We start from the raw sequence: 57,671 nt of genomic DNA, 5'->3' as shown, positions 1-57,671 counted from the left end.
GCCAAAATCCTTGTTTACTGGTGCCAACAAACGTTTGATTAAGCTATTCACTACCGCGGCTAATGTGATGAACGTTAGCACCGGTAGCGCTATCCACAACATCGGGTGAAGTGAAGGTTGTAACTCAAAACCAAAGTTCATCACTCCTGCCACGCTAAGCTCAGAACCAAGGGCTGCAATTGAGCCTGCGACTAACGCCATTAAACCGTACTCACACCAAATAGTATTGAGAATTCGCTTCTTACTCGCGCCTAATGTTCGATACAAGCGTATCTCTTGTTGTCTTTGAGATAAGCTCAATCGCAATAGAGTGAAGATAAGCAACAGCCCCGCCACCACACCTAACGCCGCAAGTACGGTAATCGACCAAACAATCTGCTTAAGCAACTCTTGGATCTTGCTACCCATCTTACGAATATCCATCAAACTCACGGTTGGATGATTTCGAGAGAGTTCGTTGAGCATCTGATTGTGTTGTTCTTCTAATCTGAAGCTCACTAGCCAAGTAGAAGGGATTGAACTCAAGACATCTGGAGTAAAAATGAAGTAGAAGTTCGGCTTCATTTCTCGCCACTCGACTTTGCGGATGCTATTCACCTTGGCAGAAACATTCTGGCTGTTGATTGTGAATGACAGCTCATCGCCAATCTTTAGATCCAGTTGCTCCGCGACATCCGATTCTACAGATACGCCATGCTCTTGTGTCCAGTTACCTTCTAATACTTCATTGTACTTAGGTAAGCTATCTCCCCAAGTGAAGTTGATCTCACGGCTTAGTGCGTCTGTTTCTCCAGAGGTATCACTGTATTCCGATGCTTCGACACCGTTTATCGTCGTCAGTCGTCCTCGGATAATTGGAAACGCTTGAGTACGCTCTACTTCGTTTGCATCAATCGTCTCGAGATAACTGTCTTTTTCATAGCTTGCAATGTTAAGTGCAAACGCATTTGGTGCGTTCTCGGGTAAGGTTTGCTGCCAATCTGACAGTAAATCACTTCTTACCAACCAGATGATAGACAGCAACATCAGTGAAAGCGCTAAAGAGCCAAATTGAATCCCCGTTGCTAAAGGTGTGCGATTAATTCTGCTCAATGCTAAACGCATAGACGTAGATGTCGGTAACTTGCCAACCAAACGCAGAACAAGCGTACTAACGACCGCAAGTACTAAGAACAGGCAAGCGATACCCGCTAGAACTATCCATACCAATAGATTGTCGCCATACATCAGCATCATTGGAATAATCGGTACCAGTAACAACAAATATTTCTTGTAGCTTTCATTGGACTGGTGACTTGATTGGATAACGCTGATTGCCGAGGTATTGACCAAGCCAATTAACGGGATACCAAGAGCAGGAACACCAATTAAGATGCTTGATAAAATCGCCAAGATTGCAGGTTCAATACCATAGCTAGGAAGTGGCGTTGGTAATAAGTCACCCAGAGGTATACGAAGCAAAAACTCTAAGCCGATACCGATAGTTATTCCCAGTACTGCACCGATAACCACTAATAAAGATACCTGTACAGACAACCATTTAACGATCCACTGCTTGCTTGCACCCAAACTCTTAAGCATCGCGATGGTTTTACGGCGACTCGCAACATAATGTTGGCAAGTGAGTACCAAAGTGGTCGCAGCCATGATCACAACAATAGCAACGGTTAACGAAAGATATTGAGTCGTGCTTTCGAACATGTCGTTAGTACGGCTCGCAGAATCTTGAGTACGCCAGCGATCGCTTGGTGTTAATTCTACGCTGTCTTGCGCGGCTTGCAGTTTTGTATCATCACCGTTGAGAAACAGCCTAAAACTAACACGACTGCCCGGTTGAATCGCTCCCGTGGCATCAATATCGCTTGTATGAATCAGAACGGCTGGCATCTGTTGGAATGGGTTAAAGCTTAAGCCTGGTTCTTGAGTGATTCGTCCAGTTATCGCTAAATCGGCATCGCCAATAGTGACAACGTCACCAATCTCAACCTCTAACTGTGCAAATATACGCTCGTCTAACCAAAGTTCCCCTGGCTCAACATGGTTACTTGATGCTTTATCAGCACCCACTAAGATCATTTCACCGCGTAATGGATAATTACTTTCAACCGCTTTCACCGTCACTAACTGCATCGAGTTGTCACTGAATGCCATGGTTGAAAAACGAGTCAACTGAGAGCTTTCTAACTGTTCAACTTGAGTGAGGTCTAATAAGGATTGTGGAACTGGGTTTGCTGAGATAAACACGCTATCAGCAGTAAGCGCATCTTTGCCCTGCTTAACAATTACCTGCTCCATACGTTCGGCCAACGCCGACAATGCAAATACACAAGCAATAATAAGCGTTAAAGCGATTGAAACTGGCCAAAGCTGACCGTGTCGAATCTCTTCGATACTCCATGAAAACAGGCGTTTATTCAGTCCGTTTGATGAATTCAATTTAGACTTCCTCTATCTGACCGACATGCATCTTGAGTGTTCTTTGGCAACGTTGTGCAAGCTTAGGATCGTGTGTCACCAAAACTAAAGTTGTGCCGTGGGATGAGTTCAATTCAAACAACAACTCAACAATTTTGGCTGCCGTTTGTTGGTCTAGGTTGCCTGTGGGTTCATCGGCAAAAAGAATTTTTGGCTTAATCATAAATGCGCGCGCCAACGCGACCCTTTGTTGTTCACCACCAGATAGCTGCGACGGTAAGTGATCAAGCCTGTCTTTCAAGCCTACTGATTCAAGCAGAGCAGTCGCGCGTTCGATGTCTTCGTCTTCTCCCTTTAACAAACAAGGTAACGTGACATTTTGTAGCGCTGAAAGACTTGGAATTAACAAGAAGCTTTGAAATACAAACCCTACCGATTCACTGCGGATCTTCGCTCTTGCCTCGTCATCAAGCTGTGAAAGTGGCTGTCCTAATAAACTGATTTCGCCTTTCGTTGGTACATCAAGACCAGCAAGCAGCGTCATTAAGGTCGATTTACCCGCGCCAGACGTGCCGACAATCGCGACAGTTTCGCCTTCACGAATATCGATATCGACGTGCTCTAGGATTGTTAAATGTTCTTGATTAGTAGACACTGTCTTCGAAACAGCTTCTGCTTTAATGATGGATGTATGCATGACTCGACTAATTTCCTTTTTATTCTTTATTTTATTTTCAACCGCTTCTTTGGCTCAAGATACCCGCTTAGATTCTAAGTTACTGGTCCTTGGTGATAGCCTGAGTGCTGGTTACAACATGGACATCAAACAGAGTTGGCCAAGCCTGTTACCAGACGCGTTAGCAAAGCATGACAAAACGGTAACCGTGGTTAACGGGAGTATTTCTGGTGATACAACGGGCAATGGTTTAGCCCGCCTACCACAATTGCTTGAAGAACATGCTCCAGACACCGTTCTTATCGAACTTGGTGCGAATGATGGACTTCGTGGTTTCCCACCTAAGCTGATGTCTGCAAATCTTGAGCAGATCATTGAGCAGATAAAAGCTGCGGGCGCCAAACCTATAATGATGCAGATTAAAATCCCACCAAATTACGGAAAGCGTTACAACCAGCAGTTTGAATACGTTTTTGCAGCGCTTGCTGATCAACAAAACGTGCCACTTTTGCCGTTTTTCCTAGAGCATATCATCCTCAAACCTGAGTGGATGATGAACGATGGACTGCATCCAAAACCAGAAGCTCAACCTTGGATTGCTGAATTCGTCGCCGAAGAATTATATCAGTATCTTTAAGTTTTAATGGTCTAGCTCAATAAATTTTACACAGCTTTACGTTAGCCTGAGTGCATATCACCGTTAACTGTAAGGTTATTTATGCTGATCGAACCTGTTATCAAGGGTGTGGTAGCCAAAAGCGCTCACCCTCTTGGCTGTCAAGAAGCCGTAAAGCAACAAATCAAGTTTGTTAAGAGTGCGCCGCAAATCAAAGATGGGCCTAAACGAGTACTGATTATCGGCGCTTCCTCAGGCTTTGGCCTTGCCGCTCGTATTGCCCTTACCTTTGGCGGCGCAAAAGCTGACACTATCGGCGTCTCATTCGAGCGCGGTCCAAACGAAAAATCCCTAGGTAGTGCTGGTTGGTACAACAACATCTACTTCAAAAAAGAAGCCGAACGAGAGCAACGCACTGCTATCAACATCGTTGGCGACGCATTTTCGCAAGAAACACGCTCACAAGTTGTCGAAGCCATTGAAACCTACTTCGAAGGTGAAGTGGATCTGATTATCTATAGCTTAGCTGCAGGCGTTCGTCCTAAACCAGATTCCGATGAGTTTTGGCGCTCTGCCATCAAACCTATTGGTGAAAGCGTAACTGGCGCAACCATTTCTCTGGAACACGACAACTGGGTCACCAACACGCTTGAAGCCGCGACGGAAGAAGAAGCCGAAAGCACACTCAAAGTGATGGGAGGCGAAGATTGGGAACAATGGATAGATGAGCTCATCAACGCAGAATCTATTGCTCCGGGTTGTAAGACAATCGCGTTTTCTTATGTGGGTCCAGAAGTCACACATCCTATCTATTTAGACGGTACATTGGGACGCGCTAAGATCGACCTTCACCAAACCAGCCACGCTCTTAATCTAGAGTTAGCTAACTTTGATGGCAACGCTTACGCGGCGGTATGTAAAGCCCTAGTCACTAAAGCGAGCGTTTTCATCCCTGGATTAAGCCCTTACTTACTTGCTTTGTATAAGGTGATGAAAGAGAAAGAGACCCACGAAGGTTGTATCCAACAAATGCAGCGTCTGTTTGGCAGTAAACTTTATGGTCAATCCAAAGTACCACTTGATGGTGAGCGATTGATCCGTATGGATGATTGGGAATTAGACCCAGAAACCCAAGCGCACGTAACTGAACTGCTAGAAAAGATGGACGAAAACAACTTCCAAACCTTAGGGGATTACCAAGGGTTTAAAGAAGAATTTCTACAATTAAATGGGTTTGCTCAACCATCGGTAGATTATAGCCAGAAACTTAATACAGAAGATTTTATAAAGTTAAAGCCTTAATCTAAAATTATCTCATTACTGAGACCCGGATTCACATTTGAAAACCTCTGCATAATTGCGGAGGTTTTTTCGTGCAACATTTCTTATACTTATTAAACGTAAGGTTCATAGTTCTCTTTGGTTCATCATAATTAACACAGGATGTGTTGATGCATTTAGCATAATTGACTCGGAGTCATATGAAGAAGATAAAAACAGTAGACTTAGATATCCCAGACGATATGGTGTCTGGTTGGCAAAATATTGTCGACCTCTTGGCTCAAATCACTCAAGTGCCCGCCGCACTGATCATGCGTGTTCACGCCAATTATATTGAAGTATTCTCGACCAGCCGAAATGAAAATAACCCTTACAACAAAGGTGATTCTGAAACCCTAGGCAATGGGCTTTACTGTGAGACGGTGATGGATTCCCAGCAGCAACTTGTGGTACCCAATGCGCTTGCCGATGTTGATTGGGAAAACAACCCCGACACGAAGCTTGGCTTAATCTCTTATTGTGGCATTCCGCTGCTTTGGCCGAATGGTGAATTATTTGGCACTATCTGCATTTTAGACTCGAAAGAAAACCACTACACCCCTACTTATATCAAACTGTTAGAGAGCTTTCGGACTTCGATTGAATCTCAGCTTAAAACCCTATTCCAACACGCCAAGCTTACCCAAATGAATCGCGACCTAAAAAACCGCGTTTACAATCGCACTAAAGATCTCGCGAGCCTTAATTACTCGTTGAATCAAGAAATTGATAAACGAAAAGCGGCTGAACAGAAGATTAACTTCCAAAAGAATCACGACCTCGGCACCGGCTTTTTAAACCGAAACGCATTTGAATCTCGCTTAAACCACAAGCTACTGTCACAGAGAAGGCTGACAGACAGCTCATTTGCAGTCGTTCATATTGGTTTTACCAACGGTAGACGCATACAAGCACGCTACGGCTATAACGCGTTAGACCAAGTGCTTGTTGAATACCGAAAACGCATCGACTGTATTTCTGATATCGATGTATTAACTGCACGCCCTACTTCGGTTGACCTCGTATTGGCGTTTAGCGTTAAAGATTTACACCATCGCCTTGAAGAACTTTGCCAGACGCTCGTTAAAGTTGGTCATTCAGAATTCGACATCGAAAGTGACAAAGTGCATTTGCACGCGTTTATTGGGATTGCAATTACGAACGACGAAGATGACGCGGAAAGCATTCTGCAGAAATCTTCTGAAGCGATGTTAGCCTGCAAAGATTCAGGACAAAAGTTCGCTTACTACTCTCAATCCCATACCGAAGAACAAACTCACATTAATAAGATCGAAGGCTATTTGCTTCAAGCCGTTCGTAATGATGACCTTATGCTCTACTTTCAACCCAAAGTTAGCCCGTTGACGCATCGCTGGGTCGGTGCTGAAGCTTTGCTTCGTTGGCGACATCCTGTTTTGGGTCATATCTCTAACGAAACCCTGATCCACATGGCTGAACAAAACGGTTTGATTTTCGAAGTGGGCAGCTTTGTTTTACGCAATGCGATTGAAAAAGCCAAAGAGTGGTCCGAATACGTTGAAGATTTCAAGATGGCTGTGAATGTGTCTGCAATTCAACTCAAGAACGTACACTTTGCGGAACAAGTGGTTCACCTACTCGAAACCTATCATTTAGAGCCTCGTTTCTTAGAACTTGAAGTTACGGAGAGTGGACTGATAGCAGATGAAGTGGTTGCCAAGAATACCTTGGGATCTTTGCACGATATTGGCGTTACATTGTCACTAGATGACTTCGGTACGGGCTACGCCTCCTTCAGTTATCTGAAGAAGTTCCCATTCGACACCATTAAGATTGATAAGAGCTTTATCGACCAAATGCTCAACTCACACGAAGACTCGGAAATTGTTCGTTCTATTGTCCAAATTGCCAAAAAGCTCGACTTAAAAGTGACGATTGAAGGCATAGAAACGGAGGTTCAGGAGCAATTTATTATTAACGAAGGCTGCGATGTGGGCCAAGGTTACCTTTACGGAAGACCAATGCCGAGCCAAGAATTCGAACACAGCTTAATCAATCAAAACTATTTGGGGACAACTCGTTACGCTTAAAGCGAAAAAGAGCAGTTAGTTTTGGATTTAGGCCTACTTTCTCTTTACTCTAAAGGTGGTGATTTTTATAATCGCCGCCTTTCTGTTTTTATCTTTCCCCTTATATAGGCATTCCTCGTTATGGATCAGTTGACTGCAAAGCTTAAAAAGCTCGAAAAACAAAACTACCGTGCATATCAACAAATTAAAGGTCAATACGACTTTGCTGATTTTGAATTACACATCGACCACATCCAAGGTGACCCATACGCGTCAGCTTCTCGTTTTCGTGCAACGCGCGCGTGGTCTTTGACCGGGTTAGATTGGCTGAAAGAAAAATCTTACGAATACCAAGTAGCCGCTCGTGACTTTATCGCACGTAGCTTCTCTGAGTTCGCGAAACAAGAGTCGACCGTTTCTATCGCGCTGACGGGTCAAACCGTATTAGACAACACAGCTGTTGTATTCACAGACCACGGCATCGAAATTCGTTTCCGCATTAATTTACCAGCTGATGGTCGTAGCATTCTTGCTAAGAAAGCGAACAACATCATCACTTTCTACTTACCGAAGTTTATTCGTCGCGCGACGCTTGAGCGTGAGTTAAACATCGATGCAATGATCAAACATTGTGAAACGATTGAAGACCAAGAAGCGCTGCGTGCTCAATTGGATGAAAACAACCTAGCCGCTTTCGTTGCAAACGGCAGTGTGTTACCTCGTATCGCGGGTAACTGCGACCTTCCAATGAAAAACGCGGTACCTTTCGCGGCTCCAGAATCATTGAGTGTTACGTTAAATACTCCAAACCAAGGTGACGTGACCGGCCTAGGCATTCCAAAAGGCATTACGCTGATCGTTGGTGGTGGTTTCCATGGTAAATCGACACTGTTGAACGCCGTTGAACGTTCTATCTACAACCATATTCCTGGTGACGGTCGCGAAGGCATTGTAACTGCGATTGATACGATGAAGATCCGCGCTGAAGATGGTCGATGTGTGCACAGCTTGAACCTGTCAAACTACATCAACCATTTACCAATGCAGAAAGACACATCTGACTTCAGCACACAAGATGCGTCAGGTTCTACGTCTCAAGCGGCTTGGTTACAAGAATCGATTGAAGCCGGCGTTCAAACTCTACTTATCGATGAAGATACGTCAGCGACTAACTTCATGATTCGTGACGAGCGTATGCAAGCGCTAGTGTCAAAAGGTGATGAGCCAATCACACCACTTGTCGACCGCATTGGTCAGCTTCGTGAAGAGATGGATATCTCTACCATTGTTGTAATGGGTGGCTCTGGTGATTACCTAGATGTCGCGAACACTGTGATTCAAATGCACGACTACCAAGCGGTAGATGTGACTGAAAAAGCAAAAGACGTGATTGCTCAGCACCCTACTCAGCGTACTAACGAATGTGAAACTGCTTTAGAAACGTTTGTACCGCGTTCATTGAACCGTGCTTCACTGATGAACATTCTGACTGACGGTAAATTCCGTGTTAATGCTAAAGGCAAAGAGTCACTACGTTTTGGTAAAGAGTTTGCAGACCTTTCTGCGCTTGAGCAATTAGAATCACCGTCTGAAGTGAATGCGATCGGTTGGGCTTGGTTCCAATTCGCACAAACTCCAGGTTGGTCAAACAACCCTGCTAAAGAGTTTAACGCTATTTTAGAAAACGAATGGCACGCTAACATGCCTAACTACGGTGACCTAGCGAAACCAAGAACGTTAGATGTGATGGCTGCTCTGAACCGTATGCGTAAATCTCAGTTCAAGCCTTCGAACTGATTTCGTTAAATATCGGATTTATTGTGCTTCTAGGTTTTTGAAGTTTTAATCTTCTAATTTACTAAAGCTTCTAAGCCACTAAATAAGCAAATTAACCTTCTACGGCTCTCATTCTGAGGGCCGTAAATTTATCTAACCTCTTTTGACCTAACCTCTAGTGTCGTCAAAACTCTTGAACTTTATAAATTCATAAAACCAATCTTTACATCAATTACTTATCATCTTTTGTAATGAGAAAATTAAAGGCACTGTTTACCGCCATCTAATGCTGTCGATCCCTCAAAACATGACACAGCTTTTACAAAACCCTAGTGATATTCAGATAAAGTCCCGATTCGACAAGTGTAACCAAATGTAACAGACCCTTGAGGCTTCAATGAATCATAAACGCGTTAAGATGCGTGACCATAAAATCGAAGTGAACCTATTCAAAAACCGCGTAATCGTCGCGTTTTGTGGGATCTTGATGTTCACTCTTGTCTTAGTCGGCAATCTATACCGACTTCAAGTTGAAAATTTTAAAAGCTATCAAACTCGTGCCGATGGCAACAGAATCAAAGTATTACCTATCGCCCCTACTCGTGGACTTATTTACGACCGTAACGGCGTGTTGCTTGCAGAGAACAAGCTTGTCTTTGATCTAACCATGATTCCTGAGCAAACCGATGATGTCGATGCAATGCTCACCAAGCTAGACAAATATGTCCCCCGTGATGCAGAGCAGATCGCTCGTTTCAAAAAACGCTATCACAACACCCGCCGTTTTAAATCTGTGACTATTCTAGAGAACTTAACGGAGGAAGAGATCGCCAAGTTCTCCGTGCACCAGTACCAGTTCCCCGGCTTATCTATAGATACCAGCTTAAAGCGTTTTTACCCGAATGGTGAGGTGCTTACCCATGTTCTTGGTTACGTGGCGCACATCAATGATAGCGATCTCAGAAAGCTTGAAGAACAAGGGATAGAAGCGAATTATCAAGCTACAACAATCATAGGAAAACTGGGTGTTGAACGTTATTACGAAGATATTCTGCACGGCACCAAAGGTTATCAAGAAGTCGAAGTAAACAGCCGTGGGCGAATAGTCCGAACCATTGAGTACGTGCCGCCAGTAGCTGGTAAAGATATCGTGTTAAATATTGACCTTGAGCTGCAAAAATACGTCTTTGAGCAACTTGATCACCGAACTGGAAGCGCGGTTATTCTCGATCCGAAAGACAACAGCGTGTTGGCGATGGCATCAAGCCCGAGTTACGACCCTAACCTATTTGTCGACGGCATTTCGAGTAAGAACTACCAACGTTTATTGAATGATCCGGCTCACCCGTTGGTTAACCGCACCACTCTAGGCGTTTATCCTCCTGCCTCAACCGTTAAACCATTTATGGCTGTGGCAGGACTGCAAGAACATGTCATCTCTGAAGATACCATCCGTAACGACCATGGCGTTTGGAGAATTCCTGGCTCTAAACGAAACTCTAAATCGTGGCGTGACTGGAAACGTTGGGGTCACGGACCTGTCGATGTCACTCAAGCCATTGAAGAGTCGGTAGATTCATTCTTCTATCAAACCGCTTTCGATTTGGGTATTGACCGAATTTCAAGTTGGATGAACCGATTTGGATTTGGTGAACCGACAGGCATTGATATCTATGAAGAAAGTACCGCCAACATGCCGACTCGAGAATGGAAGATGATGCGTTATCGCACCCCTTGGTATCAGGGTGACACAGTTCCGATTGGTATTGGCCAAGGTTATTGGACATCGACACCTATGCAACTTGCTAAAGCAACGTCAGTATTGGTTAATCATGGTAAGGTGATGCCACCTCATATCTTAAGAGCAACCTTAGATCATGGTGAAGATTTCAGTACACAACAACTTGTCGAACCGGAGCCAATGCCCTCAATCACCGAAGTACCGGATAGAATTTGGGATGTGCCAATCAATGCGATGCGACTCGTAAACCACGGTAATCGAGGCAGCGGCAGACGTGCATTTAAGGGAACTGAATACACGAGCGGCGGTAAATCAGGAACTGCACAAGTCTTTGATCTTGCGAAAGACCAGGTCTACAACTCGAAGAAACTCGCTAGACACTTGCTTGACCATGCGCTTTACACGGCTTTCGCACCGTATGAACACCCTGAATATGTCGCAACTGTGGTTATTGAACACGGTAACGGTGGCTCAAAAGTTGGTGCGCCTTATATCCGTAAAGTACTCGACTATGCCTTTGAACATAAAAGTGGTGAGAGCAAAGATCACTCCTAACACCAATAACTTAAGTCGCTACAGCACATAACGTAGTTACCCAAAACATAGCGTAATAACGACAAAGCCCCACTTGTGTCACTCACAATGTGGGGCTTTCTGTTTTAGGGTTCTAAGCAATTAGACAGCTAAAAATGCCTGTCGATTATGAGCTTCTTAATACATGCCATGCTTCACAGAGCGTCTGAAATTTTGCGGTGTTGCCTTCGTCTCTGTCCGGATGCCATCTCAATGCCAGTTGTCGCCAACGTTTTCTAATTTCATGGTGTGTCGCGTCTAAAGGTAACTCAAACAGGTTCAATGCTCGACTTCGATCCATATCGAGTTCATCACCACCCACATACTTTCTATACCGAGTCCAAAATTCGTTCAACAGCCTTTTGACTTCACCTTCATCCGCTTCATAGTTAACCCAATTAATGTAGTATTCTCGAAGTGGGTCTTGATGATCGATGCTGTGACTGCTTCCGTGATAACGACCATTCATCAATTCGATGTCCATCGCTTGGACTTGGAGCCAACCATCTGGGTGTAAGGTTTCTTGAAGCTGATAAAGCGCATTCATGATAAGGAAGTTCTTTTTAAACAACTCTTTCTCAGGCACAGCATCCAACACTGGCACAAACCCAAGATCGTTCAGATGAGCTGCCAATGTGTGTACTTTCCATCCGCTTGGCTTTTGCTTAAGCACTTCCATTATCGGCCAAAGCAATGGGTTTTCCATATGGCAATGAAAGTTTGCTCTCACATCTTGATAATTCGACATAGTTGACTCAGTTAGCTTCTCTGAATTAATGGATTTCTAGAACTGTGGATACTATAAGTAACCTGTTTCGCATCCGTTGCGTATCTTCTTTAATTGAAAGCGATTTTCTAAGATTTGTCGAGCTTAAGGACAAACAACTTTCTAACGTTTGGCTTAAAGGCACCTTTTATCGTCAAAACTGAGTACCATTTCGTTGAATACAACCGTTAGTAATAAAGCCGCAATTCTTTGGTACGGATACAAAAAAGGTCAGCGACTTAGCTGACCTTTCACATCTATCCCAATTTTAGGGACGAAGCATTGAACTGACTAGATAACGCCAAGCTCTCTTAGACGTTCCATTAGGTATTCGTTTGCTGTGTACTTTTCAGATAGCACTACTTCTGGTTTCGGGTGAAGGAATAGAGGCAAAGAGATACGAGACTTCTCTTGGCGTTCACCTGATGGGTTGATTACACGGTGAGTTGTCGATGGGAAGTAACCACCAGATGCTTCTTGAAGCATGTCACCGATGTTGATGATCATGTTACCGAAGTCACATGGAACATCTAGCCACTCGTCATTTTGAGCTTTAACTTGAAGGCCCGGCTCGCTTGCAGCAGGAAGAACCGTCAGTAAGTTGATGTCTTCGTGTGCCGCAGCGCGGATTGCACCTGGCTCTTCATCACCTTGCATTGGTGGGTAGTGAAGAACACGAAGCAGAGTCTGTTCACTGCCGTTGATCATTTCTGATAACGCTATAGAGAATTTATCTTGTACTTCTTTAGGAGCATGAGCTTCAACCCAACCTAGCAGCTCTTGAGCAAAAGCATTCGCACGTTGGTAGTAATCTAGAATCTGTTCTTTCAGCTGCTCAGGGATTTGACCCCATGGGTATACGTGAAAGTACTCTTTGATGTCTTTTACAGTGTGGCCCTTAGCAACTTCAGACACTGAAGGTGGAAAATATCCATCTTGTGTTTCAACATTAAAGTGGAAGTTCTCTTTTTCTTCAGAGATGAAGAATTGGTACCAGTTTTCGTAAATTGACTCAACAAGCTCTTTCGGGATTGGGTGGTTCTTAAGAACACCAAAACCAGTTTCACGTAGAGAGCGAACAAATTGTTCTGCTGCGTCGTCAGCAAGGTAATCGACAGTTTCCAGTTTCATGACTTTCTTTCTTGTTATGTAGTAATAGAGCGATTTTAAGGATCGCTTTGTTGTAAATCAAACTTTTGTGAAACTCTAGCAACCGTTTGTCTAGATACTGGGCGATAACACCACTTTTCAACAAATCTGGTGATTAAGACCCAATTGAACACTGTTCATTATTGTGTAACACTATTAAAAACTTCGACGAGAGATCTTGATATGACAATCACGCCACTTGCTCAAAATCGACCATTGCTGTCATTGACGACGCTGTATCTGACTGTGTTTCTATTTTCAGCGTTCGCTCCCTCTTCAAGAGCGGTGTGGATTGCCGAAATTGTCCCAGCGCTCGCGATATTGGTGGGTATTTGGTGGTTATCAACAAAGCTCACCTTCACTAAGACAGCTTACGTTTTGATGTCTATCTGGCTGATTTTGCATACGATAGGCGCAAAATATACCTTCGCGGAAGTGCCATTTGATTGGTTCAATAACATGATAGGTTCAGAACGGAATAACTTTGACCGTGTCGCGCATTTCTCTATTGGCCTTTATGCTTACCCACTCGCTGAGTACTTGATTCGTAAAAAACTGGCTCAGCCGGTGCTGGCATGTTTCTTTGCGCTATTTGCGATTATGAGTGTTGCTGCAGGTTATGAAATTATCGAGTGGTGGTACGCGGAGATCGCAGGTGGTGATGAAGGTATCGCATTCCTTGGTTCACAAGGCGATATTTGGGATGCACAGAAAGATATGCTGTGTGACACCACGGGCGCAATTGTCTCGCTATTACTTCTTAAGCTTCAAGGGCGTGTCAATGCTTACTAAGCTCAATTATTTACACTGAGTATCAAAAGCAACGTTGAAATGCCACACACAAACCGTGCTGTGGCATTTTTAGTTTCAGCATTGTTTGCTCGTTTTAATATGACTGGTCGTTTCATCGTGACAGGTTATTTCATCGTTACCTTGCCACCAACAAACTTGTAGGCTGGCGTACCTCGAACCAAAGTGTCTCGCGCAAATTCAATCCCGCATTCAGGGCACACACATGGTTTTGTCGTGAAATCTTCAACGATACGCTCCTTAAAACATTTCACGAGTGCACCTTTGCCACCTTTCCGATACTTAAAAAGCTGCGTTTTACATTTGGCACAGAAAATCTGAACCGTCTTGGTCGGTTGTTTCTTGTTTGGTTTAGCCATAGAAGTTAATGATTGAACTCTTTATTTCTTAAGTTTAGGGGCGACAAGAACCAAGCTTATCCCTAGAAGTATAACGGTTGATGAGACTATAAATTGCATGGTGACAGGTTCAGATAAAAGTAATACACCACCAAGTGTCGCGATAACTGGAACAGAAAGCTGTGCAATAGACGCCACCACGGTATTCAGCTTTTTCACCACGTAATACCACAAACTATAACCCACACCAGAAGCCACAGAGCCCGATATAACCGCGTAAATCAAACCTTGTTCAGTGATAGACACTTGCGTTAACGCATTAGGAATCAAAACTAACAAGCTTAATGCCAAAAGGATAACTAGCGAACTGAATCCAAAGTTAGCGGTGGTCGATTGCAGTGCGTTTGACGATGTCTTTCCTGCCAATGTGTAAATGCCCCACCCAACTCCGGCCAGAGACATCAAGATAATAGAAACTAAATCAGGTGCCTGTGTCGATTCCGTTGGCATTAATAAATAAACAAGCCCTGCTACCGATAACAAACATCCGCCCCATTCAATCAATGACATTCTGTTGCCAGAAAACAAGTGCGCGGCAATCATCGTAAATTGCACCGCGACAAACAACACCAGAGCACCAAGACCTGCGCCAAGCTCTAAGTAAGCAAACGAAAAACCAAACATATACACGAGCAGTGACAATATTGATGTGAGTTGAAACTGTGATTTTAGCTTTGTGTATAGCGATGTGTTACTTGCTAACTCACTTTTAGCTTTAGATTGGGAAGATAAAGCTAATAAAATCAAAAGCGTAAGCGCACCAGATAAGATGCGAACGATCGAAAAGCTCAAAGGATCGATCGTTTGATCCATTAAGGCCCAGCGACACAGAACTGAATTCGCAGCAAATGCCACCAGCGTAATAAATGTAACCATCAGAGTTTGCATCGTTTTTCCTAAATGAGTTATTTGGTCCTAATTGAATTTTCTTGGATTTCAATCAACGTCAGGCTTCACCCAAACTTGGCTAAAGTCGAACCAACCTAATGCATTACATTTCGCGTTTTGCAACGTACCACATTGATCTTTATTAACGCCTAACCAGCAATGGAACATCGGGATCAATTGATTGCTTTGGACCAGTTGTTTACCTAACTGTCGTGCTGGGAATTGCTCGAATTCACCAGAACGCCAACGGTCAATCATGTGACACCATTGGTCGAAGTCCTCTGCCGGGCTAGATTCATCAAGAAAACTGTAGTCCATTAACCAGCCAGCCAAGGCGTCGTCTCTGTTATTGGCGATGCCCATAGGGTTAATCCAAACATCAACATCATCGGCGTGCGGAGGATCGGTTTCGTAACCGTAAAGATCAACATCGACGTTGTATTGCTTCAGCACCGTGACAATCGCCTTTGCAAGCGTTGGGAACATTGGGTGTTGGCATTGATACGCTAATCTTATGGTAGGCTTCGAATCTGCTGGTGGACAAACGGGCACTTTTAACTTTATGTCATACCAACCGGGTTTTATCCCATAAGCGTGTAACACGCCCAAATCGATAACAGTCTCTTTTGGAATATGAACAAACAGATCCGCCGCATTCAACGCGTTAGATAAAAACTGTGCCCATGCGGGATCTTGTGCAATACCCTTCTTTCTATTAAGCAGTAAATACGTGCAACCAGGATCGAGTTCTACTTCATCGCTATCGCCACGGTCGGCCATAACAGGCTTAGATAGGCTTGGGTAAACCATTGAAGAATAAGCCTCATCCACCACCCAAACTTCAACGCGATCAATTAACGGTCTGAAACCAAAGTACCCATTGAAAGCGGTTAACACGAGTTGTTTCTCGTCGTTCTTTTCAATGCGATAAGGTCCCGTTCCAATCGGTCGAATATCGTAGTCTTCACCACGTAAAGTGATCGGTAATGTGACTTTAGCGACCGATTCCGTTAGTGCGAGGGGAAAATACTTGTCTGGACGTGTGAGAAAAACATCTACTACACAATTTGCAGGTGAAGAGACATCTTTGATATGCGAAAACATGTTGAGAGGTTCGAGTGCAAGCAGTGTATCCACAACATGATTGGTTAACAGAGGTTCCCCGTTATGGAAACGAACACCGGGTCTCAAGAAGAATCGCCATTGGTAATCGCTGATTTTTTGCCATGAATGAGCAAGATCGGGTTGAAGTTGGTCATTCTCATCTAGACGAGTCAACCCACTGAATACCTGACAAGCGATATGTTGCTCTGAACGACGCATCGATTTGGTTGGGTTAAGCATTGAAAGCGGCCGGTAATAAGGCAAACGAATAACTTGTTCGCCTTCTTGATACTGTACGCCCAAGTAGTTTTGAATAACTTGCGTGAGTTTGGCAGCATTGTGATCAAGCACTGACAGCGCCTGTCCAATTTTTCCTTCCTGCAAGTAGCGTCTTGCTAAGTTCTCGCTGACATCACAACGATTCTGTTTAAAGATAAGTTGAGATAACTTTCCTCGACCTGCTGCAGGTAACCATTCTACCCACCCTTCTTCTTCAAGCTTGTTGAGTACCATTCGGGCATTACGACGGGTACAACAAAGCACATCCGTGATGTCGTCGAGTTGAACATCAGAATCTTTACCATCGAAGTATTCAAACAGGGTTTCAAATTGAACGCGAAGTCTTGGGCTGCTCATAAAGAGGAAAACTTATTCAAAGGACATTGAATTCAGTTTCCCTATTTTATGGCGTAAAATCAATATTACTGACACAATTTTATTGTGAATTATGAGTACGACATCCTAAGATGTTATTCAATCTTAAGGGTTAAGTGCCTTTACCGTAAAGGATTACATTACATCGCAGCCAATTTCATTAGCGATTTCACGGAGCTGCTGTTCATCGTCTAATTTTATCGACCATTTACACTCAGAACCGTTAGCTGAAATAACATTTGCCCCTTTTCCGATCAATTGAATTGCATCAACTTGGGCTTGCAGCGTGACTCTATGCTCCCCATCTAAACGAACAACCAATTCATGTGCGGTTGCGATGACTTTTCCACTTTTAAACGTTATGACCATGGGCTTCTCGGGTTACTTCTTTAAATACTGATTGCTTGTTCTAAGTACTGATTACTTCTTCTAAAGACAAAACCAGCGTACGACTGCCTAGTCTGTTATCGCTTATGTTTCTTAACGGCAATGGTTAAACGGCTGGTACAAACTAAGCGTTGACGATCATCAGTGATATTGATCTGCCATACTTGAGTAGAGACGCCCAAGTGAATAGGCTCAGCAGTACCAATGACATGCCCTTCACGCATTGACCTTACGTGGTTCGCATTGATATCGAGCCCAACGCAATAATAGCCTTCTGGTACGCAGAAGTTTGCAGCCAATGAGCCAAGCGTTTCTGCTAGCACAACCGATGCGCCGCCATGAAGCATACCCAGTGGTTGGTGCGTAAAGTGACAAACCGGCATGGTTGCTACCAAAGAATTGTCATTTACTTCGGTGTAAACAATGTTGAGGTGTTCAATTAAGGTATTTTTTGAGGTCGCGTTGAAGGTATCTAGGTCAACGGGCTTTTTCCAAATACTCATATAGGTTCCTTAATTATTGATCTTGTTATCGCGTGCATAGCTTTTTTCTATATTACCGCTGTTAGTTATCTTACAGCCCTTAGCTATTACGCAAGTTGATGTTAACATGCATAAAAACCGAATACACAGAGGATATTGTATGACGTCATGGATGAAGTTTGCCTCGCTTCTCACACTTGCAGGCCTAACCGCGTGTAGCGCTTCTCCGACAGGCAGAAACCAATTGCTGCTTTTTTCAGATAAAGACATGTCTCAGCTTGGAGCACAGTCTTTTGAACAAATGAAAAAAGAACAACCCATCAGCAAAGATGCCAAAACTAACGCTTATGTACAGTGCGTAGCGAACAGCATCACTCAATATATTCCTAAACAAGGTTTTAGTGAATGGGAAGTTGTTGTGTTTGATAGTGATCAAGTGAACGCATTCGCCCTACCTGGCGGAAAAATCGGTGTATACACAGGGTTACTCAAGGTTGCAGTCAATCAAGACCAACTCGCGACGGTTATCGGTCACGAAGTGGCACACGTTTTAGCGGACCACAGTAATGAGCGCCTTTCTCAGTCTCAAATCGCTAATACGGGCTTATCTATTACTAACGTTGCGTTAGGTGCATCAGAATACAAACAGTATCAAGGTATGACGATGGCCGCGTTAGGGTTAGGCGTTCAATATGGCGTTATTCTACCGTATGGGCGAACTCAAGAGTCTGAAGCCGATGTTGTTGGTTTAGAGTATATGGCTCAAGCAGGTTTCGATCCAAACCAAAGTGTCAACTTGTGGCAAAACATGGCGAAAGCATCAGGGGGTAATCAACCGCCAGAGTTGCTTTCTACGCACCCTTCCCACAGTACGCGTATTAAAGATCTACAAGCAACGATAAAAACGCTTCCTCAATCAGGTTCACCAAGACCAAATTGCAAAGCGTAATCTAAGTAAGAATCGCCTAGCTGGTGTAAATACAAAAATGCCCTATCCATATTGGTTAGGGCATTTTTAGTTTCTTGCTTGCTAACAGTTCAAGTGCACTAAGTAGCTGGATAATTCCAACAACAGAAATTCACAGGTTAAGTACCAAGAATTTGTAATGGTAGGCTTAATAGCTGATCACCAGTAGATGCAAAATACCAGATGACACCAATCAAACTGCTCACTAAACCCACATACCAAACGAACGACACGACTTGCCCGTATTTGTCTAACGGTAACAAGTGACTGTGATGACGTCCTTTCCATTCGAACAGTATTTCAACACTGCCCATGATCAATAAGAAACCAAACAGGGTTAAATTCAACTGATAACTCAATACCACACCAGCAACGGCAGCCGCGACACAAAGTACAATGCCAAGTACGCTGTTCATCGAGAAACTGATACTTTTAAGAACATGTCCGCCATCGAGAGGCAAAATCGGCAATAGATTGAACAGGTTTAATAGAGCATTAAATACTGCAAGGCCGGCAAAGAACATTTCGCCAGTCGCCCAGTACAGCACCATAAATACTAACGACAATATCAGGCCGAACAATGGCCCCATGATTGATATAACCACATCTTGCCAACGCGTATTAATCTTTTCATCGGATAACGCCAAGCCACCAAGAAATGGTATCAAATAGATCCCTTTGGTTTTCATGCCGAAGTATTTCATCGCTCTAATATGACCGTACTCATGGAACATTAAACAGGCGATTAAGGCCAAAGCGAACTGAATTGAAAACAACCATGAATAGGCCGCTAAACTCGCAGAAGCAAGTACGACCTTGATTAGCTTGGCGCTTTTTAGCGCTTTCATACCGAGCGACACCAACCCAATTAAGCTAAAACGCTTCTCTGGTTTAGGAGCGACAACAGGAGTTTGTTGTTCGATATCTTTGGTGTTTCGATTGCCTTCGGAAATGGTTTGGCCATTGACCAATGCTTTATACGTCATCTCAAACGGTTGCCACTGAACTGTCGACTCAACGTGACACTGCAACGTTTCTTCGCCAGCGCGTAGTGTAAATTCGTGTTTTCGTGCGTCTTCTTGGTCTGTGGTCGCATCTAATTGAGATACCAAAGTGTTATCCCAATACAACTGTTGCCACCCTGCCATTGATCCTTCTAAACGAAGCGGTTTTCCAAGAAACTCTATCGCGAGTAATTCCAAACTTAAAATTCCAATTTAATGACTTCTAACGAGTGTCGATATTATGCCGATTTAGCGAATGGTGGTAAACAGAAACAAAGTTGTTACATATTGAGCTATTGAACACTATTTATACCGCAACGATGCATAAACACTCTGGTCACACCTCCAACCACGAATAAATTATTGATTATACTTATATTATCGATGTTAAAGTGCCGCCCCTTTAAAACATAACCTCACAAAATAACAACTCTTTCTTTGACTTTATATAAAACATGAATTTAACATGCCATTTACATTAGAGCTTCAACACCAAAAATGCTCAGTGTGTTTTCAAACCATAATAACGAAATTCGATGCCCTAGGAGGGTCAAGGATGAAAACAATACAACGCTCTCTCGTTTCACTTTCAGTACTATTTGCATGTAACTCACTTGCGGCTGGTTTCCAAGTTGCTGAGCATTCTGCCTCAGGTCTTGGTCGCGCATTCTCAGGTGAAGGCGCTGTAGCCGATAACGCGAGTGTACTAGCGAGAAACCCCGCCGCAATGACCCTATTTGATACAGCCCAATTTTCAGGCGCGGTTTCTATCGTTGATCCAGAGGTTAACGTCACTCAAACCAAAATTAATGATAGCGATTTCAATCAGAAGTCTTCTGACGTAGCCCCTTTACAAATAGTCCCTGCCGCTTACTACATTAGCCCTATCAACGATAAATGGGCTTGGGGGATTGGCATGTTCACTACATATGGCGTTGCTACTGATTATCCCGATGATATTTATGCAGGTGATTTAGCCGGTGACACATCTTTGGTGTCCGTAAACCTAAATCCAAACATTGCGTACAGAGTTAACGATAGCTTTAGTGTTGGAGCTGGCGTCAATTTTGTTTATGCAGAAGCTGAACTCAACAGACATAAAGGCAGCCTTCCTGTTGGTGGTTCATCAAGCGACAAATTGATATCGATGACTGGTGAGACATTTGCTTTTGGTTGGAACGTGGGTGCGTTATATGAACTAAACGAGTACAACCGTTTTGGCTTTGGTTACCGATCGTCTGTTGAACTCGATTTTGATGACGGTGAGTTCACTGACTATGTAGGTTTAAAAATGGCTAATGACCAGCCAGGAAAAACAACAGGGCGGCTAGAAATTGAGCTACCAGACATCTTCGAACTATCTGCTTTCCACCAACTAAATGATGCTTGGGCCGTACACTACGGTTGGCAGTTAACTAAGTGGAGTAAGTTCAAAGAGTTAAAAGCGACGAGTCCTGATTGTAAAAATAATGAATGTTTCTTAAAGACAGAACATTACGAAGACAACCAAAGATGGTCTGTAGGTGCTACTTACACGGTTAACCAAAACTGGACTTTACGTGCAGGTTTGGCATATGACGAACAAGCAGGTGAAGCAACGTTAAGTATCCCAGACAGCGATCGGATGTGGTATTCAGCGGGTTTAACTTACGCAGTTTCTGAAAACATGACTGTCGATGCTGCATTTGCTCTCGTGCAAAGTAAAAGTGGTTCATTCACAGAAACTGATGCTGCCGATGACAAGTTAACATTTGATGCTGAAGGCGCTGCTTACCTTTCTGCGATCCAACTAAACTATACCTTCAACTAACCGTACGGGAATAATTACATGAACAATAAATTTTCTTTTTCTCTCGTATGCTCGGCATTACTAATTGCTGGATGTGGTGATAATAGTGAAAGCTCAGGATCTATCTATTCTGATGCTATCGAACAATCCTTGGAACGAAGCTCAAAAGTCAGCTTTACGCTCTTAGGCCCAGAAGCAGATATTCCTCTGCCGTCTTTTTTTCTATTCGATACCAACGATCACACGTTAAACATTCCGTTAGATGCAAATTCAACGGGTTTATTGAACGACCCAAAAATAGCGATGGGAGAAGCTGATGGTTGGAGTACTATCATGCCATTCACTATCAATGTGAACCTTCCTAGTGACAGAACGTTGAAGAATGATGTCGTAATGATGGGGACTACACCGTTTAGCGCGCACTTAAATGCTGGCGTAAAAGTCGCTAAAGTGGATGTTGATCTGGGCACCGGTGTCATGTCTAACTTTACTGCGCTAACTGCTGGCGTTGACTACTTAGTGGCATCTAGCGATTTTAAGACCATACAAGTTTTACCTCTTAAAGGTTTAGATCCTAGCTCTGACTACATCTACGCATTAACTGACTCAATTATTGATAGCGCTGATGAACCACTAGGAACATCAAGCTCCTACGCGTCTTTAAAAACGACAGATATAGACCAAGCAGGCTCGCTCGATTTACCACAAAAAATCATCCATCAAGTTGAATCGTTATTCGCTGGCTATGGTGAAGTGTCCAGTTCAGATGAGATCATCTATTCATCTTGGTTTACGACTGCTTCAGCTGGTAACGTTATGAACGGGACCAAAGCTGCAATTGCACAAACGATTAGTCCCACAGTTACCCCTTCTGATATATGGAAGAACCTAGCGAATCCAAATAATATTTCGGTAGCTGATCTCGACAAGCTGTATACATTTACAGTTGATGGAACGAAACAGAATTTTGCTACAGCTGTACAAGCTGACGCGATGTTTAAGAGTGCATTTGGTGACGATGCCGCTACACAATTAGCTGCAGGTTACACTGCTAAGTTCTCAGCTGCTGCTTCTATTCAAGTGTATCGCGGAACAGTTGAACTGCCATATTTCTTGTCTGATTCATTAACAGACGACGAATGGAAAACAACGCCTTGGCGCAGTGCTATGCCTAGTGTTTTAACTATCTTGAATGTACTCAGCTCAGGAAGTGACGCGGACAAAACAGCCGTTGCTACACAGCTAGCAGGTTTAGGGATCACTGAGCCCGCTACTCAGCTCTATCAAGCAGAGTACCAACAATTACTCATTGGAGAAAAGTTAACCCTCGCAGATGGAGAACAGTTAGATAGCGCGCGTATCATGACCAAATACAGCGCTGTACCGCAAATTCGAGCAGTAAAGTCAGTGCCGTTCGTTATGTTTGTACCTGAAGGAGCAGCTATCGACAGCACTTTACCTATTCTACAGTACCAACACGGTATCACTAGCATCAAGGAGAGTGCTTACGCTTTTGCGATGCAGCATATTGGCGGCGCACTTACTGGAACTGCACCATACAAACCCTATGCAATTATCGCTATTGATCAACCACTTCACGGTCAACGTGCACTAAGCGCAGATGTCGTGACGACACCAACGACACCTACTGTATACATGAATCTTGAATACTTGCCTGTTGCTCGAGACAATATTCGCCAAAGTGCAATTGATGGGCTTGGGGTTCGCTTTGCTTTAAATTCAGCTACAGATACTGCATTTAGTAACCTAGATAAAACCAATGTATCTCTATTTGGGCATTCTATTGGGGCTATTACAGGAATCAGCTCTTACACAGTAGGTAACACTTTGTTGAACCCTGCTATCGATTCTATGTTTAGTTATACAAGTGCAACACTTGCTAACCCAGGTGGTGGCATTGCCCCTTTCTTGCTTAAGTCAGGCTCGTTTTCTCCTGAGATTAAGCACACCGTGAGCCTATCAAGTGTAACCGAGTACCAAGCACATTATGTAAGTAACTGTGTGCCAGTCAGTAAGTCAGGTGGTGATTGCTTTAATGAATACTACACAGCCCTAAATAATGATAGTGCTTCAGCCTCAGACAAAGCAGTCAAAGCGACAATCGACTCGATCCTTACTTCATTCACTTATGCTGCGCAAACAGTTCTAGATAACGTTGACCCATATAATATTGCATCTACAACTACGGGACCTGTGCTTGGTATTCAAGCGAATGGTGACGAAACGATACCAAACTCGGTCGCTGAGTTTCCAACAGCAGGTACCGAACCCCTGTTTAAAAAGTTATCCTTGGTTAATACTGCACTGGACTCTTCGGGAGACAAGCTGGCTTCGTATTTTGACAAAGCATCTTCAGAAGCAGACCACTCCACTGTAATTTCTCAGCAAAATGCTGGTGATGCAGCAGCCAACGCAGAAATGACCTCACAAATTGTACAATTTACCTTGTCGCAAGGTACTGGCATTGCAAGCGTAACCGCTGGCTTGTTAGATGCGAGTAAGTAAGCGCATGAGCAAAATTTAATTTAACCAAATGCCAGCCTAACCGCTGGCATTTTTGTCTCTGTCGTTCGAACAAGTCCCCTAGTTAACCGTTTGCATAAAACTTTAAAACACAAATGGTTGATCTCAGCTAAAATTAATCAAGACAGAATACCGTACGACCTCTTTCTTTATTGTAAATAAAGTGGATAATAGCCCCGTAATTTAATACCTAATAAATGTGAGTCCATTATGTCTTCTGAAGCTACTATGCTAGAACGCTGCCAATCTAAATGTGAACTATGTGGTTCTGATTCTTCTCTTACTGCATACGCAGTGCCGCCACACAGCCACGTAACAGTGGATCACGGCATCATGGTATGTGACAAATGTCTTGGTGAGATTGACGATCCTAAAGATATCAACCACTGGCGTTGTCTGACTGACAGCATGTGGAGCCAGGAAGCGCCAGTTCAAGTAACGGCATGGCGTCAACTTACTCGTCTGAACACAGAAAGCTGGGCTCAGGACGCGCTAGACATGATGTACCTTGAAGAAGAAACATCAGTTTGGGCACAAATCGGCATGTCTGCTGATGACAAGCCTCTTGATGTGAATGGCGTTGAACTTAAGAAAGGTGACGACGTAACAGTAATCAAAGACCTGCCAATCAAAGGTACTAACCAAGTGATTAAGCAAGGTACTGTTATTCGTGGTATCAGCGTTGGTGACGATCCTAAGCTTGTTTCTGGTAAAACAAACGGCGGTCAATCAATGTACGTAATCGCTGAGTTCTGCCGTAAGAAGTAATCTTACTGTAAGAAAGTGATAGAAAACGAAAAGGCGCTAATTAGCGCCTTTTTTCTTGGAAAAATTCAACCTATTCCGTTGTTCTAGAAACCACTGCCTACGTTAAAGTAGATAGCGCGTTCTTCATGGCTTTGCGCATAATCCATCCCAAGGTGCAAACCGTAACGTCTCGCGATTTGGTATCGAAAGCCGACACCTCCGGCATTGACGGTACTGTCGTGGCTTATGCCGTTATCTTGCTTTGCAACCCCTGAACCGTAAAACCCAGACACCTTCCAACGATGAGTGATGCTATACGTCAATTGGCCTTGAATTGTTTCAATCTCATCTCCTTGGTACCGATAAGATGACACCCCGCGTAACGACACGTACGGTTTCGCTGTGGGTGATACAAACAGGTCTTGCTGTTCGAAGCTTTGATAATTTGCAGCCAAGCCTAACGTCCATTTATTGGTAATTGGGATATAGGCTTCGCCATCTATGTTCAAATTTCGGTAATTGTAATCACTGCCAATCGCATCGTCGTACACCATGTAATCTGCAGACAATTTGTAACCTTTGGTTGGATAAAATAAATTATCTCTTGTGTCATATTCAGCCTCCAACCCTAAACCAGAAGTAACCGATTCGTTACCCAAAATTCGGTCTAAAACCATGTTATCAAATTCAATCTCAGACTTAGCTAATAACTGCTTTATTCCCAACATCCAAGGCGTATGCCCAATCCGGAACTGCACCTTTTGTGAAAGTACGGCTACCGAAGTTGACGTGCCTATTCTAAGGTCATGATCTATGGGGCCCCAGTTGATTGATGTGTACAAATCCAAATTCGCAACACCAAAGCCGCCGCCTCCTGTGTAACGAATGGAATCATTCATCCAAGATCGTCTATGGCCACCAAATACAAACCAAGTTTCGTTCTCTGTCCCTACTGCGCCCACTACTGACATTGCTGAGGGTACTAACTGCGCACCACCATCTATGGCAGAAAGAGCAGCTTGCTTTCTTTGTCGCTTTTCCTCATCCGTCTCATGTAAAAACAAACCAGCCACACCGCCGCCGTACCCCACCGCAGGCTCGGTAATCAAAATTGGGATAGGCAAAAAGCCATGTGCGTTTTCCGCAAGGTGATGCCCCATATCAAATTGACCATCAACAGGATCATAAAACGATGCGAAAGAAGATGTTGTAAATAAAAAGCAGGAAAAAAGAGCAAAGCCGCCGCAGCGATTCATAAGATTGGCCTCAATAAAAAAGGCCGGGTAATAAAACCCGGCCGAAAGTTTGCTTCCTTGCAATAAACATAGAAATTAAACACTTATTGCCAATAAAGGGGTCCTTAATCGACAAGGTTAGAATAGGTCAAACTGTGGTATTGCCCTACTCTCATATGGAGGATCTAGCCCTACAAAATCAAATCATTCTAAAGATGACAAATACGAAAAAGGCTCATATAAATGAGCCTCTGTGAACAAGTAAACTGTGTTATTGGTTCATTAATCTCGCTTTAGCAATCGCTCTACGTTTTCTTTGATAACTGATAATACTGATGACTTAACTTCGCTAATTTGTTTAGAATGAGGGCACCATAGTGCAAAGCCAAATTTAAATCCTTGTTCCATTTCAGACGATTGTATAGGTTCGATGTCGTAATGCGAAAATTCAGAATGAGCGAACGTTTTTGGTAGAAGTGCCCATCCTAGACCTGCTTCAACCATTTTGATAACTAGCGCTAATTGGTCGACTTCTTCATTGTCAGAACTAACGGTTATTTTTTCGGACATTCCTTCTTCAATGAAGGATTTTAAGACAAACTGCTTCGCATTTCTTAGCGCTAAAAGTACATCTTCTTTTGCCAAAGATGAAAACTCACCATTTTTTTGAACGAAAGGAAAAAATTCTATATGGCCTAAAAAGGTGGCATCAAAACTGTGTATTCCACGACTGTCATGCACGTTGACCAATCCAAAATGATACTCACCACTCTGAAGGCCTTGCTTAATGTCTTTTTTATTTCGTACAAGAAAATTCACTCGCATCATCGGGAAATCACGACGCAACTTCTTTCGAATATCCACAAGGATTTGATGAGGTATCACACTTGAATAAGCAAAAGTAATGTTTTCCAAACCGCCATAAGACAAGCTCAAGGCTACCTTGTCGAAAGTGCGTGCCTGTTCAATCGTTTGCTTAGCGTAGTGGTAAAGATGATGACCATCTTCTGTCGGCTTTACAGAGCGTCCAACCCTTTCAAATAGGCTTACCGCGAGTTGGTCTTCAAGGTTAGTTATAACCTGCCCGATTGTCGTTCTGTGCTTGTTAAGCTTGACTGCTGCCTTGCTGAAAGAGAGTTGGTCATAAACGGTAACGAACGCGAGAAGTTGTTCAATGCTGAAATTCATGTTGTTGTGCTTACTTTTAATCGTTATGTATTTAAATTATCACAGGTTGGCGAAATACCTACTTTGTCAGAATAATATTAGTGAAAATAATTCGTCAATTTGAAACAAAAAAACCTACTTAAGCTAGTAGGTTTTATCGTTGATGTCAAACGAATAACTTAAATGTATTCGATAACTCGAGCTAGATAGTTAAAGTCCCCAGAATCACCGTGGTAATTACGGTAAACATCGACACTGAAATATCTAGGTTGGTCCACTTGAATATGCTCAGCAATTCGCTGCTCGATGGATTCTAGAGTTTCACCTGTTTGCGAGTAAATGTATTTCTTGGTGGTCTTTTGAAGCTGGCGTTCTTTAGCTTCTTTGTGTGTGACGTAATTGTTCACGTCAACCCACTGACCAATGTAGTCAATCTCCACGTAGTCTGAATTTTCTTCAACCATGAACAACGCCGCTTCTTGTTGAACGTCGGCCAGTTGTAGCATGTCGTTATCGACTTTTTGCTGTTCCATTGAGGTCACATTTTGTGCCATGGCAGCGCTAGACGTTGCCATGATAAGTAGCGCTAAAGCTGTTTTATTCATTTTACGATATCCCTAAATTAAGGTAATTCTGTTACCCAAGGTTTGCCCTGAGTTGCTTTGTGATAACCATATTCGTATATGGTTAATAAATAGTGTTCATCAAACATGTCTTTGGTTCGTTTGGCGTAACCAAAGTCGTGCTCGATGTAAGTAAATTGCATATCAATGTTGTTGATTTCACAGATGTATTTCATTCGATATAAATCACCACGTGTTTGAGCAAGAGTCAGGCTTGATACGCTCTTTGCTACTAAATCTAGACCCTTATCTCTCAGCGAGTGGTATGGCGCTTTCAGTGCTCCATTTCGAATAACATCGAGCTGTGGTGGTTTTTCTAACCCAAGAGCATCTGAGATCTGCTGATAGTCGAAGTTAGATGGATTGAAAAATACTTGAGCGGCTAAACCACCATCGACGTGAAGTTCTTCATAACTTTTACCTTCGTACTTCACATTGATAAACTGCGGTGGGAAGACTCCAGGAATAGAAGCACTTGCTGCTAAAACCTTATATATAAGTTCAGACTTATCTGGCATGTCACTATTTGCAATTGCGCCCACATTCCAAATGACAAGCTCTCCAGAATCAAAGTGTGTGCTACCAATAAACAAACGCTTACCGTTGCGGTGTCGCGCAGCAATTTGCTCGATCATCGGTTCAGGGAACGCCTGAGCGATAAATTGATTCAAGTTTTTACCGTCAGTAAAAGCATCTTTAAACAGGGTGTTTAAAAAGTTCTTTTTGCCGAGCACTGATTTGTCATTGATGTTTAACATCACCTCCTTCATCTTCGGAAATGCATCTCCGCCGATGAATACAAATGGTGCCATTAGCGCTCCTGCACTGATGCCAGTAACTATTGAGTAGTCTTTCAATTGGCCAGATTCTTCCAGCCCTATCAAAATACCGGCTCCAAAGGCTCCGTTCGCGCCGCCTCCTGACAAAGCTAAGATATTTAGTTGCTCACCTGACACTTTAATTGGCGTTGTTTGATCGATTGGAGAGTATAAGAAGTCTGGGTTCTCACTCGCCCACATACGCAATGGCTCTTTTACTGATATCGCTTCTTCTACAACCACTTCTTTGTAATTGTCTTTGTGTACGCGTACATCCAACGTGTGGGGTGAGCTACATGCCACTACAAGTAATGACAAAGCAACGGTAAAACCCGAGGAAATTAGACGGTTCATAATTAGGCTCATTTAATGTTCTCTAAAATGATTCAGAAACTCTGTTTAATCAAAAGAACAGCTATAAACAGAGAAGTTAATAAATAGGGATAAAGTGAAGTCCGTCTCTTTCTGGGAGTAATATAGCTAGGTTTAGTCTTAGCTCGTAATCTCGTTTGTAGGATGCGACCCATCGAATAGGTACACCCTCCACCACTATCGGAGTTAAACGCTCTACCCGATTTTGACCACGTTGAAATCGTGGGTAGGCTCTACAAATTCATATTGTGCATTGATTGTTTGTAGCTCCCAAGTGCCATAGCTTTTAGTTAGCTCCAACACACCATAGACCGCGTTATTTGCATGTCGGAATGCAGCTACGGGAGACATTCTCTTTATTAACCCTGCGGTAAACAGGCCAGAGATAAGGTCACCGACACCAACCGGTTGTTGAGCAAATTCAATGTTCGGTCGTTGGGCTAAATAACATGCCTTTTTCGTTGCTAAAATCATACTGAACGCGTCATCGGGTAATGAGTGAAGATACTTCACGAGCACCATCTTTGGACCAAGCTCCAATGCTTTCTTACATGCTGTAACCGCGTCATAAAGGGAGAGGATTTTAATGCCGGTCAATTCACTTAGTTCAAATTGGTTTGGCACTATAACATCGGCAATAGGAAGCAAGTGTTTAGTAATGGCGGTTCTAACGCCATCCTCAACGATACAACCTTTATCTGGGTCACCCATTACAGGGTCACAAACATAGAGTGCACTGTGGTTCTTTTCTTTAACTAAATTAACCGACTCGGCAACCGCTTTACATTGGTCTGCGCTTCCCTGATAACCCGATAGGATCGCACCACAGTCTTTCAGTACGTTGATGTTGTCTAAGCCTCGAATCAAGTTTCGAATATCATCTGAGCCGAATGTTTGCCCGGTCCAACCTTGTTGATATTGAGTGTGATTAGAGAACTGAACAGTGTGGATTGGCCACACATCGAGTCCCATTCTTTGGATTGGAAAAACCGCAGAACTGTTTCCTGCATGCCCGTAAACCACGTGAGATTGAATAGAAATAATGCTTTTCATGCGTCGCTCTTTCAGTTTGAAATGGATTTGAATACTTGGATAAGACGACTAAATAAACACAACGGAACATCAAGATAGGAAGTTTTATCGATCTAACCACTGTGCTTATTTGGTCGGAATAGCCTCGACATCGCCGAGGCTTATTCTTAATGAGTTGGACGTCATCGGCTTTAAATCATGTATTTGATTCTAAGCCAGACTTGAACTTATGCGTCTTGAAACTCAGCGAAGTGCTCGTCCAATACCTTGCGAGTTGCGCGGCCAATCAGTTCGTACTCATGGTGAGTCAGGTTAGCCAGAGATACGCGAACCGACGCATGTACAGTATCGAAGCCATTTCCTGGTAGTAAAATAACACCAGTTTCGTGAGCTAGACGGAATAAGAAATCTTTACCTTTACCGCTTGCTTTGAACCATTCAACGAACTCTTGACCGTATAGTTTGCCACCTAGAGTGTCTAACTCTAGTAGTGTGTAGTAGTCCACACGATCTTTGTTCTCTTCAACTTCTAGCCCCATGTTGGTGTATAGAGTTGTATAGCGCTCACGAATGATGCGCTTGCATGCTGCTTTGTAGCTACCTTCAGAATCCATTAGGCAAGTTAGAGCAAACATCGCCATTTGCACTTGTTGCGGTAGAGATAGACCGGCAGTGTGATTCAAGGCTACGCTACGGCTATCCGCAACGATGCGGTCGATGAACTTAATGTCACGTGGCTCTGGAGTCAGTGTTTTGTAACGGTCATCAAGTTGACACTGTTTTTCTTCGCTGAAAGAACTTAGTGCGTCATCAAATACGTTTTTGTGTTGGATACCAATGGTACCTAAACGCCAGCCTGTTGCGCCAAAGTACTTAGAGAACGAGTAAACACAAAGTGTGTTGTATGGTAGTTTTGCAAATAGAGAAACGAAGTCATCGGCAAATGTACCGTATACGTCATCAGTGATGATGAATAGGTCACTGCGTTGCTCATTCACAAAGTTTGTTAGGTTCTCTAGAGTCTCGTCAGAGAATTTCACTGATGCTGGATTAGCAGGGTTAACGACGCAAAGTAGTTTGATGTCTGTATCTGCCAGTTTCTCGATTTCAGACATTGGAAGCTGCCAAGTGGTCTCATCAAGACGCAGTTCAACGATCTCTAGTTCGTACTCAGAAAGCTCTGGGATTTCTAGGTAAGGGGTAAAGATTGGCGTAATTAGCGCCACTTTATCGCCTTTTTTCAATAGACCATTGTTGAACATCGTTTGGAATGTGTAGGTCATTGATGCCGTACCACCTTCCGTTGCGAACAAGTCAAAGTCCGTGGTCATTGGAATTGGGCCATACATCTCTTCTGCAATGTACTGCTTCACCACTTTCTCAATGTTAGTCAACATACGTGGTGGTACTGGGTAGTTACACGCTAGGTAAGCAAGAACGAGTTCGTTTAGGAACGCTTGTTTTTGGATGCCTAGACGATCTTTTGCGTAGCTTAGTGCGCGCTCGATGAACTGAACACCTTTGTCGTTTGAGTATTCTTTAGTAAACGTATCGAAACGCTCAACGATACCCACGCCATCAGGGATACCACCGAAATCACCACCGAGGTAAGCGTAGTTACGTTCCGCTTCCATTACTGCAAATTCACCCAAACGAATAAATGCTTTACGTGGCAATGTTGCTAAGAAGTTTGGATTACCACGACCTGCGTCTAGTAAAGCACGGTCTGGCACTGCTTGAGCAACTTCAATTAATTTGTCTTTTAATTCAAATGGGCTTAAATCAGCGAATTTTGAAAAGTCGATATTTGTATTTTTTGTAGTCATAATATTTACCTAATAATTTAATATTAAACACTTGTAATTAAATAAAGTGTTTTACTTAAGCGTGATTATTCAGGCCTACCCTATTTTTGATTGGGTAGGTCTGTTAATAAGTTGATGATTTTTTAAATCTATAATGAGTTGTAGGTTTTAATTACATACCCGCATTAACGGTAATAATGCCGACGATAATTGGGCCCCATAGAGTCAGTAACACGTTGGCTACGGCGTAAGTCACAGTAAAAGAGAATACTGGCGTTGCGTTGCCTGTTTTTTCCATCAATGCAGCGAACGCTGGGTTTGCACTTCGACCACCGGTTACACAACCTAAAGCTTCTACCGGATTCTTTATCTTCAATACAAAGTACGAGAAGAAGAATGAAATAATCTGTGGAATGATGGTTACTGCCATACCCAAGAACAGAAGTGACATGCCGTGTTCTTTGATGGTATCAACCGCTTGAGGGCCCGCTTGGAGGCCAACAATGCCTACAAATGCCGCTAGACCAAAGTCACGAATGAAGTTTGCTGCACCTACCGGGAACTGAGCCACATGTGGGTTTCGGCTACGTAACCAGCCAACAAGCAAGCCTGAGATCAAACAACCTGCACCAGAACCAATCGTTACGGGAATGCCTGCAATCTTGAAGCTGATTAAGCCAATAAGTAGACCCAGTACCATACCGAAACCCAGTACGATGAAATCAGTCATGGTTGCTGAACCCATACGCTTACCGATGTGCTTTTCAACTCGGTTGATGTCTTGTGCGGTGCCTGTTAATTGAATAACGTCGTTTTTCTGAACAATCAGATCATCAGTAATGGCGACTGAAGCACCAGCACGCATGTAGTCTGTAACATACACACCACGGAACGAACGTTGATTTGAGCTATCTTTGATCTCTCTTAGCGAACGACCAATCAGTTTGCGATTGTCAGCGATAAGTTGACGATTTTCTTCAATAACTTCATAGCTTTCCGGTAATGCGACTTCATTACTTTGCGCCTTGCTCTGTAGCTCATGAACCGCATTTCTACGGCCGGTAACCACAACAAGGTCGCCCGCTTTAAGTGCTGTGAACTTGTCTGCACTCAGCTCTTTTCCGTCGCGTTCAATAAGTTCGATACACGCAGCAAGTGATGATTGATTCAATTGCGCGAGTGTTTTTCCAACCAGTTTATCGTCGTGAGTGACTTTAAAAGCACGTGTCACTAGAGCTGTGACTGCGTTAAATTCGCCATCTGCCAAATCACGTTTACCGTTAGAATTTTTCTCCTCTAACGCAATTGCTTCAGAGCGAATGTCCCACTTCATCAACGTTGGGAATACCCAAGTCACCATCAAGATTGGACCTAATGAACCAAAGATGTATGTTACAGCGTAACCTACAGCAACGTTAGTTTGCATCAGATGTTTGGCTTCTTCAGACACACCACCCAAACGGGCGATCGCATCGCCTGCAGTACCAATGATCGCAGACTGAGTTAAACCACCGGCAGCTAGGCCCGCAGCAGTACCTCTATCTAAGTCAAACAACCACGCAGCGGCAAGTACACACAATAAGCCTGAAACCGTCATAACAACCGCAGACAACAGAATGTTGATGGTTCTAAAGTTAAGCGCTTTAAAGAATTGTGCGCCGCCTTGATAACCCACAGCATAAATAAAGAGCGCAAAGAAAATACTTTTTACGCCGGGATCAATCTGAACACCAAATTGCCCAATAATTACGCCCATTAATAATGTTCCGGCCACACCGCCTAAAACAAATCGGCCGATAGTAATTTTACCAACCATATAACCCAATGAGAGTGTAATAAATAGTGCGACAAATGGTGCCATGTCAAACAGATTAGAAATAATGTCCATGACAAATTTACTCTTGTTACTAAATATAAGGAGTAAATAATCTAACTAATAACTTAATAATGATATTTGTTGGATTATTCAAAATAAATAAAGCATCTCGTTGCTTCGAACCGAATATTAAGAACAAAAGGTTTTATTATGTAATCCCATTTGATGGATCAAATCATCACTTTAACTGTTCGCATAGTTTTTGAAGTGCAATTTACACCTTAAGCAATTGGTTTAAATAGATTTATCTTAAATCGGCAAAAGTAGATGATTTTCGAAATCAATTTCAATTAAGTGTTTCCACTTCAAGAACGACAACCTACCTACCGTTGTTTTACTGGCTTACGGCTCTCAACAAAGAGGCAGTTGGCATAATCACCGAATAAAGTTGGATTTTGATGGGTACGATCCTCTATAAGCGATTATCACAATAAATCGAACTCCGTTATCGTTGCATTCATCAAACAAATAGAGAACAGAACCATGAATACCATGCCGCATGAGCTTGTGTGGGATGAAGTCTACTTCCCACCGCTGTTATTGGTTATCGCACTGGCTTACATACTGACAATGCTAACAGGGTCAATCGCGACACGGTTTGGCCTTCATAAGTACGTCGCCTTTCCTGCAATAGCAGAACTGAGCTTGATCGTGATTTTTACTGGCGCTATCGGCCATTTTATTACCATTTTTTGAGGCACTTACTGTGATCAAACGTTATCTCATCACACTTTTATTATTGGCTGCTGCGGGAACTGTGGTTTATAGCTATTACCAGTCGTACTCAAGTAACCCATGGACCAGAGACGGACAAGTCAGCGCTTATATCGTCTCGATTACACCTCGAGTCACGGGTCAAGTCATTGAAGTGCATGTCGAAGACAACTCGAAGGTAAAAAAAGGCGATCTTCTTTTTGAGATCGATCCGAGTATTTACAAGGCGACCTACAGAAAAGCACTTGCGACTCAAAAACAAGCATTTGCCCTACTCGCCAAAGCCAAAAACGAAGAGCAACGCGCGTTGAATTTAGAGAAAAGAACGCCCGGTGCCGTGCCCGTGCTGACACTAAACAACTTGAACAACGCGGTAGAAACCAGCGCCGCAAATGTCGAACTGGCAAAAGCGAACGTAGAAGAAGCACATCTCAACCTTGAGTACACCAAGGTATATGCGCCTACTAACGGCTATATCACCAATCTGAACCTACGTGTTGGCTCTCAAGTTGTCGCGAATTCACCTGTGGTTGCGCTAATTGATGAAGATAGCTTCTGGATTGAAGGTTATTTCAAAGAGACTGATTTAGTCGGTGTCGATGCTCAGGACACTGCTTATGTGACCTTAATGATGCACAACAATGTTCAGCTAGAAGGACATATCAAAAGTATTGGTTTTGGTATCGCGAAGCAAGACGGCAGCACAGGTAATGATTTATTGCCAAACGTGAATCCAAACTTCCAATGGATACGCCTAGCTCAACGCATCCCTATCAAAGTGAAGTTAGACAAAATACCAGAAGACGTACAACTGCGTGTTGGTATGACTGCCTCGATCAAAATAATCAAAAATAGCTAGGTGATTCTTATGTTCACTGCATCGACTAAAGACGCGATTAAAGTCGCACTCTCTATCGTTATCGCAATCTGCCTAGCGTTGTGGTTTGGTTGGGAAAAACCGTATTGGGCTGCGATAGCCGTCGCAGTGATGGCATTGAACGAGAGCTTCGCCCATTCAATAAACAAAGGCCATAACCGGTTAATGGGAACCTTGTTAGGGACCGGTTATGCCTTTTTCCTCATTGCGATGTTTTCACAAGATCGATTTTTGTTTCTAACATTTCTTACCGTGTTCTTAGGCACTTGTATTTTCATGTCTAGTGACGAGAAATACGGCTACATCTTTTCAATAGGATTTACCGTGTGTTCGATTGTTGCTTGTATGGGCGGGTTTGATAACCAAACCACCTTTCACTTTGCTGTACTTAGACTTCAAGAAACACTATTAGGTGTTGTTGTGTTCTCTATTGTGTATCGCATCGTGTGGCCTGTGAATACTGAACTCAACTTTGTACAACGTTTCGAAACCAGTAAACAAGCGTTGTTAGATGCGATGGAAAAAACAGACAACATCGACATTGCCGCACTTGAAAGCAACACCGCGAATATTGATAAGCTGTATCAACTTTTAGATCTGCCACTGACCGGAAGCTACCACCTTAAAGAGAACATCCAAACATGGCGCTTGCGTATCGATGAAATGGCACATATCCAAGATACATTACTCAAACAAAGTAACAGCGAATCAGACTTAGATATCCAATGGGCAGTTCTTACTCACAACTTGAAGACGTTCGATGTATTAACACCAGAACAATCTCTTGTTGAGGGTGAACTCAATGTCATAGGTGATCATAAAGACGTGTCTTGGCATCATGCACATCGCACGTTTGTTGAACATTTGAATGAAGATGGGCGCAAAGTGCTGCAAGGCGTGTCGATGTTTATCACATCGCTGTTGATTTGGATTTATCTTCCAGTTCCAGGTGGTTTCATATTTCCTATGTTAGCCGGTGTATTCTCTTCTATGGTGCCGACCATGCCACCAAGCGTTATTAAGGACGCTTTTTATGGTGTGTTGGGTACAGGGTCGGTGGTTCTGTTGCAATACATCTTTGTGATGCCATTAATGACAGAACTATGGGAGCTGGGACTATTCTACTTCCTTAACATTATGGTGATATGGAAAGTGTTCGCGACACCTAAGCTCATGGTACACCGAATATTGGGTATTAACTTATTAGTTGTTCTCACATCTGGTGCGCTCAACCTCACACCTGTTTATGGAATTGAAACGCCACTTTTGATGCTCGTAAACATTTTGATTATTCTGATGATAGCGAAGTTGTTTACTGATCTATTTAGAGTGAGGGTAACTGCTTAGAACTAAATGCGCTTAACAACTCACAACAAAACGGTCTGCCAAGTATTTTTACTTCACAGGCCGTTTTTTTATCTATTGAAAATCATTATAAATCAATTGATTAACGCTAATTATTACTAAGTGAGGATAGCGTCCATCAAAAGCGATTAACGCGATCTGCCACCTCCTCTTAAAATCCTCTCATTGATTGACGCAATGCATTTTTAGTCGCGACATTCACACTAGCAATCCTAACGGATAAATACATAACAACTGAACACGACGTTCAGTATTACATCGACTGTTTGAGTCTCGAAGGTTTGAGGCCACTCAGCGTGGAAACCGTCATGAGTTTTTTTGAAATACGCACCAGCGCCTGTAAGACCCATACTCTTTCTGTGTTAGCGAGCGCCCTATTACTTACCACCCCCAATTTTGCGTCTGCGGCAGAAACCAAGACTTACAGCGAAGTTATGGAAAAAGGTCGAGCACTATTTGACAAATATGGCATCAGTCATGATTTACCAAAGCTAGCAATCAGTTCGCTCGTACAGGGCGAACACCTAGTTGAACACGCACATCGAACCATACAAATTGGCGATGAGGTTCGTGACTCAAGCGTCTATCTGATAAAAAACACAGACAGCAAAGGCAACATCGACCTGCGCATCAAATACAACCCGCAAGAGCTGGATGAAAACGAAAAACTGATCGATGAAATTGAAGAGTTTACGCGCACTGAGTATCGACTAAGAAATTATGCAGAAAGCTTCGATCCATCGTCAGTGAAAGTCAATGAAAAAGACAACGGCGACGTGACCATTAGCTTCAACTATTCGAAATACGGCTTACCACAAGACATCGCCTATTTCCGTTTCTTGAATGTTGATATTGAACTTGTAGGCGGCACACCAAAACGCATGGTAATCACCAACGACAAGCCATTTAATCTTGGTAAGTCAAAAGTCGATACCTATTACCAAGTGATTGATTTCCAAACGTTAGACTCTGGTAAAGTCGTTATTGAACGTAAGACAACTAACATCGAGGGTACGTCTAAAACGAAACCGATGACCATGAGCGCTGTAACTGAACCCGTCGCAATTTATGAAGACGACAACGGCGTTAATGTCCTGCATGAAGAGCGTCTAAAAGAAGTTTCAGATCCTCGTATGCAAGAAGCGAGTGTTAAGTTAGATCGAGTATTCCCTTTAATGGGTGACATGGTGCGTCGTCAAGGTATCGATTTACCCCTTCCATTCGGCGTATCAGTGGCTTATCGCAATCAAGATATGGATATACCCATGACAGATTACGTGATTGGTGGAGTGCGCTTGAATGATTTATTTGACCCGGAAGACAGTGTTGCGACGGTCAAAGCGGAAAGTGTTTCGATACGCGGCGACGTAAATATCTTGCCATTCTGGAATGTATTCGGGTACGTAGGAAAGGTAAACGTTGATGCGAATATTGACGCCTCTTATACCGGCGCTGCGGGAGAATATCTACAAGATAAACTCAATAACAAATTACCTGGTCTAGGCGACAAACTGTGCGAGGGCGTATCAGCACTGTGTAACAGTGGGCGTTTAAATGTACCACTCCATCTCGAATATGACTTACGCGGTGCGGGTACCACATTATCTGTTGGTTACAAAGAATTCTTTGCCTCAGTGACGGGTACTTACTCCCAAACACGCCTGAAAGGGTTGGATGATTGGGGCGACGGCATTGTCACGATTCAGCCAATGTTGGGCTACCAATTAGTTGATTATCGCGCTCAATTCTTCGTTGGTGCTGAATACCAAGGTTTAGATTCACGTATGCAAGGTACTGTAAAGACAGACGATATTGAGTTTGATTACGACGTTGGTGTCGACATTAACCAGTGGGCATTTTTAACCGGAGTCAACAAACAGATTGGCAAGCACTACAACATGACCCTGTTGTACAACAAAGGTGAAACTCGTTCGGCTGTGACATTGAACCTTGGCTATCGATTCTAGTCACCGAACTTTGATTACCAGCCTAGCCCTTAAACCAGGTTGTTCTTAATAAGAAATTTTGTAGTTCTGTTATCTACGCAGATAGCGATGAAACAGACTACGCCGAATACTATTGTGGAAACTCATTTTATGACTATTGCATACCGTTCAATGATCGCTCTTACTATTACTACTGCCTTAGCAGGTTGCGATACTGATAGTGCCCCTACTGTTCCATTCCCAGACAAGCCCGAACCGTTAGTTCCGGCACCGGCTAAACCGTTTGATGCTCAAATCGGTAACGTAACGATTAAAGCGACGATAGAAGAACTGGTTATAACTTCGAATACCGAAGACGACAAACTGGCTTCCGTTGAATCTTTCAAAGGGATTCAATATGCAGAGGCTCAGCGCTTTGAACACAGTGAAGTTGTAAACCTTGTTGAAGGTACTTTGGATGCGACTCAGTTCGGTTATGCTTGTCCTCAACTAAAAACGACAACACAAACACAAGATGAGAACTGCCTTAACCTCAATATCTGGCGCCCAGCAGGCGTAGATGCTGATGCAGATCTACCGGTTTATGTATTCATCCACGGTGGTGATTTCGAATACGGTTCTGGTGCAGAGCCGCTCATCCAAGGTGATACGGTTGTAGCGCAAGGTGCCGACGAAGGTAACCCGTTTATTTACGTGACATTTAACTATCGTTTAGGCTTACTGGGTTCAATGTGGGTTGAAGACGAAACTGGTGGTAACTTTGGTATTGGTGACCAAAAGCGTGCTATGGAGTGGGTTAACCAGAATATTGATAAGTTTGGTGGTAATGCTGGAAACGTCACTTTGATGGGCCAAGGTTCAGGAGCGATGTCGGTTGGCATACTTCAACAAGATAACGTAGTCGATTCGATAGTTAATGCTGATGGTGACGTAAAGTACTTTGAACGCGCTATTATGCAGAGTAACCCATACGGTTTTGAATATAAAAGCAATGCAACAGCACAAAATAGTAGTGTTGCTGTATGCGAGGCATTAGAGACAACCGATACGAAGACTGAGCTGAATGGCTTGAAAGTCGCTTTAAAAGCTATACTGGCTTTAAACATATTGCCAGAGGATATTCAAGATACTTTAGAATCTATCGCTGATGATCAGCCATTATTAGCACCTGTAACTGTATGTGCAGATGACTCTATCGAGCAGCAACAAAATTTAACACTAGACAAGATTCTCGATGCGCAACGTAACACCTTACTTTCACCTGTAAACAAGGTACTAAATTGGGTTGAAGGCAGTGTGTTAGGGGTCATAAATGATGATAACAATACTCCAATGTCGAATTTATTGCCATTTGCACCATATATTGACAGCAATGGTACAAATCAAGGTTTACACCTGACCAGCCAACCGATATCAGAAGATTTTTCTGTACCGACAGTCATTGGTAACAATGAAAAAGACGCGGATACGATGGCTATGCTGCCTAGTCTGACATTCCTAATTCCAACCATTTTGGAGCTATTAAAGGAAGATGTAGACAACGGTACTTTTGAATCGCTAAGCGAAAAGAATCAAGGTTTAGAGCTCGCGGTATGGCTGCAACTTGATGGCAATAAGCAACGTGTTATCGATATGGTGTCAGCAATGTCTGCTGAAGAGGTTCAAGCACAAATCAACCTCGATGATGCAACCGCTTATGGAGCCGTGACCAAGCTGTTTTTTGGCCTAGTTAACTCTGAAATGAACAACGAATTACTGGAACTGGCAGACTACAAACCTGTGTCGGAAAATCAGTTGGGTGGTGCAACGCAGAACATGTCTAAGTTCAAAATGCTGATGAATGACATGCTATTCCAAGCGCCAGCACGTAACCAAGCGATTCGTTCGACTGAAAATGCAGATGTATACGCGCCAGTTTCAATGTACCATTTTGCGTTCAAGCCTAGCTTCAACGTTTGGACATACAACACTCAAGGTGAAAAAGCCGATTTAGATATTGGTGATGTGATAAAAACGCTTGCTTGTATCTCCGGTGCTTGTGGTGGTTCAGAACTGCCGTTTATTTTCAACAAACCTTATAAACTAGACGGTTCAGAAGTGAGCCTAAGTTCAAAAGACCAAGCTCTGATGAACGACATGTCTCGCCTATGGTTCAGCGACAATCTGTTTACAGACTATGAGTACAGCCAGCAACAAGATAACGTACTGTTCGTCGATGGTGATGGTCAAATAACCATTGAAGACGATTGGGATGCTCTATTCAACGAATCTGAAGATGGCAGTATGCCTAACGGTAGACTTCAAGGCTTAAATGATCTTGGGCTAACCTTAAAATACATGCCTGATTACGAAGTTCCTAACCAGAACTAACGCTTAGTCACCAATCACTCCCACAATGGCCAGTTGTCTGGCCATTGTCACCTATACCCTATTTTTACGGAACATCACAATGTACTTCACACGTATTCACGCGCTGATAGTGCTATTTTTGTCGATCTTAGTTACTGGCTGCGCCCAACCTTACCCTGATGTTGACCCCGATTTCGAAGCTAACTGGCAAAGCACAGAACATCAAGCCGAAGTCTATTTGATCCCGAGTGCGCCTGAAGCCTTTGCGCGCCGCATTGATCTGGTTCGCCAAGCAAAACACTCGATTGATATGACTTACTTCTCTTGGGAAAACGACACTCTGGGTCTGATGCTGTTAAACGAGCTGAAACACGCCGCTGACCGCGATGTGGCCGTGCGCCTCACACTGGATGACTTGTTGGTATTCAATGACAAATGGCTTGCGGAGTTGGACTCACACGCCAATATTGAGATTCGACTGTTCAACCCTTTTGAGTCACGTAAAGCTGGCTGGATTGGTCGTGCGCTCAACTTCTCTACTCATCAAAAACAGTTAGATAATCGACTGCATGAGAAATACTTTAACGTTGATCACCAATCGATGATCCTCGGTGGGCGCAACATCGGTGATGACTACTTTGGCTACAGCGAAAGTGCCAACTTCTTTGATATGGATGTGCTGTTTAAAGGCGACGTGATTGCTGCTTTCGACCGAAACTACCAAGCGTTGTGGAACAGTGAGCATGTAGTGCCAATTCAAGAACGCATTAAAATCAAAGAGAAAGAGCAATACCAAGCGTTCACCAAAGCGTTGAACAAAGGTGAAAAGAATCAAGCATTGATCACGTCTGAAGTCGAAAGGCAGATAAAGAGCTTAAACCAACCGAAGTTCATTTCAGCCTCTGTCACGCCGGTATTTGACTCACTGGAGAAACTCAATGACAACAAGCCCTACTTTCGCCAACGTATTGAACACTTGATGAAGCAAAAAGTACCGACACCTTCTAAGGTTATTATTTCTACGCCTTATATGGTGCCAAGCGATAACAAGTTTGTATTCGTCGATGCACTTAGAGAGAGCGAAGCCGAAGTCACCTTACTGACGAATTCATCGGCTTCTAATGATTCGGGCTTTGTGCCTGCGTATTACGAAAAACACCGTGAGACTCTACTCGACAAGGGCGTAAGTATATATGAGTACAAAAGCCAAGCGATCAATGATGATCACTACTTTCATGTTGATACCTACTACCACAACAAGACAGTAATTTTAGATGAGCGTGTCACCTATATTGGCTCTTCTAACTTCGATCCAAGATCAGACTTTCTCAACGTTGAGTTTGGGGTGTTGGTTGACAGTGAAGAGTTTGCGAAGCAAGTGACACACTACTTAACACGTCAGAAAGAGGAGTTGTTCTGGGCTGTGTCGCGAGAACAATCAGGTGACACCATCTGGGCTTCAGAGGAACAAATCCATACTAAGAACCCGAACTACAGTTCATGGAACAAGGTACCTGATTGGTTATTTCGAAAAATGAATGGCGAGTTCGAGCTTTAAGTGTTCAGCTTCGAATCTTAATTTTTAATTTTCTCCAGTCCAAATGTAAAAAAGCCGCGTAATTCGCGGCTTTCTCATGTTTCAAATACACGTATCTGAGCTTATAGACGGTAGGTCATCGCTCTTTGGGCTACGTAGTTCACCATATCAAGCGTTGTGAAGATCGAATTAACATCATTAATGTTGTAATCCACATGTCCACGCTCCACATATTGCTCAGCGAGACGGTAAATATCAACGACACGCTCAGCTACCGCTTCCATAGGATCAATAAAAGTGACTGTTGGAAATGCCGTTTCAAGTTGCTTTCTAACCAAAGGAAGTTCCGTGCATCCCCAAATAACCGTATCAACGCCCTTCTCTACGATGGATTGAATCGCTACAGCAAGCAGTGCGGCATTACGCTCAAACTCGCCCGCTTTGATCCCGTTGGTTTCTCGGATTGCTTGTCCACACTCTGTCATCTCACCGGTTACTTCACCATAGATAGCACTATGCACGTTATGCTCTTGCTCAAAGGAATCTGGCTTAACGAACACCAGATTCGCGTCCGTTAGGTAACGATCATAGATTCCCGAATTGTATGTGCCGTTGGTACATAAAATACCAACAACAGATTCAGAGTTCTGCTCTTTGATTTGATCAACGGTGGTTTGAGCATGTCGACGATATAAACGTTGGTGTGCTTTTGAACCTCAGGTCTAAAGTAATGAGCGGTGTTACAGGTCATTACGCCAAACTGAACATTGGCATGTTCTAAAATGCATGCTGACTCAATCAGTTCAGGCACAGGATCGGTACCGCCTTCGTTAATCACTTCAGATCGATCGGGGATATCTGAGTTTTTCACCACTATCATGGCCATGTGGTCTTAGTCTTTAAGTGCGCCGTGTTCAATTTCTTTCTTGGCGACGATATCTTGGAACAGAGCATCTGCTTCAGGGCCCATATTACCAAATACACCGAATCGTAGCTTTTTCATTGTTTTTACCTTTGTGTTTGCTAAAGCACAAAGGTTATTACGCTCTTTCGATTTACTTGAATCCTATTAGATGGTTCGCATCCTCGCGAGTGCATAAACAGCGTACAAAAATCAGAATTGAGTACCAAAGGAAAAATGAATACGAAATTCGTCGCCTTCAGGCGCATCTAAGCCGTAAGCAAAATCGAGCTTAACTGGCATTAACTGTGAGTTCCAAATCAAACTCACGCCCGTCCCACGCTTCCAATCCGCTTGTTGATCAAATGCATCACCCACATCAAGAAATGCGCCCAACCAAATTGAACGATAGACTTGATGCTGATATTCGAGCCCAGCAGTTAACATATAACGTGCCCCCGTTAGTTCACCATTCTCGTCTCTAGGGGAGATAGATTCGTAACCATAACCTCGCAGGTTTCCATCGCCACCAGCAAAATACCGCAGTGACGACGGCACATCAGATAATGATTTGGCAATGTTGATGCCTACGTTGGAGCGGAAATGGAGCTTCTGCCTGTCACTAATATCCCATGAAAGGACACTGTTTCCTTCCAACCGCAACAGCCTTGAGTCAGAGAACAGACTAGGGTCAGAATACTCGACAGAATAGATGTGTCGATGATTGAGCTCCAACTGATCATTTTTACGATCAACCTGAGAAAAACTGATGCCAGGTAACAGCAATTGCGATTGCTCTTCCTCAGACGCCTGACGGTACTGTTCGTGCAAGTATTTGACATAAATGGTGCTTTGCCAATCACTGTCTAATTGCCAGTAACGTTCGAACTTAAGATCGTTTGTAAAGCTATTTGTGTCTCGATGATCAATTCGTTTCGATTCAAACTGAATACCAAAGTAATCCGTTGTGACTTTCTCTGTGGGGATTTTGTACCCCAACTGAAGTGATTGCTCCTGTTCAGACAAATATGTCTGTGTTTCAAAGCTGTGGCCTCTCCGGTTATACCAAGGCTTTGACCAACTGAGAGAGGCGCGTAAACCGAGATCTGTAGAATAGCCGCCACCGACCTGCACGATATTTCGAGAACTTGGCTCGGCAATGATTTCAATTGGAACTTCTAGGTTGTCATCAAGTTTGTCAAAGTCACCATGTACGATGACACTTCGAAACCATTGAGTGTCTGACAAATCAGATTGCAGTTCACCTAACTTGATGGTGTCAAAGTCATCACCTTTTTTAAAGGTGGGTATTTTCTCGATACGAGTAGGGTCAACCCCATCATCAGGAATACTTATAGAACCGAACTTGTAGCGTGGACCACTTGCAAAATACAAGTGTATATTCGCGATGTTCTCGCTAGGAATAACTTCAATCTTTGACTCGATAAACCTGCCGTCAAAATAACCTTTCCGCTTTGCTAAAGAGAAAATCGCACGCTTAGTTTGGTCGTATTCTTGGTGAGACAAAGTTAAACCTGAGCCTAACTTGCTTTGATTGAGTATATTGATGAACTCCGCATCTAGGCTAGCTTCACCTGTTATTTTTACTATCGATTCTGCGATGCGCATGACAGGACCAGAATCGATGTTAATGATCACGTTATCAGAATCATTGAGGTCGATATCGAGCTGCGGGTGATAATAACCATAAGGGTTGAGTGCATCTTGAATACGTTTAGATAGCTTCGTTTTCGATAGCTGTGATGCAGGAACATCGGCTAAAGGTTCTAAATATAATTCTACATTTTCGGTGAGAGTTTTATTAACCCCTTTAACCTCAAATTCAGCAGCACTAGAAGAGTGTTGGGTAAACAGGAAAAATGAAGTGGCCAGCACTAATTGTTTAATCGAGGTCTTCACGCGGTTACCCAATTGCTCAAAACCCGAACAGGTTATAAGCAAAGCGTTAAATCGCTGAATCTCTTATGGAGGACGCTATCCTTCGAACGGATTATCGGGTTGTTTAACACCGCAACAGTCGTTTATTAACGACTCAAATCCCAGCCCTACAGACACAAAAAAGGCGCAATTAAGCACCTTTTGAATGTCTATTACTTATTGATTTATATGGCTTGCTGATTTATATGGCTTGCTGACTCAAGATCAGTTGTTGTTCAGCCACACATCTTGGTTTTTTGGAGCTTTCTTCTTCTTTTTCTTCTTGCCAGTACCGGCCGGTGGCGCAACAGGTTTTAGTGCTGCGATCAGTTCAGCTGTCGCTTCTTCATCCACTTCAAAGCCTTCAATTTGCTCACGCTCAAGACGAATCTTGTTCTTCTTCTCGATGATTTTGAAGTGGTGGTAATCTTCGTGATCGATCAGAGATAACGCAAGACCAACTTCACCTGCACGACCACTTCGGCCGATACGGTGCATGTAGTCTGACGGGCTACGCGGTAAGTCAAAGTTGATTACCACTGGAAGCTTCTCAATATCCAGACCACGTGCCGCGATGTCTGTCGCGATCAGAACGTCAATCTCGCCAGATTTGAAATCTTCTAGGATACGAGTACGTGAACCTTGCCCTTTATCGCCGTGGAATACTTCTGCGATGATACCGCGCTTGTAAAGCTTGTCTGCTAGGTGCTCACAGCTGTTCTTCGCATTAACGAAGATCAGAGCTTGGCGCCATTCATGTTGTTGAATTAGGTGTGCGAGTAACGCTGTCTTGCGACCTTTTTCTACTTCGAATACACGTTGAACCAGTGTGCTCGCATTGGCACTTTGAAGTTGAACTTCAATTGGATCGCTTAGAAGTTCGTGAGTCAGCGTTTTAACTTGCTCTGGGAAAGTTGCAGAGAACAACAAGGTTTGTTTTTTGCTCGGCAAGAGCTTCAAGATTGCATCAAGTTCTTCGGTAAAACCTAGGCTTAGCATTCGGTCAGCTTCATCAAGCACTAACGTTTTCACTTTATCTAGTTTGATAGCGTTGCTCGAAATAAGGTCAAGCAGACGACCCGGTGTTGCCACCAATATATCAGTGCCGCCACGTAGCGCCTGCATTTGAGTGTTTACCGATACACCACCAAACACACAAACCGTTTTAATCGCGCCATTGAAATGCACAGCGTAAGATTTAACGCTGTCAGCCACTTGCTTAGCAAGTTCACGAGTAGGCACCAAGATAAGGCCAGAAACAAAGTTACCTTTGCCTGAACGACGGTCCAGAGGGGCATCTTCATGAATCTTTTGTAACAGTGGAAGTGCAAATGCTGCGGTTTTACCTGAACCGGTATTTGCGCCTGCAATTAAATCGCGTCCTGCTAACACACTTGGAATAACTTGCGCTTGGATAGGCGTTGGCTGTTGGTATTCAAGCTCAGATAAACGAGCCATCAAAGGAGAGATTAAGCCAAGATCAGAGAAGTTGGTTGGTGTAGTGGTGTTAGTCATTAATTGCAGGAACTCAAAGCTAAAATAATAGCGCGCTATATTAACGTATTTCAGCAGTATTACGTAACTAAATCGCCCTTTCGCTTCTATTTCACTGATTAATATCCGTCAGAAGCGAAGTTTTCGATGTGAGAACCTCGATACTCGCCGTACCAACTTCGTCTAAGAGTATTCCAGCTACACAATTGTCGTGGGTTGCAGTTAGTTCAGCCAACCTGCTACCGTTTGTTCCGGTGCATACGAATTCGGCTCGGTTAACCAAACAGCGACTGCGTCTGGTGTAGCGACAAGTGGCTCAAAATTGATATTAAATTGCCATTCAGACTCACCACGTTGATAACCATCGTAAACCACAACAAAATCATGTTCGAGTTTCTTACCCCTGTTCTCGCCCGCCTTAACGCTGGTGACTTCGTTCATCGCCAGCAAAGCTATATGAGCAACATAATCCCCTTTGCCTTCGTAACTTACGCTGAACGTATCGCCTTTATGGTTGACCGTTAGCTTGGGGTTATTTTGCTGTTTGAGCGAAGGCAACGTTCTGTCTAACCAGTTAAAGTAACCGCGCCACTCTTTTCCATCGACAACAAAGCCGGGTGTGTAAACCCCACTTGTTACTCCATAAGCTTTGTACAAGCGTTGCTTCTGACTAAACGCCTTACTCGCGAACTTGTCGCCCCAACCTAAGTAATCCCAATAATCGACGTGATAGGCAAGCGGAATAACTTGTGTCCAAAGTTTTGGATGGTCTTCAAAAGTACTGAGGTACTGATCAGCAGGTGGACAACTTGAACAACCTTCAGAGGTGAAGAGCTCGATAACCTGTGCGGGCTGGCCTTCATTACTCCAGGTTTGTTCAAGCGACACTGAGGAATAGAAGCCGATCGGTAAGGCAAATAAACAAAGTTTAATCAATGATGAATTGCGTTTGGCGTTTGACATACCGAGATCCTTGTACAAAGCGAATTGAATGGCGCTCAAATACAGACCGTTATGCCTAGGTTTTTCTTTCAGGTGCTTAGTTTACGAAGAGATTGAGTTTATTTCAGATACAAAAACGCCAGCTTTAGAAGCTGGCGTTTTCTTAAAATTCTATATTTACATGTTAACGCTGAGATTAACGGTTAATACCGATATCGCGTTGCATGTGACCAGATAGGTCGCTTGCGTAGTAACTACGTGGAGAGTTGTCTACGAAAAGAATATCGAAAATGTGTGCAATCAATCCTTTGAAGTTAACCGAGTAGGTTTTCTTATCCATAGAGTTAGGAACAGCGATAGTATTCATTTGTACTGCTTGAGCCATGATTGCCTCTCTATAAATTTATTAATGTGTTTCGTTCTGATGACAAGAATAATAGGTGATCTTTTGCAGGTTAAAAAATGACTAAAATTAGATTTTGGGATTAGTTTTTCTAATAAAACAAACCATTAACAATGCCACAAAATAGATATGCAGATTATGTGAGTACAAATTCAATATAGTGTTTAAATCATGCATTTAGTACAAATACCCCGCAAACAACAGTGGCCAATGTCACAGAAAATTTACATAAATAAATTTTCCACTTCATCAGCCACGTGTTCATTATCGACTTTTCGATAAGTTATATTTGTTTTTAATTTACTTGTTCAATGCCTGGCTTCTTCGCATAAACCGACGCTATAACCGCAATCGTCATCGTAGAAACCAATACCGCCAATGACCAGTAAGTTGGGATAGCCCACTCGCTATCAACCAGAAGCATTTTCACACCAATGAACACCATGATGAATGAAAGCGCGGGTTTCAAATAGATGAACTTGTCCATCATACCTTGCAGTACAAAATACAACGAGCGAAGACCAAGTAACGCAAACACGTTAGCCGCAAGTACCAAGAACGGTTCTTGTGTTACCGCAAAGATCGCAGGGATAGAGTCTAATGCAAACATCACGTCCATGACTGCGATCGCACCGATGACCAACATCATTGGAGTGAATGCCCATTTAGCACCCTGTTTAACCATTAATGCAGGGCCATGGAAGTCCTCTGTTACCGGCATCACTTTACGAAGTAGCTTTTCAGGCAGAGTATTCACACTCTCCTCTTCGCCCTTGTCTAATGCCAGCTTAATACCTGTACCAATCAAGAACGCAGCGAACACGTAAAGCACCCAGTGATATTCCGCCAATAGCTGTGCGCCTAGTGCGATCATAATTGCACGAAGCACCAATGCACCAATTACGCCCCAAAGAAGCGCACGAGGTCTTAGATGCTCAGGAACTTGGTATTGAGCAAAGATCATCGCAAAAACAAACAAGTTGTCTACGCTAAGGGATTTTTCTAACAAGTAACCCGTAATGAATGACACGGTTGCTTTTTGCGCTGTGTAGTCACTGTTCGGCGCATAAATGTCCCAAAATAGGTAAATCGAGCCAGCAAACAAAAACGCAAGTACAAACCAGAAAACACTCCAGATTGCCGCTTTCTTGATAGTAACGTTACCGCCACGAGTCTGATAGATATCAATAGAGACGAGAATAACCGTTAGCAGGAAAAAGCCCGCATAAGTCGTCATGATTGGCGATGAAAAAAAGGATTCACTATTTGTAGATAATAGAGATTGAGTTGAGTTCATTATTCCTCCGGGCGGAAGAACTGTACAAAGACCTTCCGCAAACAAAGCATATCAAGCTCCATTACGGATCTTGACTGTGATTGCGTTGGTCTCGTTGAAGTGAAATATGGGATTTCACTTTTACATACCGGATAGACTCTTGGCCTAACGAGATGACGATATGTAAACTTGCGCTAACTACTCCCCAAACGCGTGGATAATAATCCTCTGGTTGTGTTTCGTCTATATAAATTTGCACGGAAAAAGCAAAAAAGGAGCAAACGCTCCTTTCTGATTGATGCCACTTTGTCAAATAGACACGCGAATTGATTCTAAGAATAAATTCGCAAGTCAAACACACTATTGCACTGCGTAATGAAGTTGCAAAAAGAGCAATTTACAGCCCTGCGGCAGGTATTAAATACACTAACGCTGACCAAACTGATACCCAACCGACAACCGCTACCGCATCTAACCAATCTTTCTTATCCATGCATATCTCCACAAGAAGGCGACCTGCAGAGATAGGGCATAAACAATGCCAATTTTATAAATAACCCAAAGTAATAGTGTTAAATATCAGTATCAGCTTTAGTTATCTAAAACACTCCATGCAATTCAACGGTTCATTGAGTTGAAGCGACTCTGGGTGGTCTTGCAGAAACTCGATGAAGCAGTCTGCCATAGAGTCAGTGGTGACCGTGCCATCACCGATCATATCCAACACAGCGTTATAGCCCTCTTTGCCTTTCATTGTATAGGCTGACGACGCGCCCCGGTAAATACGGTTGCGAGAAACAGCTTGCCAACCTGAATCATCAGAGTGAATTTCTAGATGGTGAATCCTGTGTCCTATAGGCGCTTCTTTGTGGTAACAAAACCTCAAATTATGTGTATAAGGAAAGCTACCTGAACCTGTGCCCACGACACCATTATCAATCGCGTTATTGATTGCACCTTCAAGCATGCCAGCGATCGTTTCACCTTTTACTTCATACACACCAATAGGTACGGCAAACGGTAGTAGTTTTCCGGCAATATCGGCAACAGAGACATCGCCGCTGTTCAGTGAATTTCTTACACCACCGGCGTTGTGAATGGCAAAGTTAACCTGATGCCCTTTCTTGTTCATTAGATGGTGAAATGATTGAGCAACCAAGGGGGCTAGTTGACTCGGGCCTTTAGCATCTGGAATACGTACATGGCGAAGTTTAGTGTCTGCATGAGCAATCACTTGTTGCTGAAGCTTTCGAACTCGCGGCTGGTATTTATCCGTCAGAATGCTCTGCAGCTCAGGATCTTTCTTACACACTGCAATATTAGGGTGATTGTTTAAAAACTCACACGCCATATCGTGGGCATCGTCTTGCCCTACTTCACTCAGTTTCGCGTCTATAAAGAGTCGACGGCCTAATAACAGTTCGTTTTTACCATTGAAGTGCGTCACTTTGCCTTGAGAATCGAACTCGATTTCGCAGTGTCCTAAGCTCATGGCGTGGAAACCCGCTTGCACAACATAGGTATCGCCAATTTTCACACCGTATTCATCATCTTTAACTAAGCCGATATCAGAGAAATCACCTTGTAAGCGATGACTATGACCACCAACGATGACACCAATACCTGTTACGTTGGCTGCTAACTCTAAATCAGCTTCGTAACCAAGATGGCTAAGTAACACAATCTTGTTGATACCTGCTTGATGGATTTGCTCAATGGTCGCTTTTGCTGTTTCCAAAGCATTTTCAAACGGTGTATCGATATCTGGGTTAGCGATGCCTGCCATCTTGTCGATGCTTAAGCCGAATATTGCGACCTTCTCGCCATCAAACTCTTTCGTTATAAAAGAAGCACTTCGTGTTTCAGGCCGATAAGGCTTAACAATGTCGTTGTCCGCTAGCGTATGAGTTTTATTGATATCCTCATTCGATAGATTCCAGTTACCGGCCAACAGCGGGAATTTGATTCTTTTCGCGAAAATCGCAACGGGCTCATTACCCATGTCTAACTCGTGATTACCGAGCGTCATGGCATCTATATTAAGGGCATTCAACAAATCGGCATTGGCTTTTCCCTTGAATAAGGAAAAGTACAACGTGCCTTGGAAGCAGTCACCAGCGTGCAAGAACAAGGTTCCAACCTTCTGACGCTGGGCATCTTGTTCTATTTGTTTGAAGCGTGTTGAAATTCGAGCAAAGCCACCAGCACTGACATAAGGTTCAATGATGTGGTTGTTCATTTTAAGTGATAGCTGTAACGAGGTTGGTTCAAAGTATGAGTGGGTGTCGTTGATGTGTGCCAAGACTATTTTTGTCGGCTTATTCTTTTTAGTCATATTTTCTTCTCTCTTTGTCCCTTCATACTAGGTCGAGAATCATGACAGAATCGTGAATTTTATGAAACTGCACTGCAAAAAAATACTCGAGATAGATCAAAAATCTCATTTTGCACCGTATTAATAAACAACGGGTTTTGTGACAGGTGAGCATACCGGATTTGGATTTTTCGATTATGATTAAAGATATCTGTTAGCTTTCAAATAATTAGCAGAGCCTTCCGTTAGGAGTAAGCCTATGCAACTAGAAAGAATCGAGATTTCTGGCTTTCGAGGTATCAAGCGCATGTCACTCGCGTTTGACGAGCTAACCACGCTTATTGGTGAAAATACTTGGGGTAAGTCTTCATTATTGGATGCCCTTTCCGTCATTCTGCCCTCAGACGGTGTGCCATATCACTTTGAAATGACCGATTTTCATGTCGATTACTCTGTTTCACACCCGCAGTCTCAACATCTTCAAATTGTTCTCGCTTTAAAAGCTAACGATAAGAGCGAACTTAACGCAGGTCGTTATCGCAAACTCAAACCTATTTGGGTTCAAGATGAATTTGGCGTATTTCGCATCTACTATCGCATCAGCGCGACGTTAGAACAGTATGAGACAACAACACACTATGCATTTCTTGGTTTGGACGGTAATCCGCTCAAGCTTCATCATTCAGAAAAGCTTGCTCAAGAATTAATGACCTTACATCCCGTTATCCGTTTGCGTGATGCAAGGCACTTTGATCGTCCTTTCAACGGCAAGTCCCTTAACCACAATGCTCACCTGCCGACTAATGTTCACGCAACTAATGTAAATTCAAACGGGAACGGGAACGGGAACGGGAACGGGAACCATCACACGAGCAATGGCACAACAAATGGAAACGGCGCCAATAACGGTAATGGTCGACAAGCAAGAATAGAAAAACGAATAGACAACACCTGCCGCCGTCTTATGGCGATACCCGGACATGTTAATAAAGGTGAAATGCGCAGTAGCCTAGAGTCGATGCAAAGTTTGATTGAGCACTATTTTTCTTTCAAAAGTACTTCTCGTCGTAACCCTAGAAAACAGCGAGACGGATTGCTTTATTCTGCGGGTACCAATGATCAGAGTATTCATCAACTCGTCGAAGAGACCAAGAACAAACAAACTCGCTTATTATTCATGGGGTTACTTAACGCTTATCTACAAGCTAAAGGGCCAAACGACTTAAGGCGATGTGCGCGCCCTCTGTTGATCCTTGAAGATCCAGAAGGTCGATTGCACCCAACACACTTGGCAAGGGCTTGGAGCTTGATGCAGAAATTGCCCATGCAGAAAATCCTGACCACCAACAGTGGCGACCTACTTGCGGCGGTCCCACTTCAATCGATTCGTCGCTTGGTTCGTCAGTCAGACAAAACCATCGCCAATCAACTCAACATGAACCATTTCAGTAAGGATGAACTTCGACGAATTGGTTTTCATATCCGTTTCCACCGCTCTGGGGCACTATTTGCTCGCTGTTGGCTATTAGTAGAAGGTGAAACCGAGGTTTGGTTGTTCAATGAACTTGCCAACCAATGTGGCTATAACCTAGCAGCAGAAGGTGTGCAGATTATTGAGTTCGCCCAATCAGGACTTAAGGCACTGATTAAGGTCGCGCAAGAGTTTGGCATCGATTGGCATGTGGTAACTGACGGCGATGCGGCGGGTAAAAAATACGCAGCAACGGTGCTATCGAAGCTTGGTAATGATCAGGAAAGACATCGACTCACGGAACTGCCAGATAAAGATATCGAGCATTACCTATATATGAATGGGTTTGAGAGCTTTTTCCGTGACATGGTTAAGATTCCATACGATCACCCTATCCCTCCAAAGAAAGTGGTTGCCAAGGTATTGAAGAAACATGCAAAACCCGACCTTGCACTCGCCATTGTTTCTCATTGCGAGAATCAAGGACAAGAATGCATTCCGCTTTTATTAAGGTGGACATTAAAACGCGTGATCACCATGGCGAATGGAAATACCTAAACATAATTTGTTTTATAGATGCTATCAGTTGCTCTACTGATGAAATATTTAGCTAGTCGCCTCAACCAAAAAAGGCACACCAAACGGTGTGCCTGTATAAATCGATATACAAATTAATTGGGGGTTATCTTGCAAGAGTTCACAGTGACTAACTAAGGTTAGGTTAACGAATTAAGCCTTTGCCTGTTTAGCGTGTTGTTCAACAACTTCCGAAGATTGAGTCGATTTCTCGTGAAGCCATAGCCCCGTTGCTTTCATCAAGTATCCAAATACACCACCAAGCAGTAAAGATGGCACTACAAGTTGCCAATCACCACCTGCAGCAAACGTCGCACAGCAACCAATGAAGGTGCCTGGGATATAACCTAGCCACGCTTGTTTCGCTTGAATACACATAAAGAATGCCACAATAGCAGTAATCATGTAGCCTAAAATCTCTAACCCTGCGAAGGTTGAGCTTTCGATAATCACCATTGCCCAGAATACGCCAGTCATGTTGGTCAATAAGCTACCTGCTAGTCCTTTAACGCCGCCTGTTGGCGAAGCAAAGTAACTGGTGCAACCTAAGAAACCTGCCCATGACAATAAGCCGAAAGAGATAGCAATCCATCCCCATAGACCTGACAAAATACCTGTTGTTAATGAAATCGCGACTAATGTACTCATACTATTTCTAAAGCCTAATTACGTAATTGAACGCAACCGGATTTAGCCTCACTTAAAATCAAGTAAGCATACTATGGGAAGATAGCCCTTATTTAGCCGATCACGATCACGTTAATAATGTATGCAGATGTGTATTTATCACTAGATAGAGACCGAAATCGCTTATTCAACATATTTGGTTATCAGTATTTTATCAATTTATCGTTACAGAAACGATGGCTTGCCTTTCATCATGCGCTTACCTTCTCGCTTAATACACTCAGCAAGTGGGTTCTCAGACATATCTGCACGCCAAATAAAGGACAAGGTTCTTTCCATTTCAAGCTCAGGGACATTTAATGTGACCAGTTGACCAGACTCAACAAACTGTTCGACATCGAGATAAGGTAAACACGTTAAATATGGGCCGTTTGCAACCAAACTTCTTAAAACAGGAACGTGTTCATACTCTCGCCAAACATCAAGATCACCAATTAAATGGTGAATAGAGCTATCAAAAACTTTGCGAGTACCCGAACCATGTTCACGTAATACCCATTTTGCTTGTTCTAATTGCGCCAAGCTTACTCGTTCACGCTTCGCAAACGGGTGATGAGCCGATGCAACCACCGTTAAATGGTCCGTACACCACACTTCTTGGTGAACTCGGTTGTCATCACAACGACCTTCGATAACACCCAAGTCATATTGATAATCTAATACGCCATCAATAACCGCATCGGTACTTTGTACGCCGAGCGAGATTCGCATCTCAGGAAAGTCGTTATCAATAATACTGATGAGATCCGGAACGAGGTGTTCCGCTGGAGTTTGGCTAGCACCTAATTTGAGTTCGCCACTCAACAAATGTTGCTCGTAAAAACCCATCTCAATTTGCTGCGCATCTTGCAGTAAACGCTTCGCTTTTGGTCTTAACCACATCCCCCAATGAGTAAGAGCCATTTGCTTGCCCTGCCTTTCAAACAAAGGCCTGCCGAGCATTTTTTCCAACTGTGCAAGAGACATACTTGTTGCTGACTGAGTCAACGCCAATTTGTCTGCTGCCTGACTAACGCTCCCGGAGTCTGCTACTGCATCAAATACCGCGAGTTGCTTTAATGAATAACGCAAAATTCATCCTTAATGCTTTTAATTATTTGTGTCCTGATGCTCGTTTTTTATAAAGCCAATGAGCAATCAATTTTATTCTACGCGTAACCAAATCTATATCAATAAATTTGATGTGGTTTCTAAAAATTATCAATTTTACCTCTACCCCTCAACGCCCTAATCTGGAATGGCAGGACACAACGAGCCCTGCAAAACATTACTGATTAACCATTACGGATTAACCAGGTCATTAACACTAGGAATTACACATGACGGATTGTTCAAGGGGGGGATATGGCAACCAGCACTTCTGAAAATCATCAACTGTTCTCACCAACAGAAATGATGGCGGAAGCAGAGAAGTTTGCATTAAGTAAAGCAAATAAAACCAGCAGCATGACATTGAGTTTGGCAATCATGGCTGGCGCATTCATCGGGCTTGCTTTTTTATTCTACATCACGGTAACCACGGGCAGCGCTGATGCTGGATGGGGACTGAGTCGCTTAGCCGGCGGTCTTGCCTTCAGTATGGGTTTGATCTTGATTGTGATTTGCGGTGGTGAGCTATTTACCAGCTCAGTGTTATCAAGCATCTCATGGGCTAACAAGCAAATCACCTTCACGAAGATGCTGTCTATCTGGGGCAAGGTGTATGTCGGCAACTTTATCGGTGCCATGTTCCTATTGGCTTTGGTAAGCGCAGCAGGCTTGTATCAACTGGATGGCGGGCAATGGGGCTTAAACGCTTTAAACATTGCTCAACACAAGCTACACCACACCCCAGTTCAAGCGTTTGCTTTGGGTGTGCTTTGTAACTTGTTGGTGTGTTTAGCGATTTGGTTAACGTTCAGCTCTGCTAACGCAATGACCAAAGCAATGATGACCGTGTTACCCGTTGCAATGTTCGTAAGCTCAGGCTTTGAACACTGTGTGGCGAATATGTTCATGGTTCCGCTAGGCATCACGATTCAAGCATTCGCACCAGAAAGCTTCTGGATGCAAATCGGCGCAACACCAGCCCAGTATGCAGACCTAAACGTCATGCAATTTGTCACCGCAAACTTAATACCAGTGACAATCGGCAACATCGTAGGTGGTTCAGTATTGGTCGGCTTAGCGAACTGGAGCATCTACCGTCGCCCACAACTTAAAGCAGCAAAAATTACCGCTATTACACAAACAACAGAAATTACGTCAGTTAAGGAAATTACTATGAACACAGCAACTACTATCAAGCAAATCATGAACACTCAACCAATTACACTGAGCGTAGAAATGCCAACATCAGTCGCGATTGATACACTTTTAGACGCGCAACTTGTTAGCGCTCCTGTTTGCGATGTTGAAGGTCGTCTAGTGGGTATCTTCTCTATTCATGACGTAATGGTTGACCTTTGGTGCCAAGATTACATCCCAACTAAAGGCCAAAAAGTTGTAGACCTAATGAGCCGTGACGTTGTGGCAATCGACGCAAACGACAAGCTAGTGGACGTTGCTGAGTTCCTATGCATCGACAAAGAGCAACTGTACCCGACGACAAGCATGGGCTTCGCTACTCGCCTGACATCTCTTTCTCTAGAAGAGCGTGCAAAAGCGATGAAAGTAAGCCAACCACATATGCTTCCAGTGTTAGAAAACGGCGTAATGGTAGGTGTGTTGACTCGCATTGAAGTGATGCAAGCACTGCGTCCAATCTACGGTGACCGACTAAACGTGGTTCCTCAAGCTGAACTAGAAACAGCTTAACTAATCTTAAGTTGAACTATTAGGGATTAGTAGTTCAATTAGATAACTCAGTCATGGCAACGTTGACTGGCTAGAGGTAAACGGTGGCTTTTAACGTACTAAACGGTTTGACACAAAACAGACCTAAACGCGTTGCCATTTATCTCAATAAAAAAGGCGCAAAGTGAAAACTTTGCGCCTTTCTCTATTTCTAACTGTTGCTTTCTAAGTATCTATTTAACTTTTGGTGTTACATAATAGATTGATACTAGGGCGTGTTGATCTTTCGTGAGTGTTTTTTGAACAGCATGGTAAAGAGTTATA

General features: G+C 43.3%; 43 protein-coding genes and 1 pseudogene (1 of these 44 running past the window's edge). 18 read left to right on the top strand and 26 right to left on the bottom strand.

The features are described 5' to 3' along the window. Nucleotides 1-2,436 carry the 5' portion of an ABC transporter permease gene (locus AB6D06_RS11590; protein ID WP_372110254.1) on the bottom strand. Its footprint begins 3 nt before the window's first position, so the window shows 2,436 of its 2,439 coding nt (coding positions 1-2,436); its start codon is at nt 2,434-2,436; its stop codon lies beyond the left edge, outside the window. A 1-nt stretch (nt 2,437) separates the two neighbouring features. Further along, complete coding sequence (locus tag AB6D06_RS11585) at nt 2,438-3,112, bottom strand: ABC transporter ATP-binding protein (protein WP_004730959.1); 675 nt, start codon at nt 3,110-3,112, stop codon at nt 2,438-2,440. On the opposite strand from AB6D06_RS11585, the gene AB6D06_RS11580 reads away from it, so the two are divergent. The 5 genes from AB6D06_RS11580 (at nt 3,111) to mrdA (ending at nt 11,147) form a co-directional block, all read left to right on the top strand. Next, the gene (locus tag AB6D06_RS11580; protein WP_017060079.1) at nt 3,111-3,728 is read left to right on the top strand and encodes an arylesterase; all 618 of its coding nucleotides are present in this window, start codon (nt 3,111-3,113) and stop codon (nt 3,726-3,728) included. The two genes, AB6D06_RS11585 and AB6D06_RS11580, sit on opposite strands and share 2 nt — an antisense overlap. A gap of 81 nt (nt 3,729-3,809) precedes the next feature. Beyond that, nucleotides 3,810-5,009 (top strand): enoyl-ACP reductase FabV, encoded by a 1,200-nt coding sequence (fabV, locus tag AB6D06_RS11575; protein ID WP_017067782.1) that lies wholly within the window; start codon nt 3,810-3,812, stop codon nt 5,007-5,009. 179 nt (nt 5,010-5,188) lie between these two features. Beyond that, nucleotides 5,189-7,096 (top strand): EAL domain-containing protein, encoded by a 1,908-nt coding sequence (locus tag AB6D06_RS11570; RefSeq protein ID WP_372110251.1) that lies wholly within the window; start codon nt 5,189-5,191, stop codon nt 7,094-7,096. Between the two features lie 120 nt (nt 7,097-7,216). Further along, nucleotides 7,217-8,872 carry a P-loop domain-containing protein gene (locus tag AB6D06_RS11565; RefSeq protein ID WP_372099359.1) on the top strand — a complete coding sequence of 552 codons (1,656 nt, stop codon included), beginning with the start codon at nt 7,217-7,219 and terminating at the stop codon, nt 8,870-8,872. Between the two features lie 376 nt (nt 8,873-9,248). Further along, nucleotides 9,249-11,147, top strand: coding sequence for a penicillin-binding protein 2 (gene mrdA / locus AB6D06_RS11560; RefSeq protein ID WP_017060075.1), 1,899 nt, complete (start codon nt 9,249-9,251; stop codon nt 11,145-11,147). A gap of 145 nt (nt 11,148-11,292) precedes the next feature. On the opposite strand, the gene AB6D06_RS11555 is transcribed toward mrdA, so the two are convergent. Continuing rightward, on the bottom strand, nt 11,293-11,913 hold the full coding sequence (locus AB6D06_RS11555; RefSeq protein ID WP_029235437.1) for a DNA-J related domain-containing protein: 621 nt from the start codon (nt 11,911-11,913) through the stop codon (nt 11,293-11,295). A gap of 309 nt (nt 11,914-12,222) precedes the next feature. After that, nucleotides 12,223-13,062: an isopenicillin N synthase family oxygenase gene (locus tag AB6D06_RS11550; protein ID WP_136974601.1), complete on the bottom strand. Its 840-nt coding sequence runs from the start codon at nt 13,060-13,062 to the stop codon at nt 12,223-12,225. 201 nt (nt 13,063-13,263) lie between these two features. On the opposite strand from AB6D06_RS11550, the gene AB6D06_RS11545 reads away from it, so the two are divergent. Next, a complete protein-coding gene (locus AB6D06_RS11545) occupies nt 13,264-13,872 on the top strand; it encodes a DUF2238 domain-containing protein (RefSeq protein ID WP_372110249.1) in 609 nt (202 codons plus the stop codon). Nucleotides 13,873-13,997: 125 nt separating this feature from the next. On the opposite strand, the gene AB6D06_RS11540 is transcribed toward AB6D06_RS11545, so the two are convergent. The 5 genes from AB6D06_RS11540 to AB6D06_RS11520 form a co-directional block, all read right to left on the bottom strand. Then, the gene (locus AB6D06_RS11540) at nt 13,998-14,249 is read right to left on the bottom strand and encodes a hypothetical protein (RefSeq protein WP_017060071.1); all 252 of its coding nucleotides are present in this window, start codon (nt 14,247-14,249) and stop codon (nt 13,998-14,000) included. A gap of 21 nt (nt 14,250-14,270) precedes the next feature. Beyond that, complete coding sequence (locus AB6D06_RS11535) at nt 14,271-15,176, bottom strand: DMT family transporter (RefSeq protein WP_017064603.1); 906 nt, start codon at nt 15,174-15,176, stop codon at nt 14,271-14,273. Between the two features lie 48 nt (nt 15,177-15,224). Beyond that, entirely contained in the window at nt 15,225-16,916 is a 1,692-nt protein-coding gene (locus AB6D06_RS11530) for an SgrR family transcriptional regulator (RefSeq protein WP_017069657.1), read from the bottom strand. Between the two features lie 153 nt (nt 16,917-17,069). After that, nucleotides 17,070-17,303 carry a DUF3389 domain-containing protein gene (locus AB6D06_RS11525; RefSeq protein ID WP_017064605.1) on the bottom strand — a complete coding sequence of 78 codons (234 nt, stop codon included), beginning with the start codon at nt 17,301-17,303 and terminating at the stop codon, nt 17,070-17,072. Between the two features lie 95 nt (nt 17,304-17,398). Further along, entirely contained in the window at nt 17,399-17,824 is a 426-nt protein-coding gene (locus tag AB6D06_RS11520) for a hotdog fold thioesterase (protein WP_017060067.1), read from the bottom strand. Between the two features lie 139 nt (nt 17,825-17,963). Between AB6D06_RS11520 and AB6D06_RS11515 the strand changes: the two genes are divergently transcribed. Then, nucleotides 17,964-18,752 carry a M48 family metallopeptidase gene (locus AB6D06_RS11515; RefSeq protein ID WP_017060066.1) on the top strand — a complete coding sequence of 263 codons (789 nt, stop codon included), beginning with the start codon at nt 17,964-17,966 and terminating at the stop codon, nt 18,750-18,752. A gap of 137 nt (nt 18,753-18,889) precedes the next feature. Here the strand turns inward: AB6D06_RS11515 and AB6D06_RS11510 are convergent, their stop codons facing one another. Further along, on the bottom strand, nt 18,890-19,972 hold the full coding sequence (locus AB6D06_RS11510) for a site-2 protease family protein (RefSeq protein WP_086968002.1): 1,083 nt from the start codon (nt 19,970-19,972) through the stop codon (nt 18,890-18,892). Nucleotides 19,973-20,330: 358 nt separating this feature from the next. Here AB6D06_RS11510 and AB6D06_RS11505 point away from each other — a divergent pair, with 358 nt between their 5' ends. From AB6D06_RS11505 to AB6D06_RS11495, 3 genes are all read left to right on the top strand, one after another. Next, on the top strand, nt 20,331-21,584 hold the full coding sequence (locus AB6D06_RS11505; protein ID WP_229647517.1) for an outer membrane protein transport protein: 1,254 nt from the start codon (nt 20,331-20,333) through the stop codon (nt 21,582-21,584). An 18-nt stretch (nt 21,585-21,602) separates the two neighbouring features. Next, nucleotides 21,603-24,089 carry a VolA/Pla-1 family phospholipase gene (locus AB6D06_RS11500; RefSeq protein WP_372110246.1) on the top strand — a complete coding sequence of 829 codons (2,487 nt, stop codon included), beginning with the start codon at nt 21,603-21,605 and terminating at the stop codon, nt 24,087-24,089. Nucleotides 24,090-24,317: 228 nt separating this feature from the next. Beyond that, nucleotides 24,318-24,875, top strand: a complete 558-nt coding sequence (locus AB6D06_RS11495; protein ID WP_017060062.1) for a PhnA domain-containing protein — start codon at nt 24,318-24,320, stop codon at nt 24,873-24,875. An 83-nt stretch (nt 24,876-24,958) separates the two neighbouring features. Here AB6D06_RS11495 and AB6D06_RS11490 read toward each other — a convergent pair whose 3' ends face one another. From AB6D06_RS11490 to aspT, 7 genes are all read right to left on the bottom strand, one after another. Further along, nucleotides 24,959-26,110, bottom strand: coding sequence for a BamA/TamA family outer membrane protein (locus tag AB6D06_RS11490; protein WP_017067293.1), 1,152 nt, complete (start codon nt 26,108-26,110; stop codon nt 24,959-24,961). Between the two features lie 261 nt (nt 26,111-26,371). Beyond that, the gene (locus tag AB6D06_RS11485) at nt 26,372-27,277 is read right to left on the bottom strand and encodes a LysR family transcriptional regulator (RefSeq protein WP_016767437.1); all 906 of its coding nucleotides are present in this window, start codon (nt 27,275-27,277) and stop codon (nt 26,372-26,374) included. 158 nt (nt 27,278-27,435) lie between these two features. Next, nucleotides 27,436-27,861 (bottom strand): hypothetical protein, encoded by a 426-nt coding sequence (locus tag AB6D06_RS11480; protein WP_017060059.1) that lies wholly within the window; start codon nt 27,859-27,861, stop codon nt 27,436-27,438. 17 nt (nt 27,862-27,878) lie between these two features. Then, a complete protein-coding gene (locus AB6D06_RS11475; RefSeq protein WP_372102664.1) occupies nt 27,879-29,051 on the bottom strand; it encodes a patatin-like phospholipase family protein in 1,173 nt (390 codons plus the stop codon). A gap of 213 nt (nt 29,052-29,264) precedes the next feature. Then, nucleotides 29,265-30,122 (bottom strand): pyridoxal kinase PdxY, encoded by an 858-nt coding sequence (gene pdxY / locus AB6D06_RS11470; RefSeq protein ID WP_102333637.1) that lies wholly within the window; start codon nt 30,120-30,122, stop codon nt 29,265-29,267. A 206-nt stretch (nt 30,123-30,328) separates the two neighbouring features. Continuing rightward, nucleotides 30,329-31,927, bottom strand: coding sequence for a bifunctional aspartate transaminase/aspartate 4-decarboxylase (locus tag AB6D06_RS11465; RefSeq protein WP_372099350.1), 1,599 nt, complete (start codon nt 31,925-31,927; stop codon nt 30,329-30,331). Between the two features lie 151 nt (nt 31,928-32,078). After that, on the bottom strand, nt 32,079-33,794 hold the full coding sequence (gene aspT / locus AB6D06_RS11460) for an aspartate-alanine antiporter (protein WP_372110243.1): 1,716 nt from the start codon (nt 33,792-33,794) through the stop codon (nt 32,079-32,081). A gap of 471 nt (nt 33,795-34,265) precedes the next feature. Between aspT and AB6D06_RS11455 the strand changes: the two genes are divergently transcribed. From AB6D06_RS11455 to AB6D06_RS11430, 6 genes are all read left to right on the top strand, one after another. Then, nucleotides 34,266-34,478 (top strand): DUF1656 domain-containing protein, encoded by a 213-nt coding sequence (locus AB6D06_RS11455; protein ID WP_017059802.1) that lies wholly within the window; start codon nt 34,266-34,268, stop codon nt 34,476-34,478. Between the two features lie 10 nt (nt 34,479-34,488). Further along, nucleotides 34,489-35,355 (top strand): HlyD family secretion protein, encoded by an 867-nt coding sequence (locus tag AB6D06_RS11450; RefSeq protein ID WP_017059803.1) that lies wholly within the window; start codon nt 34,489-34,491, stop codon nt 35,353-35,355. Nucleotides 35,356-35,364: 9 nt separating this feature from the next. Continuing rightward, nucleotides 35,365-36,720, top strand: a complete 1,356-nt coding sequence (locus tag AB6D06_RS11445; protein ID WP_102427946.1) for an FUSC family protein — start codon at nt 35,365-35,367, stop codon at nt 36,718-36,720. Between the two features lie 326 nt (nt 36,721-37,046). After that, a complete protein-coding gene (locus AB6D06_RS11440; protein WP_372110241.1) occupies nt 37,047-38,705 on the top strand; it encodes a hypothetical protein in 1,659 nt (552 codons plus the stop codon). A gap of 129 nt (nt 38,706-38,834) precedes the next feature. Next, nucleotides 38,835-41,054 (top strand): carboxylesterase family protein, encoded by a 2,220-nt coding sequence (locus tag AB6D06_RS11435; RefSeq protein WP_372110239.1) that lies wholly within the window; start codon nt 38,835-38,837, stop codon nt 41,052-41,054. 79 nt (nt 41,055-41,133) lie between these two features. Then, a complete protein-coding gene (locus AB6D06_RS11430) occupies nt 41,134-42,591 on the top strand; it encodes a phospholipase D family protein (RefSeq protein ID WP_372110237.1) in 1,458 nt (485 codons plus the stop codon). 101 nt (nt 42,592-42,692) lie between these two features. Here the strand turns inward: AB6D06_RS11430 and AB6D06_RS11425 are convergent. The 7 genes and pseudogenes from AB6D06_RS11425 to AB6D06_RS11395 form a co-directional block, all read right to left on the bottom strand. Beyond that, a pseudogene (locus AB6D06_RS11425) lies at nt 42,693-43,573 on the bottom strand (aspartate/glutamate racemase family protein). Between the two features lie 111 nt (nt 43,574-43,684). After that, the gene (locus tag AB6D06_RS11420) at nt 43,685-45,403 is read right to left on the bottom strand and encodes an autotransporter assembly complex family protein (RefSeq protein WP_029235239.1); all 1,719 of its coding nucleotides are present in this window, start codon (nt 45,401-45,403) and stop codon (nt 43,685-43,687) included. 231 nt (nt 45,404-45,634) lie between these two features. Continuing rightward, nucleotides 45,635-46,924 carry a DEAD/DEAH box helicase gene (locus tag AB6D06_RS11415; protein WP_017059810.1) on the bottom strand — a complete coding sequence of 430 codons (1,290 nt, stop codon included), beginning with the start codon at nt 46,922-46,924 and terminating at the stop codon, nt 45,635-45,637. Between the two features lie 201 nt (nt 46,925-47,125). Beyond that, on the bottom strand, nt 47,126-47,866 hold the full coding sequence (locus AB6D06_RS11410; RefSeq protein ID WP_372110236.1) for a DUF1223 domain-containing protein: 741 nt from the start codon (nt 47,864-47,866) through the stop codon (nt 47,126-47,128). Nucleotides 47,867-48,041: 175 nt separating this feature from the next. Further along, a complete protein-coding gene (locus AB6D06_RS11405; RefSeq protein WP_017059812.1) occupies nt 48,042-48,230 on the bottom strand; it encodes a hypothetical protein in 189 nt (62 codons plus the stop codon). A gap of 313 nt (nt 48,231-48,543) precedes the next feature. Continuing rightward, the gene (locus tag AB6D06_RS11400; RefSeq protein ID WP_017059813.1) at nt 48,544-49,545 is read right to left on the bottom strand and encodes a TerC/Alx family metal homeostasis membrane protein; all 1,002 of its coding nucleotides are present in this window, start codon (nt 49,543-49,545) and stop codon (nt 48,544-48,546) included. A gap of 574 nt (nt 49,546-50,119) precedes the next feature. After that, nucleotides 50,120-51,859, bottom strand: coding sequence for a bifunctional UDP-sugar hydrolase/5'-nucleotidase (locus AB6D06_RS11395; RefSeq protein ID WP_372110234.1), 1,740 nt, complete (start codon nt 51,857-51,859; stop codon nt 50,120-50,122). 238 nt (nt 51,860-52,097) lie between these two features. Between AB6D06_RS11395 and AB6D06_RS11390 the strand changes: the two genes are divergently transcribed. After that, entirely contained in the window at nt 52,098-53,867 is a 1,770-nt protein-coding gene (locus AB6D06_RS11390) for an ATP-dependent endonuclease (RefSeq protein WP_372110232.1), read from the top strand. Between the two features lie 171 nt (nt 53,868-54,038). Here AB6D06_RS11390 and AB6D06_RS11385 read toward each other — a convergent pair whose 3' ends face one another. Together AB6D06_RS11385 and AB6D06_RS11380 are read right to left on the bottom strand one after the other, a co-directional pair. Further along, complete coding sequence (locus tag AB6D06_RS11385) at nt 54,039-54,533, bottom strand: DUF1097 domain-containing protein (RefSeq protein WP_017059817.1); 495 nt, start codon at nt 54,531-54,533, stop codon at nt 54,039-54,041. A gap of 204 nt (nt 54,534-54,737) precedes the next feature. Next, the gene (locus tag AB6D06_RS11380) at nt 54,738-55,643 is read right to left on the bottom strand and encodes a LysR substrate-binding domain-containing protein (protein WP_136978571.1); all 906 of its coding nucleotides are present in this window, start codon (nt 55,641-55,643) and stop codon (nt 54,738-54,740) included. A 273-nt stretch (nt 55,644-55,916) separates the two neighbouring features. Here AB6D06_RS11380 and focA point away from each other — a divergent pair, with 273 nt between their 5' ends. Then, on the top strand, nt 55,917-57,368 hold the full coding sequence (gene focA, locus AB6D06_RS11375) for a formate transporter FocA (protein ID WP_372110230.1): 1,452 nt from the start codon (nt 55,917-55,919) through the stop codon (nt 57,366-57,368). Nucleotides 57,369-57,671: the final 303 nt, after the last annotated feature.

This window comes from Vibrio sp. 10N.239.311.G01 (genome assembly GCF_041465805.1).
Lineage (GTDB): Bacteria > Pseudomonadota > Gammaproteobacteria > Enterobacterales > Vibrionaceae > Vibrio > Vibrio crassostreae_C.
This window is presented reverse-complemented; position numbering and strand designations above follow the sequence as displayed.

What these genes read in the sequence shown, in the direction of transcription:
- AB6D06_RS11515 (WP_017060066.1), top strand. Translation starts at nt 17,964, where the DNA reads ATGACGTCATGGATGAAGTTTGCCTCGCTTCTCACACTTGCAGGCCTA.
- AB6D06_RS11565 (WP_372099359.1), top strand. Translation starts at nt 7,217, where the DNA reads ATGGATCAGTTGACTGCAAAGCTTAAAAAGCTCGAAAAACAAAACTAC.
- AB6D06_RS11435 (WP_372110239.1), top strand. Translation starts at nt 38,835, where the DNA reads ATGACTATTGCATACCGTTCAATGATCGCTCTTACTATTACTACTGCC.
- AB6D06_RS11570 (WP_372110251.1), top strand. Translation starts at nt 5,189, where the DNA reads ATGAAGAAGATAAAAACAGTAGACTTAGATATCCCAGACGATATGGTG.
- AB6D06_RS11405 (WP_017059812.1), bottom strand. Translation starts at nt 48,230, where the DNA reads ATGGCTCAAGCAGTACAAATGAATACTATCGCTGTTCCTAACTCTATG.
- AB6D06_RS11555 (WP_029235437.1), bottom strand. Translation starts at nt 11,913, where the DNA reads ATGTCGAATTATCAAGATGTGAGAGCAAACTTTCATTGCCATATGGAA.
- pdxY (WP_102333637.1), bottom strand. Translation starts at nt 30,122, where the DNA reads ATGAAAAGCATTATTTCTATTCAATCTCACGTGGTTTACGGGCATGCA.
- AB6D06_RS11545 (WP_372110249.1), top strand. Translation starts at nt 13,264, where the DNA reads ATGACAATCACGCCACTTGCTCAAAATCGACCATTGCTGTCATTGACG.
- AB6D06_RS11395 (WP_372110234.1), bottom strand. Translation starts at nt 51,859, where the DNA reads ATGACTAAAAAGAATAAGCCGACAAAAATAGTCTTGGCACACATCAAC.
- AB6D06_RS11520 (WP_017060067.1), bottom strand. Translation starts at nt 17,824, where the DNA reads ATGAGTATTTGGAAAAAGCCCGTTGACCTAGATACCTTCAACGCGACC.
- AB6D06_RS11440 (WP_372110241.1), top strand. Translation starts at nt 37,047, where the DNA reads ATGAGTTTTTTTGAAATACGCACCAGCGCCTGTAAGACCCATACTCTT.
- AB6D06_RS11535 (WP_017064603.1), bottom strand. Translation starts at nt 15,176, where the DNA reads ATGCAAACTCTGATGGTTACATTTATTACGCTGGTGGCATTTGCTGCG.
- AB6D06_RS11445 (WP_102427946.1), top strand. Translation starts at nt 35,365, where the DNA reads ATGTTCACTGCATCGACTAAAGACGCGATTAAAGTCGCACTCTCTATC.
- AB6D06_RS11585 (WP_004730959.1), bottom strand. Translation starts at nt 3,112, where the DNA reads ATGCATACATCCATCATTAAAGCAGAAGCTGTTTCGAAGACAGTGTCT.
- fabV (WP_017067782.1), top strand. Translation starts at nt 3,810, where the DNA reads ATGCTGATCGAACCTGTTATCAAGGGTGTGGTAGCCAAAAGCGCTCAC.
- AB6D06_RS11410 (WP_372110236.1), bottom strand. Translation starts at nt 47,866, where the DNA reads ATGTCAAACGCCAAACGCAATTCATCATTGATTAAACTTTGTTTATTT.
- aspT (WP_372110243.1), bottom strand. Translation starts at nt 33,794, where the DNA reads ATGGACATTATTTCTAATCTGTTTGACATGGCACCATTTGTCGCACTA.
- AB6D06_RS11430 (WP_372110237.1), top strand. Translation starts at nt 41,134, where the DNA reads ATGTACTTCACACGTATTCACGCGCTGATAGTGCTATTTTTGTCGATC.
- AB6D06_RS11490 (WP_017067293.1), bottom strand. Translation starts at nt 26,110, where the DNA reads ATGAATCGCTGCGGCGGCTTTGCTCTTTTTTCCTGCTTTTTATTTACA.
- AB6D06_RS11475 (WP_372102664.1), bottom strand. Translation starts at nt 29,051, where the DNA reads ATGAACCGTCTAATTTCCTCGGGTTTTACCGTTGCTTTGTCATTACTT.
- AB6D06_RS11415 (WP_017059810.1), bottom strand. Translation starts at nt 46,924, where the DNA reads ATGACTAACACCACTACACCAACCAACTTCTCTGATCTTGGCTTAATC.
- AB6D06_RS11580 (WP_017060079.1), top strand. Translation starts at nt 3,111, where the DNA reads ATGACTCGACTAATTTCCTTTTTATTCTTTATTTTATTTTCAACCGCT.
- AB6D06_RS11500 (WP_372110246.1), top strand. Translation starts at nt 21,603, where the DNA reads ATGAACAATAAATTTTCTTTTTCTCTCGTATGCTCGGCATTACTAATT.
- AB6D06_RS11385 (WP_017059817.1), bottom strand. Translation starts at nt 54,533, where the DNA reads ATGAGTACATTAGTCGCGATTTCATTAACAACAGGTATTTTGTCAGGT.
- mrdA (WP_017060075.1), top strand. Translation starts at nt 9,249, where the DNA reads ATGAATCATAAACGCGTTAAGATGCGTGACCATAAAATCGAAGTGAAC.
- AB6D06_RS11485 (WP_016767437.1), bottom strand. Translation starts at nt 27,277, where the DNA reads ATGAATTTCAGCATTGAACAACTTCTCGCGTTCGTTACCGTTTATGAC.
- AB6D06_RS11550 (WP_136974601.1), bottom strand. Translation starts at nt 13,062, where the DNA reads ATGAAACTGGAAACTGTCGATTACCTTGCTGACGACGCAGCAGAACAA.
- AB6D06_RS11505 (WP_229647517.1), top strand. Translation starts at nt 20,331, where the DNA reads ATGAAAACAATACAACGCTCTCTCGTTTCACTTTCAGTACTATTTGCA.
- AB6D06_RS11495 (WP_017060062.1), top strand. Translation starts at nt 24,318, where the DNA reads ATGTCTTCTGAAGCTACTATGCTAGAACGCTGCCAATCTAAATGTGAA.
- AB6D06_RS11530 (WP_017069657.1), bottom strand. Translation starts at nt 16,916, where the DNA reads ATGAGCAGCCCAAGACTTCGCGTTCAATTTGAAACCCTGTTTGAATAC.
- focA (WP_372110230.1), top strand. Translation starts at nt 55,917, where the DNA reads ATGGCAACCAGCACTTCTGAAAATCATCAACTGTTCTCACCAACAGAA.
- AB6D06_RS11540 (WP_017060071.1), bottom strand. Translation starts at nt 14,249, where the DNA reads ATGGCTAAACCAAACAAGAAACAACCGACCAAGACGGTTCAGATTTTC.
- AB6D06_RS11480 (WP_017060059.1), bottom strand. Translation starts at nt 27,861, where the DNA reads ATGAATAAAACAGCTTTAGCGCTACTTATCATGGCAACGTCTAGCGCT.
- AB6D06_RS11390 (WP_372110232.1), top strand. Translation starts at nt 52,098, where the DNA reads ATGCAACTAGAAAGAATCGAGATTTCTGGCTTTCGAGGTATCAAGCGC.
- AB6D06_RS11525 (WP_017064605.1), bottom strand. Translation starts at nt 17,303, where the DNA reads ATGGTCATAACGTTTAAAAGTGGAAAAGTCATCGCAACCGCACATGAA.
- AB6D06_RS11465 (WP_372099350.1), bottom strand. Translation starts at nt 31,927, where the DNA reads ATGACTACAAAAAATACAAATATCGACTTTTCAAAATTCGCTGATTTA.
- AB6D06_RS11455 (WP_017059802.1), top strand. Translation starts at nt 34,266, where the DNA reads ATGAATACCATGCCGCATGAGCTTGTGTGGGATGAAGTCTACTTCCCA.
- AB6D06_RS11400 (WP_017059813.1), bottom strand. Translation starts at nt 49,545, where the DNA reads ATGAACTCAACTCAATCTCTATTATCTACAAATAGTGAATCCTTTTTT.